A 57,671-nucleotide genomic window follows, 5' to 3' on the forward strand; every position below is an offset into this window, starting at 1 on the left:
TATGGGATCTTAGCTCAGCTGGGAGAGCATCTGCCTTACAAGCAGAGGGTCACAGGTTCGAGCCCTGTAGGTCCCATTTATATGCCGACATGGCTCAATGGCAGAGCAGCTGATTTGTAATCAGCAGGTTGTTGGTTCGACTCCGACTGTCGGCTTTTTATTAACAATAATATCTTGGTTGGAAGGCTAGGGTTATTGTTAATTTAATTTTATATGGGTGGATTCCCGAGTGGCCAAAGGGGACAGACTGTAAATCTGCTGGCACTGCCTTCGAAGGTTCGAATCCTTCTCCGCCCATTTGATGAATAATCTTCATCATATATGAATACAATAGTTATAGATGACGCGGGGTAGAGCAGCTCGGAAGCTCGTCGGGCTCATAACCCGAAGGTCACAGGTTCAAATCCTGTCCCCGCTACTTTGCCTAGATAGCTCAGTCGGTAGAGCAGAGGACTGAAAATCCTCGTGTCACTGGTTCGATTCCGGTTCTAGGCACTTATTTATACCATAGGTATTACGTTATGTAGTATCTATGGTTTTTTTGTATCCCAATAATAAATAACAGTAAATAAAAGATGAGAGTGTAACAATGAATTGGAATGAAGATAAGAGTATAAAGATGAATTTAGATAAAACGGGAAAATCGGATAAAACAGGAACTACAAATAAGGATATTAAATATGATGATATATTATTGAATGGCAATGCAGGAACTACAAATAAAAATTCAGGCATTAAACCGAATGTTAAATATAATGATATATTGTCTAAGTTAGATAAATATAAAGATGAAAATATAGTACCTATGCATATGCCGGGGGCTAAGAGAAATAAAGAATTAATTGAGTTATATATGGGTGATATGGGAAATCCATATGAGAAAGATATAACGGAGATTAATGGTTTTGATAATATGCACAATGCCGAAACTATTATTAAAGATGCGTTTGATGAGGCGGCGGAGCTTTATGGAGCTGATGAGAGCTGGTATCTGGTAAATGGAAGCACTGCAGGTAATATGTCGGCAATATGCGGAGTTACCCATAAAAATGATGTTGTTATAATGGCAAGAAACTGTCATATATCAGTTTATAATGCAGTTATCCTCAATGAACTGAATCCTGTGTATATTTATCCAGAATATGATGAGGAATATGGGTATTATAAGGGGATAACATTAAAAGAAATTAAGTTCATTGTGGATAAATACAGCTCAGACCATGACAGAAATGATATTAAAGCCGTGATACTTACATCACCAACTTATGAGGGAAATGTATCTGATATTAAATCAATAGCAGAGTATCTTCATCAATATAATATTCCATTGATTGTTGATGAGGCTCATGGTGCACATTTTAATTTCTCAGAAAGCTTTCCTCAGTCAGCAGTTAAGAGTGGGGCTGATGTAGTAATTAACAGTGTGCATAAGACCCTTCCATCACTTACACAGACAGCGATTATGCATATTAATTATGGAATAGTTGATGTAGAACGCATAAGAAGGTATTGGAATATATACCAGTCGACAAGCCCATCGTATATATTAATGTCTTCCATAGCAAGAAGCTTAAGCATTGTTAAGAATGACGGTGATAAATTATTTGCTGAATATGTTGATAAGCTCACTATTTTAAGAAATGGATTGTCAGAATTAAAGCACATCAGGTTAATAAATACAGACGACATATCAAAGCTTGTATTAGGATATAAAGATGCAAAATGGTTATATGACACTCTATTTTATAAATATAAAATCCAGCTTGAAATGTCATCTATAAAATATGTAATAGCGATGACATCAATATTTGACTCGCAGGAGTATTATGATAGATTTCTTGCGGCATTAAAAGAGATAGACGAAGAATTAGATAATAGAGTTCTTGCGGCATTAAAGGAGATAGATGAAGAAATAGATGAGAGTATCAGTAAATATGATAGGGAAGATATACTAAATTCAAAAGTAGACAAGGATTTAGATAATAGATTTAATAGCATACATAATGGTGAGGCAGACAATAGATTAAATTATAGTTCAATTAATAATCAGGATAATGGTAATAAGATAAATGTTGCTGATTTCAGGGATGAGCAGGCGTTGACAATTGCACAAGCATTTAACAGGCGTGATTTATCAGGTTGTGATGAAATTCAGATGAATAATGAGAAGATATATGGTAAGATAAGTGGAGAGTCAGTGTATGTATATCCACCGGGAATACCGATATTATGTCCGGGAGAGGTTATTACACGAAAGATTATTGCAATACTTCAGGCGGCCGGTGAGGCAGGTCTGGAGGTTGTAGGTGTAAAAGAAGGAGCTTTGTTATGCCTGAGATAGCATTTTTAATGGGAAAAAGTTCAAGTGGTAAAGATAATATATTTAAGGCTTTAGTTGGTGATAAGGAGCTAAATCTTAAGACTGTTATTATGTATACAACAAGACCTATGAGAGCTGGAGAAAAAGAAGGTGTAGAGTATTATTATGTAGATAATGAGAAGGCATTGGAGCTTGAAGCGGCGGATAAAGTAATAGAGATGCGGATATATAACACAGTGTATGGAGAGTGGAAGTATTTTACAGTTGATGATGGGCAGATCAGGCTTGGAAGCGGTGACAAGTATATTGTTATAGGTACTATTGAGGCTTACAATAAATTTTGTGCATACTTTGGAAAAGATGCAATATTACCGATATATATAGAAGTCGATGATGGAATAAGGCTTATGAGAGCTATCAACAGGGAACAGAAGCAGGAAGTACCACAGTATGAGGAAATGTGCAGGCGTTTTCTTGCAGACAGTAAAGATTTCTCGGAGGAAAAGATTAAGGAAGCCGGAATTAATCAGAGATTTAGCAACGATGGAACAATAGAGGATTGTATCAGGGACATCAAAGAGGCAATTAAACAGCAGCTTTTATAAATGCAGTAAGAGTGAGTTGGCTTGAATTGTATTAATGATATTTATATGATACAATTATATGATGGTGGACACGAAAGAGAGTAAAGTTATGGATATAAAGATTAATGATATACAGACATCATCTTCAGTTCAGCAGGTGAAGAATACAGAGAGTACGGACAGTAGTTTTAAGTTTACTCTTATTAGTAATATAGAAGAAAAGGATCTTCAGGAAAAGCTTGGCAGTATGATGGAACAGATTACTGAGCAGGGTGAGAAGATTGCAAAGCATATGGATATTAAGGATATGCGAAAGTACAGGGAGCTTGTTAAGGGGTTTCTTAATGAGGTTGTTAACCGTTCCCATAAGTTCTCAAGAGAGAACTTTCTTGATAGACGAGGCAGACACAGAGTATATGGTATTGTTAAACTTGTGGATAAGAATCTTGATGAGCTGGCAGGAGAACTTGTTAAAGAAGAGAAAAATCATCTTGAGATTGTAGGAAGAATTGATGATATCAGGGGTTTATTGCTTGATATATCAGCATAAGATTGGAGTATATAATGAGCACATTTTCAGATATTTATGGATACGATACAATTAAAGAGCATTTACAGAACGCAATTAAATTAGATAAGGTATCACACGCTTACATTATCAATGGAGGGCTTGGTGCTGGAAAGAAGATGATTGCCAAGATATTTGCAAAAGCATTACAGTGTGAGGCAGAAGGCGATAATAAGCCTTGTAATAAATGTCATTCCTGTATACAGACAGAGTCAGGCAATCAGCCTGATATAATATGGGTACGACACGAGAAGCCTGCAAGTATAGGTGTAGATGATGTAAGAGATCAGATAATATCAGATATGCTTATTAAACCATACTCAAGCCGTTATAAGATATACATTATAGATGAGGCTGAGAAGCTTACAGTGCAGGCACAGAATGCACTTCTTAAGACTATAGAAGAGCCACCAGCGTATGGTATTGTTATATTTCTTACGACTAACGCAGACATTTTCTTACAGACTATTATATCAAGATGTGTGCTTCTTGATTTAAAGCCATTAAAGGAAAGCGTAGTTATGGATTATCTTAAGGATAACTATGACGTGTCAGAATATGAACGTAAGTTTGCGGCTGATTTTGCACAGGGTAAGATTGGACGTGCTAAGACTATTATAGAAAGTACGGAATTCGCACATTTAAAGAATGATGTTATGCACGTTATCAAGAATGTGAAGGATATGACGGCGGCAGACATAATGGCAGTTGTTAAAGATGTGACTAATTACAAGCTTACAATAGACGATTATCTTGATCTTATGGCTATGTGGTTCAGGGACGTGCTTATGTTTAAGAGTACCAATGATACGAATTATCTAATATTTAGTGATGAGATTTCGCTTATCAAATCGCAGGCTGAGGTTATGTCATACGAAGGAATTCAGGATATACTTAATTCTATAGATAAAGTAAAGGTAAGACTTAAGGCCAATGTTAATTTTGACTTATGCATAGAACTTCTTATTATGGCTATGAAAGAGGATATGTAGGCAGTTAGTGAATAATTGGCTGATGTTAGGAATTAATATTTGGCAGGATTGGAGATTAAAAATAGATGACTAAAGTTGTTGGTGTTAGATTCAGGCAGGTGGGCAAAATATATTTCTTTGCACCGGGACAGTATAATGTTGAGGTTGGTCAGCACGTTATTGTTGAAACAGCAAGAGGAATTGAGTATGGCCACGTTGTTCTTGGTGAAAGAGAGGTTGAGGATTCAGCAGTTGTACAGCCGCTTAAGGCTATTATCAGAATATCGACACCTGATGATGATGAAAGGGAAGCTAAGAACAGGGAAAAGGAAAAAGAAGCGTATAAGATATGTCTTGAGAAGATTAAGAAGCATAATCTTGAAATGAAGCTTATAAAGGTTGAGTATACATTTGACAATAATAAAGTATTGTTCTACTTTACAGCGGATGGAAGAATTGATTTCAGAGAGCTTGTAAAGGATCTGGCAGCAGTATTTAAGACAAGAATTGAACTTCGTCAGATTGGTGTAAGAGATGAAACTAAGATATTAGGCGGAATTGGTTCTTGTGGAAGACCATTGTGCTGTGCAACATATATGCCAGAGTTCATACCAGTGTCAATTAAGATGGCAAAGGAACAGAATTTATCGCTTAATCCATCAAAGATATCGGGTGTGTGTGGAAGACTTATGTGCTGTCTTAAGAATGAGCAGGAAACTTACGAGGAGCTTAACAGCAACCTTCCTAATGTGGGAGATTATGTTACTACACCTGAGAAGTTAAAGGGTGAGGTATCAAGCGTTAATGTGTTAAGACAGCTTGTTAAGGTAATTGTCACACTTGATGGAGATGAGAAAGAGATAAGAGAGTATCCTGTTGCTGAGCTTAGATTTAAGCCTAAGAGAAGAAACGACAGAATGAATATAGATGATAAAGAGTTAAAAGAACTCGAAGAGCTTGAGAAAAAGGAAGGAAAAGCCCATATTAATGATGACTGATGCTAAGATTAATGCAGGTATTAATGCCAATGAGAGAATTGATGACTTATGCAGGGATAATCTCAGACTAATCCAGAATACAGATGTGTTCTGTTTTGGAATGGATGCTGTGTTGTTGTCTACATTTGCGAAGGCCGGAAAGAACCAGAAGGTGCTTGATATGGGTACTGGAAATGGTGTAATACCAATTCTTATGCAGGCGAAAAATCCAGGCAGTATGTATACAGGCTTGGAAATTCAGGATATCAGTTATGACCTTGCTGTCAGAAATGTTGAACTTAATAGTCTGTCAGACAAGGTTAATATTGTAAAAGGTGATATTAAAGAAGCTTCACATATTTTAGGTGGGGCTTCTTTTAATGTGGTTACAAGCAATCCACCATATATGAATGAAAATCACGGAATTGTTAATCCTGAGAGTGCCAAGGCAATCGCAAGACACGAGCTTCTATGCAGTCTTGAGGACGTTGTAAGGGAAGCTTCAAAGTGCCTTAAGGTTAAGGGACATATGTATATGGTTCACAGACCATCAAGACTTGTAGATATATTTACTTCTATGAAGAATAACCACCTTGAGCCAAAGCGTATAAGGCTTGTGTATCCGCATATAGATAAGCCAGCTAATATGGTGCTTATAGAGGCGGTAAAGGGCGGACGTTCACAGCTTATAGTGGAAGAACCACTTATTGTATACAATAGCGATGGAAGTTACACGGAAGAACTTTTAAAAATGTACAATTAGTATGAATTTAAGAGAGGAGCAGTATGGAAGATAATATTACAGATATTGATTATGATAGTGTGCAGGCACTTGAAGAATTTAATGGCTCTCATAATAATAGCGGAGTTGGGCAGTTATATTTGTGTGCAACTCCGATTGGTAATCTTGAGGATATTACGTTCAGGGTGTTAAGGATATTAAAGGAAGTTGATATTATTGCGGCGGAGGATACGAGAAACAGCATAAAGCTGCTTAATCATTTTGAGATTAATACGCCGATGACAAGCTATCATGAATATAACAAGTATGATAAGGCAAAGGTGCTTGTTGAGAAGATGCTTAAAGGAATGTCAGTCGCTGTAATAACTGATGCTGGAACACCTGGAATATCTGACCCGGGAGAGGAGCTTGTAAGGCAGGCACTTGCATCAGGAATTAAGGTATCATCAGTTCCTGGTGCGGCAGCGTGTATAACGGCACTTACAATGTCGGGACAGGCAACAAGACGTTTTGCATTTGAAGCATTTCTTCCGGCGGACAAGAATGAGCGTAAAGACATATTAAAAGAGCTTGAAGATGAAACAAGAACAATGATTATATACGAAGCTCCACACAGGCTTTTAAAGACACTTAAAGAGCTTTCTGAGGTGTTAGGAGGAAGCAGGGCAGTTACTATATGCAAGGAACTTACCAAACGCTATGAGAATAGTATGGTTACAACGCTTGCAGAGGCGTGCAGTTATTATGAGAATAACCAGCCAAGGGGCGAGTATGTTCTTGTAATTGCTGGAAAAGACAGAAATGAGCTTAAAGAGGAAGCACAGGCACAGTGGCTTACTATGTCTGAGCAGGAACACGTTGATATGTATATAGCACAGGGACTTGATAAAAAAGAGGCTATGAAGGCAGCAGCCAGGGACAGGGGCGTATCTAAGAGGGATATATATAATAAGCTTCTGGGAAATTAGTTCTTAAAAGAAAAAATGTTACACAAATGTTAAAAACTTATATAAAAGAGTGATTAAAAGAGAGTCTTAGCTAAAATAAATTTAAGAGTAAATTTTAAAATTATAGGTGGAGTGGTACAAATCCCCTTCTTTGTCAGATAATATTTCTGGTAAGGAAGGGGATTTCTTATCTTCTAATCTTCTATTGTATGTTCATTGATAATTGCCTTAATGGCCTTATAAAGGTAAGGCTTGAGCCTGTCAATATCAGCTGGTTCTTTGTAAAGGATTGAGCTGTAGCATGTTGAGCTTATAAGCTCGACAATCATAAACAGCATAATCTCGGGCTCGTTGAGGTTAAGACCAGAGTCTTCAAGCATTTCATAGTAGATATCTTTAAAATTAATGTCGTCATCAGCGACATTGGTTGTAAGAGCCTCTTTAAATATTCCCCATGACAGGTTCTTTGATATAAATGTAAGAAGTGTCTGGTTGGTGTTAAGCACATTAATTATGTGGTCAGCAATAAATATAATCTCCTCGGTAAATGTAATTGTAAACGAATGGTCATTAATCTGCTGTTCTTTTATATGAAGCTCTAATGCACTCACTGCATTTTTAAAGAGCTTGCTTGCCTCGTGAGAAACGAGCTTATTTCTTATATCATATTTATCTTTGAAATACAGATAAAAAGTGCCCTTGGCAATTCCAGCTTTCTGTGAAATCTCGGCAATTGATGTCTTGGAAACACCCTGCGTTGTAAAGAGCTTAAAAGCTGTATCTAAGAGGGAAGTCCTTTTCTGTTGTTTGTTGTTCTCAAGTTTTCCCATAAAATCTCCAATCTAATGCAGGCATAATATTAGTTGTTCTGTCAATTAATATTCTACCATGTTGAAAATAAAAAATCTATAAAAAAATGACTTTTAGTCATTTTGAGTATTGACTATCGGTCATTTTGTGCTAGAATAACACTTGCAAAGAAAATGACCAAAAGTCATATTTGAGAGATCACGGTCATATGTATTGAATTGATAATAAATGTAATTAATTAAGAGAGTTATTAATTATTGAGAGGTTATCAGTCCAATCAAAGTAAAATTACGTCGCAGACGTAGAAATGAGGCGAGTTATGGAAAAGTTTGGAAAAGTAATTGTTAAACTCAGAATTCCAATTCTTATTCTGAGTTTCCTGCTTCTTATTCCATCTGCAATCGGATACTTTAATACAAGAGTTAATTACGATATTCTGTATTATCTTCCGAATGAGATAGAGACTATGCAGGGTCAGGACATTCTTATGGATGACTTCAATAAGGGTGCATACGCGATGGTCGTTGTCCAGAATATGGATACGAAGTCTACTGACAGACTTATTAAGAAGGTAGAGAATGTAGACCACGTTGCACAGGTTATTTCTTACACAGGAATAGTTGGTGAAGATGTTCCATCTGAGATTGTTCCATCAAAATTCAGAAAGTATTTCGAGAATGACAGCACAGATACAACTTTATTTGCAATATTCTTCGATAATACAACTTCAAGTGATGATACTATGAATGCTATCATACAGATAAGAGAGCAGACAGAGGGTCAGGCCTTTATAAGTGGTATGTCAGCAGTAGTTACGGATACTAAGAATCTTTCGGAGAAAGAGACACCACTTTATGTACTTATAGCAGTAGTTCTTGTATGTATCGTGCTTGCTATATTTATGGATTCATTTCTTGTACCAGTATTCTTTATGATAAGTATAGGAATGGCAATTGTATACAACCTGGGTTCTAACATTTTATTAGGTGAGGTTTCATATATAACTAAAGCTCTTGCGGCTGTACTTCAGTTAGGTGTTACACTGGATTATTCAATCTTCTTATGGCACAGCTACAAGGAAATGAAGGAAATATATCCGGATGACCACAAGGAAGCGATGGCAGTTGCCATTAGTAATACACTTACATCCGTAGTTGGTTCTTCTATAACAACAGTTGCAGGTTTCATTGCACTTTGCTTTATGAGCTTCACACTTGGTCTTGACCTTGGTATCGTTATGGCAAAGGGTGTTGTATTCGGTGTTATCGGTTGTGTAACAATCCTTCCATCATTGATACTTACATTTGACAGGGCATTAGAGAAGACAATGCATTGTGAGATTATGCCAAACTTCGATAAGCTTGCTACATTTATAGTAAACCACTCATGGATATTTGTAATTGTCTTTGTTGTATTATTAGGACCTGCTATATATGGACAGAATCATACATCAGTATATTATGATTTGTCTGATACACTTCCAGATGACCTTGCCTGCTCACAGGCTAATAAGAAGCTGGAAGAAAACTTTGATATGAATTCAATCTATATGATACTTGCTGACTCTAGTATGTCTACAGATACAGCTAACGAAATGCTTGATAAGTTAGGTGATGTAGACGGTGTACAGTTCGCACTCGGACTTGACACAGCACTTAAGTCTGGTATTCCACAGGAATTCTTACCGGCTAAGACAGTATCAGAGCTTAAGGGTGAAGATTATCAGATAATGATGATTGCTACAGATTACAAAATAGCATCAGATGAAATTAACAATCAGATTAGTAAGGTGAATGATATTGTAAAGTCTTACGATTCTAAGGCAATGGTAGTTGGTGAAGCTCCTTGTACCAAGGATCTTATCACTATAACAGATAAGGACTTTAAGACAGTCAGTGCGGTATCAATAGTAGCTATATTTGTTATTATCCTGTTCGTACTTAAATCAATATCGCTTCCAATTATACTTGTTTCAGCAATCGAATTTGCTATCTTTGTTAATATGGGTATTCCATATTTTACGCATACACAGATACCATTTATTGCATCAGTAGTTATCGGTACTATCCAGCTTGGTGCAACAGTCGATTATGCTATTCTTATGACAACAAGATATAAGAAGGAAAGAAGCCAGGGATACGCTAAGAAGGAAGCAATCCAGATAGCTCTTTCAACATCAATACCATCAATTATTGTTAGTGCGCTTGGTTTCTTTGCCGCAACATTTGGTGTTGGATGTATAGCTTCAGTTGATATGATTGGTTCGCTTTGTACACTTATGGCGCGTGGTGCAATTATAAGTATGTTCGTAGTTATCTTCATACTTCCATCATTGTTTGTATTATGTGATAAGCTCATTATCAATACAAGTATAGGATTTAAGCCTAAGAAGAATCAGGATATGTAATCAGAAAGATGTATGAACGGGTCAAAGGTGTATATGCCGTAACAGATATAAGAATATATCAGGAAGTAAGAAAATGGAGGAATAGTTATGGTTAAGAAGACTTTATTTAAATATAGTTCAGTATTATTAAGTGTTGTTCTTATTGCTTCAACACTTACAGGCTGTGGCACTAGCACAGCATATAATCAGACAGGCAGTGAGGTTGCAATAAGCAGTGAGGCTGCTTCTAATACAGAGAATATTATAACAAATGCTATTAAGAACGAGCTTTCAATATCAAATACAAGTACATTAAAGACAAATACAAGAGACGAGATGGTATATGTATTTGATAAGGCAGACGGAACTCAGGATCACGTTCTTGTAACAGAAAAGGTTACTGATTCTAAGGGCGAAACAACAACTAACCAGAGCACATCTGATAAGACTGCTCCTGTTTCAATAAAGGTTACTTACAAGTTAAATGGTGTTGAAACTAAGCCAGAAGATATGATTGGCAAGAGTGGTAAGGTTACTATCAGATATGACTATACTAACAATGAGAAGAAGAATATAACAGTTAATGGAAAGTCACAGACAGCTTATGTTCCATTTACTATGATTACAGGAACACTTCTTCCAACAGATAAGTTCAGTAATGTAGAAGTTACTAACGGCAAGGTAAGCAAGGTTGGCGATAATATCATTGCACTTGGTATGGCTATGCCAGGCTTAAAGGATACTTTAAACCTTAAGTTTGATGGTGAAAGCCTTGATATGGATATTCCAGAATACTTTGAAATATCAGCAGATGTAGAGGATTTCGAGCTTGATATGTCTATGTCAGTTGCTACAACAAGCACACTTAATGATATAGATACAGATGATTTCTCACTTGCTAAGCTTGAAGATAAGATGAATGAGCTTCAGTCAGCAGCTGACCAGCTTACAGATGGAACAGTTGCTCTCCAGAATGGTACACAGACACTTTCTGACAGTATTCCAGCACTTACAGATGGCGTGAACCAGTTAAATGATGGTGCAAGCCAGCTTAAAGATGGTATCTATGCTTATACAGATGGTGCTACAGCTCTGGCAGCAGGTGCAGGACAGCTTAAGGATGGTATCAGTGCATACACAGCAGGAGCTAACCAGCTTGGTGCAGGTGCAGGACAGTTACAGTCAGGTTTAAAGACTTATACTGATGGTGTAGGAGCACTTAATGCAGGTTCAGGCACATTACAGAGTGGTCTTTCAACATATACAGGCGGTGTTGCCAGTGCGGCAGCAGGTGCAGTTTCATTACAGACAGGTTTAAAGGCTTATACAGATGGTGTTGCTAGTGCAGAGGCAGGAGCTTCACAATTAAATGAAGGAATAAAGAGCATTAAGACAGCACTTATTGGAAATGTTGTTAAGGAACTTGCAGCTAATTCAACAGCTTATAAGATGAATTCTGTAGCAGACTCAACAGGAAAGACTGTTATGGAGCAGGCAGCTGATTTACAGAAATTAGGAACAGCATTAGGCCTTAGTGATGTAACTATAGCAACAGACCTTAGTAATCTGGGCAAGAAGAGCAGTAGTGAGGCAGCAACAGATATATCGACTTATTTTGTAAAGTATCTTACAGCTTATACAACTAATATAATAACAGAGACATATACAGAAGCTGTGACAAGCGGTAAGCCATATACTCCACAGGTATCACAGGCTGGTTCAAAGGATTATGTATATGCTAACCAGTTAGGACTTCTTATTAAGGCTGCTGGTAATATAGGTGCTTCAAGTGCATTAGATGCAGTTGTCAGCAATCTTAGCAATAATGAAACTATTAATGCAGCATTAAAGCAGCTTACAGATGGAAGCCAGTCATTAACAGACGGACTTGGTGAACTTGTTAAGAATAACGATACACTTAACGCAGGTGCATCACAGCTTAATGCAGGACTTGCACAGCTTAGTGGTAACAATGATACACTTAATGGTGGTATAGCACAGATAAGTGCAGGACTTGCACAGCTTAGCGATAACAATGATACACTTAATGGTGGTATAGCACAGATAAGCGCAGGACTTGCACAGCTTAACGACAATAATGATACACTTAACGGTGGTATTGAACAGATTGCAGGCGGTTTCAGCACACTTAATTCTAACAACGAAGCTTTAAGAAGTGGTTCTACACAGCTTGCTGATGGAACATCAACACTTAAGTCATCTTCTGTAACTTTAGCAGATGGTGTAACACAGCTTAATGATGGTGCTATAACACTTAAAGATGGTATGGCAGAATTCAATGAGACAGGTATTAAAGCTATTACAAGTCTTGTTGGTGATGATGCTGATACAGCAGTAGATACAATCAAGGAAGTAATCAAGCTTGGTCAGAATTACAACACATTCCTTGGTAAGTCAGATGGTAAGGATAATTCAGTAACGTTTATATATAAGACAGCTGAATTAACTAAATAAGCTTACTTTTCCAAAACTCTCATATATAAATTATGCCGGCCCGGTCGGCGGAAAGATTAATAATCTTTCAAAAAACCCCACAGAAATTCATATCTGTGGGGTTTTTGCTATGCAGACAGTGCGTTAAAGGTTACGCAGCTGCGACAGTATAGTTATATGTTAATATAATTCCATAATCATTTTGAATGTTATGATATGCTTTTAAAATAATCTTCAAGTCTTGTAAATGTCTTAATAAGTACGGCGGCTTCATCTTCGCTTAAATCGTCAGTTATATGTTTAATCATATCCCGATGAAATCTCATATGGTGAGTGTATGCCGCATTACCCTTTGGTGTGAGGGAAGCATATACGACACGGCGGTCTTCTTCACTTCTTGTCCTTATTACATATCCCTTTTTAACAAGTCCGTTAATGCCGACTGTAAGAGTTCCCATAGTCACGCCTAAGGCCTTGGATATTGTTCCCATAGTGCGTGGCTCTTTAATTCCGATAGCTTCAATTATGTGCATATCAGTAACTGTGATGTCAGAAAATTCATCTGTAATTAAAGCCTTTTCTTCAATGTTCATTATATCATTGAATAAAGTTACTAAAATAGAGTTCAATGATTCGTAAATGTCCATAGGTATTACTTTCCTCGCTTCAAAATATTTTTAATTATACAATGAAATGGTGTGTTAATGCAACAAAATACTGCGGTATTTATGAGTTAATGCGTTAAATACAATTTGCAATTTTATAGGATAAGTAGTATCATTAAATGGAGTATTATTTTGACAATATAGAGCAATAAAAGTACAGATTATTGCCATAAAATATTACTTAATATCAGGTTTAAAGTTTAATGATAGATGGAGGCACGTATGAAGTTCATAGCAATTGGCGAATTGATGTTAAGATTGTCACCACCTAACTATGAGAAGATAGTTACAACCCACAATTTCATAGTTAACTATGGTGGAGCAGAAGCCAACGTAGCAGTTTCACTCGCTAACCTTGGTGTAGATTCAACATTTTTTACAGTATTACCTAACACAGACCTTGGTAAGTCTTGTATCAACTACCTTAAGGCTAATGATGTACACACTAAGCACATTATCAAGTCTGACGGAAGAATGGGACTTTATTACCTTGAAGAAGGTGTTTCAGTAAGACCTTCACAGGTAATATATGATAGAGGAAGCTCAGCATTTGCTGAATATGATTATAAGGATGTAGATTTTGAGAACATCTTAAAGGATTATGACTGGTTACATTTAAGTGGCATCACACCAGCTCTTTCATATAACTGCCGTCGTCTTATAGATAAGGCTATCAAGGCAGCTAAGAAGCTTGGACTTACGGTAAGCTTTGATCCTAATTTCAGAAGTACATTATGGTCTTTTGAAACAGCAAGGGATGTACTCAGCAGATATCTTCCATATGTAGATGTACTTATAGGTATTGAGCCTATCCATGTATACAATGCAGATGGTACAGATGTTAAGGACGGCCTTACTATGGATCCATCATTTGAGGATATGGACAGAGTATTCAAGGCTATTGATGAGCAGTACCATATGAAAGCAATTGCAAGAACAGTACGTTATGTTCATTCAGGAAGTAATAACTCTCTTAAGGCTTTCTACTATGCTGACGGAAAGACTTACGAAAGCAAGACACTCAATTTTGAGATTGTTGACCGTGTTGGTGGTGGAGATGCATTCTCTTCTGGTCTTATCTATGCTCTTATGCAGAATGACTGGAAGCACGAAGATATCGTCAATTTCGCAGTAGCTTCTTCAGTAATGAAGCACGCTATCCGCGGCGATACTAACATCACAAGCGTTGACCAGATTAAACGACTTATGAATAATGCTTCATTTGATGTGCAGAGATAATAAGCGTAGGTCATACAGAAGGAAGGTCTAAGGAAAATCAGTACTTGAATAATGATTTTCCCTAGACCTTCTTCATATGAGATTAATAACAGATAGATTATGGTTAATATACCGGAGGATATATGAAAAAAATAAAAGAACTTATGCCGGAGGCATATGATTTTAATGGAAAGCTTTCATTAAAACAGGCGATACCACTTGGACTTCAGCACGTTATGGCGATGTTTGTAGGAAATCTTACACCGTTGCTTATTATTACAGGAGCCTGTGGTATTGGAGCAGGAAGTGAGTATGCATCTATTCAGGTTGCACTTTTACAGAATGCTATGATTATAGCTGGTATTGTAACACTTATACAGTTGTTTTCAATTGGACCTGTTGGAGGCAAGGTGCCTATTATTATGGGTACAAGCTCTGGATTTATCGGAGTATTCAGCAGTATAACAAAGGTTATGGGAGGCGGAGTATTAGCCTATGGTGCAATTATGGGAGCATCCATTATAGGTGGTCTTTTTGAAACTGTGCTTGGTGCATTTATTAAGCCTTTAAGAAGATTTTTCCCATCAGTTGTAACAGGAACTGTTGTGCTTTCTATTGGACTGTCACTTATTTCTGTTGGTATCAATTCATTCGGTGGTGGAAACGGGGCTAAAGACTTTGGCTCATTAGAGAATCTGTTTCTGGCGTTTGTTGTGCTTATTGTTATATTATTCGTTAAGCACTGGACAAAGGGATATCTTAGTTCATCATCTATACTGATTGGAATTATAGTTGGTTATATTGTAGCAGCTATTATGGGCTGTGTGCTTCCACATACAGCAGTTAATGCTGAGGGAGTTGAATATACTAAGTCATGGGTACTTAACTGGAATAAGGTTGCAGAAGCTAAGTGGATTGCGATTCCTAAGTTCATGCCAGTTAAGCCAGTGTTTGACTTAAGAGCAATACTTCCTGTGCTTGTTATGTTTGTTGTAACAGCAGTAGAAACTGTTGGAGATATATCAGGTGTTATGGTCGGTGGAGTAGGAAGAGAAGCGACAGATAAAGAACTTTCAGGCGGAGTTATGTGTGATGGTTTAGGTTCATCGCTTGCAGCACTTTTCGGTGTGCTTCCTAATACATCATTCAGCCAGAATGTTGGCCTTGTTGCAATGACTAAGGTTGTTAACAGAATTGCACTTGCATCTGGTGCTGTATTCCTTATATTATGTGGTCTTATTCCTAAGCTTGGAGCATTAATATCAATCATGCCACAGTCAGTACTTGGTGGTGCGGCAGTTATGATGTTCTCATCAATTATTGTAAGTGGTATCCAGCTTATCACTAAGGAGCCGCTTGATGCAAGAAGGCTTTCTATTGTATCGGTTGCACTTGGTGTAGGCTATGGTATGGGTGTAAGCCCTGCAATCCTTGCACATACACCACAGGCAGTACAGCTTATGTTTGGTGAGTCTGGTATTGTTCCAGCAGCATTTGTAGCAATATTACTTAACATAATTCTTCCTAAGGATAAAGCTGAGGAAACGGTTAAAGAAGTTGTTTCAGAAGAAGCAGCAACAATAAAGGAAAAGGCTGTAACTAAATAAGGTACAGCAATTAGCGAAGATACCGGGAAAGACGAATAAGGTCATCAGGAGTATCAATATCATATAATTCATATTCATCCTGTGCAGGAACTAAAACAACCTGTGCAGGATATTTTTTTGCAATAAAACCGCCACCCTTGCCCAGTGGAAGTGTAAGAAGCTCATTATAATAGCACTCAGGAAATATTACTGGTGCGCCTGCGTTTTCGTTGAAGGCAAGCCGGCATATCTTATTATTATTATTAATATTATTATTGGCATTGCTGGATTTATCTGTGCTGTTACAAGCAAAATAACTGCTGTTGTAGTAAATAAATAAAAGGCACAGCAGCTGAAGGCTTGTCTTAGTGATAAGCGGCTGGTCTGATGGAAGAAATAATATCCCTTGGGTGCAGCAGCTTTTGTGTCTGTTAGTTTCCTTTAGAATACGTGAAACACCAAGACGTACCATATCATTTCTGTAAGGCATATTGTGTTTAATGCAATGTATATGTTCCCGTTCACATATCTGTACAAGCTCATCATGACGGGTTACGGCAAGAGTTTTACCAAAGCTTACAAAGTGGCTTATATTTATCGCATTTTCAAAGAGAGTGTTGTTGTTGAAGGAGGCTAAAAGCTTGTTGGTACCGAATCTTTTTGACATACCGGATGCCATAATAATGCACGAAATAGAGCTGAAGGTATTATCAATATCGATTAAAAGTACATCAGATCTGCTTTTAATACTGTCAAGAAATTCTGTGGATTGTTTTCTGATGACCGCTAATACGCGTGAGTTATCAAGAAGACTTTTAATGTTCTCCTGAAAAGGGATACAGGAGCTTTCCAGATAACCAAGCTCGTCAATAACAAATACACTATCAGCAGAGGTCATAAGATGCTTCATAATGGCAGGACAGGCGCAGTTAATAAAGCCATCCTCTACGGAGGTCATGTTGTTGCCTTTTTTAGGGGAAACAGGAGTGAGTGTACGTGGTCTGCCAATCACATATTCTTTTCCATCATCTATAAGATTAGATTTAATAACAACTTCTGGTGTGTCTGTTCTGCGGCTTAGCAGATAATTGAAAAAATCAGACATATCCATAGTTTCTTCAATCTGGTTTAAAATGTTGTTTAACAGATATGATTTGCCACTTCCCCGGTCTCCCGTAATAAAAAGATGTTTTTTATCTGACATCTTAAAAAATGTAATTACAGCCAAAGCATCTAAATAACAATTATCCATAGAATAAATAAGTCACCTCGTTTCACTAAATGATTTTATAACGTATGTGTGTCTGGTGAGAATAGACATTTATACGCAGTATAGGTATAGGTCTATAATGCCACAACTACGCGGTGGGTTTTATGGTTAATGTCAGTACATTCAATGACATTAATATTATCATATATAAGAGACATCTTTTCATTAATAATATCAAGAGAGTCTGTATGTGTATTAATGGTGCTAAGGATTGTCCCAGACTTCATAAGAAGTATATTATCGCAGTATTCTAAAGCAAGCTCAGGGCTGTGAATACACATTAGGGCGCATCTGCCATCGGATACAATACTTCTTATGTGCTGCATAAGAAGATGACGGTTAGAAAAATCAAGTGCACTATCCGGTTCATCGAGAAGAAGCAGTGGGGAAGCCTCTATTATGGTGCGTGCCAGAATACATAACTGCTTCTGCCCTTCGCTTAAAGCTAAGAAGTCTGATTCGTATAAACCCTTAAGTCCAACCATATCAATAGCTTTATCCACACGTCTGAGCATATCTGTGGTGTAGCCTCCAAGTATGTGCATATGAGGATTGAAGCCAAGCAGACATACATCCCTGACGGTCATGCTTATAGTAAGATTGTTTCTTTGGGGAATGTAGCTTATGAGCTGTGCCTTTTTTTTAACAGAGAGGTTTTCAAGTAAGTGTTCATTAAGCTGACATTTTCCGTTGTGTTTTATAAGTCCCATGATGGCCTTAATAAGAGAGGTTTTACCACAGCCGTTATTGCCAATAACAGCATTAAGCTGTCCAGGCATAAGGTCAAAGCTTACGTTATCAACCGCACAGGTGCTGCCGTAATATACTGATATTCCGTCTGCGGAAAATGTATTATTGAATAAATCGGACATCATAATGCCTCCTTTTTATTAGCTCTGATAAGCAGAATGATAAGCAGTGGAGCACCAAGAAGTGAGGTAAATATACTGACTGGCAGCTCTGATGGGGATACACTTCTTGCCAGTATATCAGCAAGTGTCAGTAAAATAGCTCCTGTGAAGCCACTTGTTATGTATGTAAATATGTCATTACGCTTTGTAAGAAGTCTGGCAATATGAGGTGCGATAAGTCCGATAAAGCTTATAAGCCCCGTAACACATATTATTGATGATACGATAAGAGTAGCAAGCATTAATATAATAAAACGCAGACTTGTCACATTTACACCTAGTGATACGGCTTCTTCCTCGCTTGTAGAAAGAATGAGAACCTGTCGGTATAACAAAGCTATTACAATAAATCCGGCAAGTGTTGTGAAGAAGGGAATAGCAAGGCTGTCCCTTGAAATACCATTAAGGCTTCCCATAATCCAGTATTCGATTGAAGCAAGCTGTTTTTCGGGATCTGCAGCAAGCTTTAGAAACATAAGTATAGTCTGTGCCACAGAATGAATAGCTATACCGGCAAGCACGATTGTATAACTGTTTCTGCCAGGGACAAGATAAGCCGTAAGCAGAGTTATTATGAGTGCTGTAACAGCTCCGATAAAAGCAGATATGGAGATGACTGGAACAGAAGCAGAAACTGCGACTATTGCAAGAGCAGCACCGGCACTTGCACCGGAGGAAACGCCAACGATATCGGGAGAAGCCAGAGGGTTTTTAAATATAAGCTGATATATATAACCTGATATTGAAAGCCCAAAACCACCTATAACACCCATAAGGGCGCGGGGAAGCCTGAGCCTTTTAAAGACCATAATAGACATAGTATCACCAGACAGTAAGCTCTTTAATGTGAGTGGATACTGTCCGGTAATGACAGACCATACAAGTACCGCCAGAAGAAGCAGTACCTGTATGACTGATAAAAGTATAATTTTGTTCCGGTAATTAGAAGTATTTTTGAACATAAATCATCCTTATTTAGCAGGTGTGAATCCATAAAAGCTTTCATAGAATTTAGTTACACATTCTTCATAGAAATCATTAGTAACCTTTTCTGGGTGAAGAACAGAGGCAATATATATGCTTCCTAAGAAGCTTGCTGGTACAGGTGAATCCCATGCTTCTATATCACCAGGAAGTTTTACAACCTTTTTATTCTTAACAGCATTGCAGTCTGCAAGATTAGCATCATTTATAACGTCATCTACTGAGTAAGTTGCATCGGCAGCTATTATAATGTAATCAGGGTTCCAGGCAAGAAGCTGTTCATATGAAATATTTGCCCAGTAAGTATCTGTAAGCTCAGAGGCTGCATTCTTTCCGCCTGCATTGCTAAGTAATGTGTTCTGATACATCTTGCTTCCGGCTGTTGAAAGAACAGAGCTGTTGCCCGCAAGATATACTAAAGGAGTGCTCTCACCTGCAAGCTTGGCTTTATTATCAGCTAAAAATGTATCGATAGAATTGTTAAGTGCATCAGAGCGTCCGATTGTGTTAGTTATTTTACCAACAAGTGTTATACATTCCTTAAGGAGCGTTGCATCCTCAGGATTAACAACAACAGCCTTGATACCAAGACCTTCAAGTGTATCTGCAGCTTTTTTTAACTTCATAGGAAGGAATACAACATCAGGTGCTGCTGCAACACAGGCTTCTGTGTTGAATTCCTTAGCTGTTCCCATATTAGGGAGACTTACAATGGATGGAGCTGCAAGCTTATAGATGTTTCGTGTATTAGCCTTAGCTTCGATTCCCACAAGCTTATCCTTTAATCCAAGTGCAAGGAGAAGACTTGTAGAGATATAGTAAGATGAAGCAATCTTTTCAGGTGCTTTTTCAAAAGTTACTGTTCGTCCTGCCTGGTCGGTAACAGTAAGAGGGTAGCTTGTGCTTACCTCGTTGAATTGTGACATGACATCAAAGGCTGATGTTGAAGCAGCCTGTGTAGTACTGTCGTTTGCAGCAGAACTGCCACATGCTACAGTTGATATAAGCATGAGCACTGCAAGGACTAAAGCAGTTAATCTTTTAAAATTCTTCATATTTATCCTCATTTCTACTTTATTTTTACACATTTTTTATGTTGGCCAGAATATATCTGACAGCAACAGTTAAAAGAAGTGCGCGAATGAATTTTATCAGATTGACAAGGCTTTTACAAGTCAGTATAGTTATATTATGATGTAATTAAGAAACGGTCAGGAAAAAGGTTAAAGGTTGTTTAAAGCTGCACAGCAGGACTTTTATTTCTGGCATAAGTATGATCAAAATGAGGAGTTTTTATGCTTAATATACAGAATTATAGGAAAGTAGAAAGTATTGAAGAGGCTTACGAGCTTAACCAGAAGAAGGCTAACAGAATTGTCGGCGGCATGATGTGGATGCGTATGGGTGATAACAGAATCAATACCGCGATTGACATGTCAGGACTGGGACTTGATAAGATTGAAGAGACAGAAGAAGAATTTAAGATTGGATGTATGACATCACTAAGACAGTTGGAAAACCATAAGGGGTTTAATGAGTATACGAATGGCTGCGCTAAGGAAGCACTAAGGCATATAGTTGGCGTGCAGTTTAGAAATCTTGCAACAGTTGGTGGAAGCATATATGGAAGATATGGATTTTCTGATGTTCTTACATTATTAATTGGACTTGATTCATACGTTGAATTATATAAGGGTGGAATAGTTTCCCTAAAGGAGTATGCGGCAAAAAGCTATGACAGGGATATTATTGTAAGCATTATAGTTAAGAAAAAGCCAGTCAAGATGTTTTATGAGGCAGTAAGAATAACAGAAACAGACCTTCCGGTTCTTACCTGTGCTGGCGTGGGCTTTAGCGGTTCGGGTGAATATAATATGTGCATAGGTGCAAGACCGGGAAGAGCTGTTGTTGTAGAAGATAAGGAAGGTATTCTTAAGGGCGTAGTAAATGATGAGACTATAGAGAGCTTCGCCAGATATGTAAGGGAAAATGTTTCTACAGAGAGTAATATGCGTGGAAGTGCTGAATACAGAAGCCATCTGGCAGAAGAGCTTACCAAGAGAGCATTAAGGGCTGTAAATAATTAATAATTAGTTATTGATTATTAATAGCTGAGGTATTATTTATATAGATTTGTTTATATATCGATTTATTAGTGTATGGATTGGAGAATATATGTTAGTAGATATTAAGTTAAATGGAAAGTCAGTCAAGGCAGATGTTGCCTGCGATATGACTCTTTATGATTTCGTGAGGGAGCATGGCTGTTATAGTGTAAAATGTGGCTGTGAGACTTCTAACTGCGGACTGTGTACGGTATTTCTTAACGATAAACCAGTGCTTTCATGTTCGGTTCTTGCTGTAAGAGCAGATAAATGCAGCGTTACAACGCTTGAAGGTTTACAGGAGGAGGCCGCAGAATTCGTTACATTTATAGCTGACCAGGGGGCAGAGCAGTGTGGCTTCTGTAATCCGGGCTTTGTTATGAATGCTATTGCACTCTTTAGGGAGAATCCTTATCCTGATGAAGATGAGATAAAGGAATTCCTTTCTGGAAATCTGTGCAGATGTTCAGGGTATGAAGGCCAGTTAAGAGGAATTCTGGATTACCTCAGGGTAAAAAAGGCTAAGGAAGCCAGTATGGAAAATAAAGAAAATATAGCAGAGGAGGTGAAGTAATGAAGTCAGTTAATAAAGCAGTAAGAAAAAAGGATGCAATGGAGCTGCTTCTTGGAAAACCGGTATATACAGATGATATTGCACCAAAGGATTGTCTTGTTGTAAAGCTTCTGCGTTCACCATATGCCAACGCATATGTTAAGAGCATTAATACAGATATTGCAATGAAGGTACCTGGAATAGAGGCAATATATACATATAAGGATGTTGACCAGAATATGAAGCGTTTCACCTGTGCTGGTCAGACGTATCCTGAGCCAAGTCCTTATGACAGGCTTCTTCTTGATAAACATGTAAGATTCATAGGTGATCCGGTTGCGATTGTTGCGGGAGTGGATGAGCGCTGTGTTGATAAGGCAATGAAGCTTATTAAGGCAGAGTATGAGGTACTTGAGCCAGTGCTTGACTTTACAAAGGCAAAGGACAATGAGATACTTGTCCATCCGGAGGATAACTGGGAAGCATTGTGTCCTGTCGGAGCTGATAATAAAAGAAACCTATGCGCACATGATGAGTGCAGTAATGGTGATATAGATAAGGTGCTTGAGAGCTGTGATATTGTAATTGACAGGACATATCATACAAAGGCATGCCAGCAGAGTATGATGGAGACATTCAGGACATTCTGTACAATCGATACTTATGGAAGACTTCATGTTGTAAGCTCTACACAGATAGTATTTCATTGCAGAAGAATCATATCACACGCACTTGGAATATCTCCATCAAAGATACGTGTTACAAAGCCTAGAATAGGTGGTGGTTTTGGCGCAAAGCAGACCTCAGTTTCAGAAATATATCCGGCATTTGTTACATGGAAGACTAAGAAGCCAGCTATGATTATATTCTCAAGGGAAGAATCATTGTCAGCTTCATCTCCAAGACACGAGATGCAGATGCATGTAAGGCTTGGTGCAACTAAGGAGGGGATCGTAAAAGGAATTGATTTATATACCTTGTCTAACACAGGAGCTTATGGGGAGCATGGACCAACGACAGTAGGTCTTTCTGGACATAAGTCAATACCGTTATATGGAAAAGCAGAGGCATTCCGCTTTGTAAGTGATGTTGTATACACGAATGTTATGTCAGCAGGGGCATACAGAGGCTATGGTGCCACACAGGGACTTTTTGCCGTTGAATCTGCTGTAAATGAGCTTGCTGATAAGCTTCATATGGATCCTTTTGAAATAAGATTTAAAAACATAGTTAAGGAGGGCGATGTAATGCCTGCTTACTATGGTCAGGTAAACACAAGCTGTGCACTTGATAGATGCTTAGCAAAGGTTAAAGAGATGATTAAATGGGATGAGAAGTATCCTATGAGAAAGATTTCTGACACTAAAGCACGTTTTGTCGGAATGGGTATGGCTATGCAGGGCTCTGGTATATCAGGTGTGGATGTGGGAAGTGCCACACTTAAGCTCAATGATGAGGGTGTGTATACAATGAATATCGGTGCTGCTGATATGGGAACTGGCTGTGATACAATACTTGCACAGATTGCTGCAGAGGTTCTTGAGTGCAGTACTGATGACATAAGTGTATTCGGTGCTGATACTGATATATCACCTTATGATTCAGGCTCATATGCATCAAGTACAACATATGTTACTGGAAAGGCAGTTGAGAACTGTGCCTTAGAGTTAAGAAGCAGAATTGAAAAGTTTGGAGCTAAGCTTATAGGCTGTGATAAGAGTGACGTTACATTTGATGGAAGCTGTGTAAGATGTGAGGCTGGAGAGCACAAGGGTGCATCAGTAAGTCTTTGTGATATAGCAACAGCTTCAATGTGCGGCAATGATATGGCACTTTCTGTTACTAATACACATACATCACCTATTTCACCACCACCATTTATGGTAGGTGCAGCTGAGGTTGAAGTTGACCTTGTTACAGGCGAAAGCAGGGTTGTAGAATATGATGCATGCGTTGACTGTGGAACACCGGTTAATCCTAATCTTGCAAGAGTACAGGCAGAAGGCGGAATACTTCAGGGAATTGGTATGGCAATGTCTGAAAATATCACATATTCTGATAAGGGAAAGCTTTATGAGAACTCATTCCTGCAATATAAGATACCATCAAGGATGGATATTGGACATATTAATGTTGAGTTTGAAAGTAGCTTCGAGGATGCTGGACCATTTGGTGCTAAGTCAATAGGAGAGGTTGTAATAAATACACCACTTCCGGCTGTGACAGATGCACTAAGCCACGCAGCAGGAAAGAGGTTCTATGAGCTGCCTATAACACCGGAGCAGATTGCGATGGCGAGAGAAGAGAATAATTAGGATTATAATACAGATAAGATAAGATGGCACGATTTATTTCTGGATAAAGGGAATAGTCGTGCTGTTTTTTTGTTTATAAATAAAGTAAAATCTTGAAGAAACGGACAAATTGTTCGAAAATTGTTTTGAAGAAACGGTCAAAATAAACAAAAATAATCTTGAAGAAACGGACAAAATGAGCAAAAATAGTTTTGAAGAAAAGGACAAAATGAGAGATAAGGGGCAGGAAAGCACGGATTAATAAAACTGTTTTATTTAATGCCATTTCTCATAAAATAGATGACTATTTTACATTATAAAATACAGGAGTAAAAGTTATGCCTAATATATTAATTGTAGAGGATGATATAAATATTAATAACCTTCTTTGTGAGGTACTTAGGAAAGCAGGTTATACGTGTGAACAGGCATTTTCAGGAACAGAGGCAAAGCTGCTTCTTAATATAAAAGAAAAGGCTTATACGCTTGTACTGCTTGACTTAATGCTGCCTGGTGCAAGTGGTGAAGAGGTTTTAAAAGAAATAAGAAAACATGGAAGGCTTCCGGTGATTGTGCTGACTGCAAAGGATAGTATAGATGATAAAATCGGAGTGCTGACAGACGGAGCAGACGATTATATAACAAAGCCCTTTGAAATTAGAGAGGTACTGGCACGTATTCAGGTGCAGCTTCGTCATATAGAGGTGGAAACAAAAGGTGCAGCAGAGGTGGAAACAAAAGGTGAAGCAGAGGTGGAAACAAAAGGTGAAGCAGAGGCAGAAACAGAAGTAAAAACAAAGGCTGGTATACAGGAAGGACAAGGCAGCGGAAGGCTTGAGTTCAGGGATATGGTGCTTACACGCTCTACATTTGAGGTAAGTATCGGTGGCAGGGTGCTTCCTAAGATTACAAAACAGGAATTCGCAATACTGGAATTATTGCTTAAAAACCCGAAGCAGGTGTTTAGCAAGGAGGATATATTCGAATATGCGTGGGATGAGCCATATATGGGTGAAACAAAGACACTGGATGTGCATATAAGCAATATCAGGAAGAAAATAAAGACCGTTACATCTGATGAATATATAGAAACAATCTGGGGGATTGGATATCGCCTGCATGAATAATTTACTCTTTTTTTACTATTTATTTGCGATTGATTAGGATTTATTTTTTATGATAAGAGCAGTTAAGAAAAGGAGGAAAAAGCTTTGAGTGAATTATTATTGCAGACAAGGAATCTGACTAAGCAGTATGGCAGACACAGGGCGGTTGATGATGTAAATATGCACATTAAAAAGGGTGCGATATATGGCTTTATTGGAAGAAATGGAGCCGGTAAAACGACCTGTCTTAAGATGATTAGCGGACTGTCAACACCGTCTTATGGCGAAATAGAAATGTTTGGTTATAAGGGAAAGGACTTACAAAAGGTACGTTCAAGAGTAGGGTGTCTTATAGAAGCTCCCGGACTTTATGGCAATATGTCGGCATATGACAATCTGAACATTAAATGCAAGCTTACAGGGATTAAGAAAAAAGGATATATAGAAGAACTGTTAAAAACAGTGGGTCTTGATACTGTTGGAGAAAAGAAAACAAAGCATTATTCGCTTGGAATGAAGCAGCGCTTAGGAATTGCTCTTGCACTTGTAGGTGAGCCTGACCTGCTTATTCTTGATGAGCCGATTAACGGACTTGATCCACAGGGAATTGTGGAGGTGCGTGAAACCATCCAGAAGCTTGCAAAGGAGCGTGGCATGACAATATGTATTTCAAGTCATATTCTGGAGGAATTATCAAAGATTGCTACAGATTATGGCATTATTCATAATGGATGCCTTGTGCAGGAGCTTACAAGAGAAGAACTTATGAAAAAATGCAGTGAGCGCATAGAGCTTACGCTTGATAATCCTAAGCAGGCTGTTCCTGTGCTTGATGATATGGGCTTTAGCAGCTATCAGGTTATAGATAAAGAACATATTCATATATTTGAAAGACTGGGAGAAAGTGCCAGCCTGAATATGGAGCTTGCAAAGGCGGGGATTCCAGTTAAGGGAATATCTATTACAAGTGAAGAGCTTGAGAATTATTTCTTAAGGCTTACAGGGGGTGACAATCGTGCTTAATATGATAAAGATGGATGTATACAGAATGTTTCGTACAAAGAGTATGTATGTAATATGGATTATATTGCTGGCATCAGCACTGATTACCTCATTTCTTTCAAAAATAGATTATGATGCAGCTAATAAGGAATGGGAGAAACAGCAGGCAGTAGAAAGTCAGGCAGATACTGATACTGATATGCAGGCAGCTGATGTGGTAAATGCACAAGACATAGAGGAACAACAGGCAGATAACAGCAACAAGGAACAGCTTTCGCAGCAGAATACAGATAATGTCAATATTGGTATGAGTGTGGAATTACCTACGGAGCCAGGGAAGAAGGTTACGGTAATGGATGTTTTCTTTTCTAATGCACAGGGAAAGTTTTATGCACTTTTTCTTGTAATATTTGCGGTTATGTTTGCAACAGCAGATATTAAGAGCGGTTATATTAAGAATATTGGTGGACAGGTTTCACAAAGGGGGATGCTTATTGTTTCAAGGGCAGTTGCGCTTGCTTTATTTACAGCAATTACATTTGCAGGGATATTTGTATTCCAGGCAGCAGCGAATATGCTTGCGTTTAAATGTGTGGTGTGGGGTAACTGGAAAGAGATTATACCTTATTTCTTAACAGAACTTATGCTTCATTATGCGTTTGTGTTAATATGTATGGCGATAGCAGTTATAATTAAGAATAATGTCATAAGCATGACCTTATCAGTATGTCTTACCATGAATATAATGAGCATTGTGTATGCCCTTATAGATTATGTGGGCAATAGAGTGGGACTTCATAACTTCAATATATATAAGTATACAGTAACTGGAAGGATGGCAATGCTTCCTATGAATGCAGGCAGGGACGATGTTATTAGTTCAATGTGTGTGGCAGCCACATTTATTGTTATAATGCTGTCATTAAGCAGTTATATTTTTCAGAAAAGGGATATTTAGAGAATGAGGATTATTATTGGAATATTAGCAGTAATAATTATTATACAGGCATTTATTATGTGGAAATACCAGCGGCAGATTAAGGACATCTGCCGCCAGTTGTCGTTTCTTATGGAACATGATAGTAACAAGCTGATTCAACGTGAAATAGATATGGGAGGAATAGGTGAGCTTTCAGATAAATTGAATGAACTGCTTGACCTGCGTAAAAAAGAAAGAAACGAGTACAGAAAAAAAGAAGAGCTGATAGCAGACACATATACTAATCTTTCACACGATATAAGGACACCGCTTACATCGCTGGATGGGTATTTCCAGCTTATAGAGGAATGTGACAATATAGATGACCAGAGGAGATATCTTGATATAATCAGAGAAAGGCTTAACAGCCTCAATGAAATGCTGGAGGAGCTTTTTACATTTACCAAGCTGAAAAATGATTCATATAAGCTGGAGCTTACAGACTGTTGTATGAACAGAATATTAAAAGAAGCGGTATTTTCTTATTATGATGAATGGAAGAAGCAGGGCATCTGCCCGGATATTAGTATTACTGAGGAAATGCTGTATATATTAGGTAATAAGCAGGGCTTAAGAAGAGTTATACAGAATGTCATAAAAAATGGTATTGATCATGGGGAAAAGAACATAAGTATCGAGCTTACCAGAAAGGATAATCACGCCTTGCTTAAAATCAGCAATTATACAGAACATCCTGAAAATATTGACTTAAGCCATGTGTTTGAGCGTTTTTATAAAGCGGATGTTGCAAGAGGCAGAGCCTCAACCGGACTGGGTTTATCTATTGCAAAAGAGCTTGTGGAGCGTATGAATGGAGATATAAGTGCAAGAATGCAGGGAAATGATTTTATTATTGAGATAAAAGTTCCGCTTGTGGTATAACGAACACAATAGTGCTCATCTTAAAAGTTCCTTACGGAACTTTGTATGTGCGCTGAAAAGCTGTGCAAATATTGTGGTATAATATGCATGAAAAAATAATAAAAATATTATACTACGCATTGATAAAAAAATAACAAAGTGATATAAATGTAAAAGAAACAGGGGCTGTTACGGAGAAATTATATATAGAATATGCTGATTCGTTTAATGAATGGGGAATATTACAGATTCAATAATAAAGGGAGACATGCGTATGAAAAATATAAAAGAAATAGGGGATTTTTTTATAAATCTGAATGAATATGTATATGCAACAGATATAGAAACCAATGAGATTGTATATATGAATCATAAAGCATTGAAAGCGTATGGCTTAGAATCAATAGAGGATATAAAAGGCCGGAAGTGTTATGAGGTATTACAAAAAGCTTCTGTTAAATGTGGTATGTGCAATAACAGCAGACTTTTACCAGGAGCCTTTGAGGAATGGCGTTATTATAATCCTGTATTAGATAAATATATGATAATAAAGGATACACTGATAGAGGGGGAAGGAAACAGAAAGTACAGGCTGGAAATAGGCATAGATATAAGTGAGGAGCTTGCACAGGATAAGCTTATCCAGAAGTATAGAGAAACTGAGGCTCTTGTCAATGAGGGCTTAAGAGTGGCACTTGCAGCAGATACACCTGATGAAACGATAAGCACACTTCTTGGGTATATAGGTAAAGCACTTAGTGGAGAAAGAACCTATATATTTGAAAAGAATATATATGGAAGAGATGATAATACATATGAGTGGACGGCAGAGGGAATAAGTCCGAAGAAGGATAATCTTCAGAATCTGCCGCCAGAGGTATGTGCTAACTGGTATAAGTGTTTTGAAAAAGGCGGAAACATCGTAATTCAGGATATTGAAGAAATAAAGGATAGTGATCCCCTGCAATATGATAATTTAAAAAGACAAGGTGTTCATTCAATAATTGCAATTCCTATATATAACGAAGGAAATGTTGTTGCATTTATGGGAATAGGCAATCCGCCACTGCTTACACTTAAATATGCCTTAAGTATACTTGAGATTATGAGTGCTTTTATTATATCGTGTATAAAGCGCAGGAATATGATGAGAAAGCTTGAGGATATGAGCTATAAGGACGCACTGACCAATATAGGAAACCGTTTTGCAATGAGTGCATGTGTAGAGAGTATAGATGAAAAACAGAGCATAGGTGTTGTTTACTGTGATGTTACAGGACTGAAATATGTGAACGATACAATGGGACATGATGCAGGCGACAGACTTATTCTTAACGCCTGTGGATGTCTTACGGATGTGTTTGGAGAAGATAAGGTGTTCCGTATAGGTGGAGATGAGTTCCTTGTAATCTGTACACAGATAGATGAGAATACATTAATAAAGCGTATAACAGAGTTAAAAGAACTAATGAAAGAGCGTTCTGTGAATATGGCAGCCGGTGTTATCTGGAGGGAGAACGTAATAACAGGCTTTGGCGAAATATTACGTGAGTCTGAGGAGCTGATGTATGCTGATAAAGCACAATATTATAAAGAAAAAGGTGTTGAACGCAGAAAAGGACGGGCATAGCAGGGCTAAAGCAATACATGTAACACAATAACAGGAAATTTTGTGATAAATTATAATAAATAATACAGCTTAATTATTGACATTTTAAGATCAATTATATACAATCACATTATCTGCGATGACGAAGACAGTAGATTATGAAAGAAAGCGATAGCGAGCCGGGATGGTGGAAGCCGGTGTGAGTAGAGCATAGTTGAATATCACTTCCAAGCATCCTTGCAGAACTTTGTAGTATGATATTATTGGTAACATTAAGGATAGTATTATATTACGAAAAGTAAGTAAGGACGGTAATCCTACCGTTACAAGGGACGCATATGATGGTATGTCGTAATTGATATAGGTTAAGTTGATTCAGCCCCTGTCGTATTACGGCAGGGGCTTTTTTGCATATGTAACGACATTTGTTACAGCACCAATAAAGCAAGCTGACATCGTTACGATTAAGTAAATGATTTGAAAGGAGTAACACAATGGTATACGAGAAAGTTTCATCAGATATGAATTTCGTAGACAGAGAAAAACAGGTCGAAAAGTTCTGGAAGGATAATGATATATTCCAGAAGAGTATTGATAACCGCAAGAAGGGGGAGACATATACATTTTATGATGGACCTCCTACAGCTAATGGTAAGCCACATATCGGACATGTTCTTACAAGAGTTATAAAGGATATGATTCCAAGATATAGAACAATGAAGGGTTATATGGTTCCACGTAAGGCCGGATGGGATACACACGGACTTCCAGTTGAGCTTGAGCTTGAGAAGGAATTAGGTCTTGACGGCAAGGAACAGATTGAAGAGTATGGTCTTGAGCCATTCATTAAGAAATGTAAGGAAAGCGTATGGAAATACAAGGGTATGTGGGAGGATTTCTCATCTACAGTTGGTTTCTGGGCTGATATGGATAACCCATATATCACATATGATGATAACTTCATCGAGTCTGAATGGTGGGCTTTAAAGCAGATATGGGATAAGGGTCTTTTATACAAGGGCTTTAAGATTGTTCCTTACTGCCCACGTTGTGGAACACCACTTTCATCACACGAAGTAGCACAGGGCTATAAGGCTGTTAAAGAGCGTTCAGCAGTAGTACGTTTTAAGTGTGTAGGCGAAGATGCATATTTCCTTGCATGGACAACAACACCTTGGACACTTCCATCTAACGTGGCACTCTGCGTGAACCCAGAAGAAACATACGTTAAAGTTAAGGCAGCAGACGGCTATACTTACTATATGGCAGAAGCACTTCTTGATAAGGTACTTGGTGGACTCGCAGTTAAGGCAGGTCAGACAGTAGGCGGAAATGTTATCGAAGAAGGTAAGGAAGCTGGAAGCGGCGCTGGCGTTGACTACGAAGTATTAGAAACTTACAAGGGTAAAGACCTTGAATATAAAGAATATGAGCCATTATATCAGTGTGCAGCAGATGTTGCAGCTAAGCAGCACAAGAAGGGACATTTTGTTACATGTGATGATTATGTAACTATGTCAGATGGTACTGGTATCGTTCATATTGCACCAGCATTTGGTGAAGATGATGCTAAGGTTGGACGTAAGTATGACCTTCCATTCGTACAGTTTGTTGACGGAAAGGGTGAACTTACAAAGGAAACACCATATGCAGGACTTTTCGTTAAGAAGGCAGACCCAGAAGTACTTAAAGACCTTGATAAAGAGGGCAAGTTATTTGATGCTCCTAAGTTCGAGCATGATTATCCATTCTGCTGGAGATGTGATACACCACTTATCTACTATGCAAGAGAATCATGGTTTATTAAGATGAGTGACCCAGAAGTTAAGGCTAACTTAATAGCTAATAATAAGACAATCAACTGGATACCAGAAACAATCGGAACTGGACGTTTTGGTGCATGGCTTGAAAATGTTCAGGACTGGGGAATTTCACGTAACAGATACTGGGGTACTCCTCTTAATATCTGGGTATGTGATGATTGTGGAGAAATGTTATCTATCGGAAGCAAGGCAGAGTTAAAGGAGCATGCTGATAACTGCCCAGATGATATAGAGCTTCACAGACCATATATTGATGCAGTTACTTGTACTTGTCCTAAATGTAAGGGTAAGATGAAGAGAGTTCCAGAGGTTATCGACTGCTGGTTTGACTCAGGTTCAATGCCATTTGCACAGCACCACTATCCATTTGAGAATAAGGAAGTGTTTGAACAGCAGTTCCCTGCTAAGTTCATTTCAGAAGCCGTTGACCAGACAAGAGGCTGGTTCTACTCACTTCTTGCCATATCAACACTTCTTTTCAATAAAGCACCTTATGAAAATGTTATCGTACTTGGTCACGTTCAGGATGCAGATGGACAGAAGATGAGTAAGTCAAAGGGTAACGCAGTTGATCCATTTGATGCATTAAAGAAGCACGGTGCAGATGCCATCCGCTGGTATTTCTACGAGAATTCAGCACCATGGCTTCCTAACAGATTCCATGACAAGGCTGTTACAGAAGGTCAGAGAAAGTTTATGGGAACTATCTGGAACACATATGCGTTCTTTGTACTTTATGCTAACATTGATGACTTCGATGCTACTAAGTATACACTTGAGTATGATAAGCTTCCAGTTATGGATAAATGGATTCTTTCAAAGCTTAATACTCTTGTTAAGACTGTTGATAACAATCTCGCTAACTACAAGATTACAGAGACAGCAAGAGCACTTGAGGAATTTGTAGATGAGCTTTCTAACTGGTATGTAAGAAGATGCCGTGAAAGATTCTGGGCAAAGGGTATGGAGCAGGATAAGATTAATGCTTATATGACTCTTTACACAACACTTGTAACACTTTGCAAGACAGCAGCACCTATGATTCCTTTTATGACAGAAAGCATTTACAGAAACCTTGTATGCAGTATAGACAAGACAGCTCCTATCAGTATCCACCTCTGCGACTTCCCAGAAGTCAAGGAAGAATGGATTGACAAGGAACTTGAAGATAACATGGAAGATGTATTAAATGCTGTTGTTATCGGAAGAGCATGCCGTAACTCAACTAATATCAAGAACAGACAGCCAATCGGCAAGCTGTACATCAAGGCTGACTGGAAGTTAAACGAATACTTTACAGCTATCATAGCAGATGAGCTTAATGTTAAGGAAGTTGAGTATACAGATGATGTAAGAGCATTTACTTCATACTCATTCAAGCCACAGTTAAAGACACTTGGACCAAAGTATGGCAAGCATCTTAATGCTATAAGAACTGCGCTTTCAACACTTGATGGCAATGCAACTATGGATGAGCTTAATACTAAGGGTTCATTTACAATCAATGCTGATGGTGAAGATATCGTTCTTGAAAAGGATGATGTTCTTATTGAGATGACTCAGAAGGAAGGCTTTGTAGCAAGTTCTGACAAGGGTATCACAGTTGTTATGGATACTAACCTTACACCAGAGCTTATCGAGGAAGGCTTCGTAAGAGAAATCGTAAGCAAGATTCAGACTATGCGTAAGGATGCTGGATTTGAGGTTATGGACAAGATTACTGTATATGTAGATGGTAATGACAAGTTAGCAGACCTTATGAAGAAGAATGAAGAACAGATCAAGAGCGTTGTTCTTGCTGATTCTATAGAAACAGGTAAGACAGCAGGCTTCACTAAGGATTGGGATATCAATGGTGAGAAGGTTGTACTTGCAGTTGAGAAGAACTAATATAGAACCTTAATATACGAGGAGAAAATTGCAGTTGTGCGAATTTTCTCCTCGTTTTTTAGTATTTACAGTTTTTAAACAGAATATATAGGCATTTGCAGAAATATATGTTGACAAATAAGGTTTAGTGGTTTAGATTAAGATTATAAATATCGGATAAGAGAGGTGCAGATTAATATGCAGCCAGTAATATATGAAAGTGAGTATAACTTCTGTAAAATATTGTGGGAGAATGAACCGGTTAAGAGCACAGAGCTGGTGAGATTATGCAGGGAAAAGCTTGACTGGAAGAAGTCAACCACATATACAGTTATAAAAAGGTTGTGCCAGCGGGGAATAATAAAGTCTGAGAATGCAATAGTCACATCTATAGTCAAGAAAGATGAAGCGCAAGCTATGGAGAGTGTGAATGCTGTAGATTCAAGATTTGATGGTTCACTGCCAGAATTTGTGGCGGCTTTCGTTCGTGCAAGGGGGATAACGGACGAGGAAAGACAGGAGATAGTAAGACAATTTGGGTTAGATAAATAACACAATGGGGATTGTGTAAAGTGGAAGGCTTAGGGCAATCCGTATACATCAGTGAGTGGGGGTATACATATGATGGGGTTAAAGTTATATACAGACATTTTGGAGAATAATATCAGAGTAATGGCAGCTATGCTAATATGCCTGTTTATATGTGGTTTAATGCGTATAAAGTCAGCGAAGCTTAAGCTGCTGTTAATGTCTTTAGTGTGGGTCAGAATTCTGATACCACTGTCAATCAGATTCAATATAAAAATAGTATCAACAGACATATTGTCAGAAGTGAGTTACACAGATAGTGTGACGGGAATAACAATAAATATGTATGAAATATTAGCGGTCATATGGCTGCTTGGAATTGTTGTGATATTTCTACATAATATGTTAGCTGATATGAAATTCAGGAACGGATTATCTACAAGTATTCCACAGGAGATACTAGCTGGCGGTAAAAGAGTGAAAGTATACAGAAGTGATTATATATCTTCTGGATTGGTATATGGTGTTGTCAGACCTAAGGTTTATATATCATATGCAGTCAATGATGAAGACGTACCATATCTTTATGAGCACGAGTATACGCACATACGCCACAGACATCATATTATCAAGATAATAACAGGCATAGCAGCGGTTATATATTGGTACAATCCGCTGGTATGGATGTTTTATAAGTATTATGCAGAATATATAGAGTTAAGCTGTGATTATGACTGCTGTAACAGACATAGGGACGATGAGGACTGGAGTAAGAAATATGCCAATATATTGTTAAATAGTGCTTATAAAGGCAATGTGACAAAAGTAAGGGTGCTGGGATTTAATAATGATTACAGAATTACGATTAATAGAATAGGTAATATAATGAAGCCTCAAAGTGCCAGTACCAGCAAGGTGGCAGTATCATTACTGATATTGACGGTTGTTATGGCTGCATTATTCATAAAGCCTACGGTGCAGTATGTAGAAGCCGGTAATGATGAGGTTAACCAAAGTATAGGTGATAGTGGGGAAATAGGACAGGAAGAAGAGAGTGAACAGGTAGAATTAATAGAAGAAGAGAAATTAAAGCCGGGTCAGAGAAGAATAAGCAACAAGACACCAGGAACAGGAGGACAATTTGTTCAGTCATATCAAGAGGTGTTAGATGAGAATGGAGATTTCGTTAAATGTATAATAAACCATAGTGAAGATGGTATTGATAATACAGATAAATAGATTAGTGAGGGATGGAATATAATTGTTATGAAAAATATAAAGAGAAAATCAATTATAGCTATTTTATTAGTGATATTAATAAGCATAGTATCGGTCGATAAAGTAAAAGCTGAGAATATTTTGTGTACAAGTTCATATTTAGAAGATGATATGCAGATGATGAGGGAGTATTCAGATAAAACAGTTATGTATTTAACACTTATGGATATAGATAATATTGAATTAGTAGCAGATGTTTCAGTTACTATTGAATATGAATACGCTGATGGATATTGGGTACAGATAGATTGGATATATTTAGATGTGGAATGCTATGATGGTTACTCAGCTTCCATAGATGATGTGGAGATATACCACGAATATGGAGTAAGGTATTGCACAATAATTAATCCTGCTGGGGTAAAAATCAAATATGCGATAAAAGCGTATGCAGATTGTTATGGTGAAACAAGTGTAGACTATGAAATAATAGATAGATATTATGATTAATAACATAATGGGAATGAACATTGTGGTAGCTAATATGTAATAAATAAAAGTAAAATTAATTGACAGAATAGGTCTAATGAGTTAGATTAACAGTATAAATACTTTGTGCATTAATTATAAAGAACCAAGAGCTCAGTTCTTAATATTTAGTATTAGTGCAACAAAGAGTTAAATTTAATTAAGAAAGGAAGAGGTATAGATAATATTTAGTTAGTAACCGAGTAACTAAAGATATTTGCCGAAAGGAGAAAATATTATGAATTTTATGAGAATAAAGAAAATAGGTAAAATGGCAACAGCGGCTATCATAGCATTTATTGCTGTTGTAGTATTTATTAATCCACAGAAAGCACAGGCATCACAGGGAGGTGCAGTAACGGTAACAGCTACTTCCAATTATGTACTTGACGATTCGCATAATGTGGATATTTCTATAACAGCTTATGTTGAATATGCATATGATGAAGGTGCTTATGGTTGGGTTATAAATATCATTCCACAAAGTTGGAGCAAGACAAGTGATAATGTAACAATAGATAATATGGATTATGAAGATGACTATGGATATCAGACATCAACAGCTACATATGTATTCCATTATACAGCTCACGCAGCATTTGGTGAGGGTAATTATGATGGATATGCCACATTTAAATTTTACGTTGATGAATGGGGAGATTTTGATTACTGGTTAGAGTAATTAAATAGTTAAGAGTGGATTATGGAAAGGGGCGTATCGGCTATGAAAAAGATATTATTAATTATGATGACAGTTACAACAGCATTAGTTATGACAGCGTGTTCTGGAAAGACGAACAGTCAGACATCATCTGAGGATTATAAGTATTCCTCATATGTATATGATGACAATGCACCACAGTATTATATGTCGGATAATGCGGCGGCATCAGAGACCGGATATTATTATATAGCCGGTGCGCCTGTTAATAATAATAGGAATTCGTATATATATTATTATGATATGGTGAAAGATATGACCATACCATTATGTTCAAAGATGGACTGTGACCATAGGACAGAAGAGTGTGAGGCATATATGTCTAAGGATGCCTGTCTGGGAAATAAGATATGGTATCATAACCAAAGATTATATATGATTGAGAGGACTACAGAAAAAGATATACTTGTTTCCTATGATAAGACAATGAGAGATAAGAAAGAAGAGAAGACGCTATCAATAAATGGGCTGTCAGTTAATAAAAATGATAACAGTGCCTGTTTAACTAATGGTAAATTATATTATGAAATATCCGGAGATAATCAGATATATCTGTGTGCAGTGCCTATAGATACAGATGGGCAGGCTTATATTGTAAAACAGTATGCGAGTGGGTATTATTATCACGAAGTGATTTCATTATATCCAATAGAAGATAAGCTATATGTTAACTGGCTGAGTGGAATATCAGCTGATGAGTATAGATATTATACAGAGCAGATTGATGTGTCAACAGATAAAGTTGTTATTCAGTGTAATATGAATGAGAAGTATCCAGAAATAGCATCGACCATAATATATACAGAATGGTGTAGACAGTCGCGTTTTGATAGTGATGGAAATATATATTTTGCATGCGTAGGTGATAATAAATATATAGTAAGAAAGCTTAATATAAGTACAGGGGATATCAAAGATATATATTCGCAGGAAATGCAGCACGAAAAAGATTACAGGTATGTGAGTTTGAAAAATTATGATGGTAAGTATTTATATATTTATAAAAATGTCAATGGAGAAGCACTTGCTGAAAAGAGCATTGAAGAAAAATTAAAAAAATACGACAATAATATATACATATTAGATACTGATGGTAATGTAAAAGATACTGTAACATTGAATGGAACAGATGATACAGCCGGTGGAAATATTCCAGGTGAATTTTATGGAGGAGATGACAGATGTCTGCTTATTGTATTCAGCAAGTATGATATAAAAGGTCTGGAGTTATCTGAAGAAAAAACGGCTCTTAGGGCAGAACTTATAGAAGAGGCTAGAAAAAATAAAAAGGGAAGTCCAGTTGTCAGTATTTCAGCCATTTTGGATAAATCTCAGATTGGCAGCGGTGCTATAACTTTGGAGCAGATTACACCTGAATAAGTTATGGGTGAGGTGAAGGCGTATGGAACTTGTAAGAATTGTAAGAAAAAGTTTGCTTTGCATAGTGTGTCTGTTTATAGCAATGATATGTATAAGCCTTTATCAGATTAATTATAATCAGGATAGTAAAGTGTATAAGTATTACAAGGAGATTATCGCAGATTATAATAATATTAAAAATGATAACGTAGCATTTACAGCAGAAAAACTTACTAAAACGTATGAACAATATAAGGAAGAAGACAGCGAATATATAGAGGAAGCTGCTGGACTGATTAAGGAAAAAGAAAAATATATCGAAAGCTATAATGCAGATAACCAGTCAAAGAATTATAACAGAATATTGCAGAGTACACTTTTTGGTAATGACAATAGTTTTTATATACTTAATGCGAATAAACAGATTAAGGATAAGGAAAATCGTCCATCTGTTGATGTAGAAATGGTTAATACAACGGCTGTTGAAAAGCTGGTAACCAACAGAACGATGCCTCTTTTGTATATAATTATATTCACAGTTATTATTATCTATTTTACAGAAGAAACAGATAATGGTGTATTAGTACTTGTAAGAACAAGCAGGCGTGGGCGCGTATTACTTCCGATAGTAAGATGTGGAATTATAATTATATATAATATTGTACTTTCATTTCTGTACAACGGAATATTGTATGCTATATATGCTCGTGTATATGGAATTTCTGGCGGTGCATATATACAGAATTCCAAGTTGTTTAATATGTTTCCATATGCTATAAGCATTAACCAGTTCTTTGTTCTATATTGTCTGGTATATGCACTGGCAATGTTTACTATAGGGTTATTCATATATTTTGTAATTAATCTTATAAGTAATTATAAAGTTGCTGTTACATTGGTTATAGTAATATTTTTGTGTGAATATCTGCTATATAATAAAATTCAGTATAATAGCCAGTTTAATGCTTTGAAGTACATAAACATAATAAATATATTGTTTTCTGGAACATCTTATCTTGTGTATGAGAACTGGGGAACCAATGGTTTTATAGCAGATATAAGTACTACTACATTTGTTATGACCGCGGTTATATTCCTTATAAGTCTTGTTGGAAATATAGTTGTGTATTCATCAAAGCATACTATCAGAAAGAAGAATATTATTGATATTATGCTTGATAAAATACATATATTGATACAAAAACTGATGTATAAAATGTCGCTTCTTTTAATGGAAATATATAAGACGCTTGTAATACAGAAGGGAATTCTATTTATAATTGTATTGGTGTATGTGCTTATGACATTTAAAATTCAACGAGGAGTGGATTACACTAATACCAATTATATGGTTAATAAATTCTATAAGGAATTTGATGGACGTGCGCCAGATGAAGATGTGGAAGCCTATATAACAGATTTAAGAGATGAGTTAGAAGAAGCAAAGCAGGATGAAGCTGCAATGTTATATAAAAAGGAGGAGTTGTTAAAAGAGCAGCGTAACATAGATGTAATGCAGACGGCAGTTGATTATGTCAATGAAATTAATGATAACAGGTCAGCATCAGCAGTTATAGTTAATCCAGCCAATTATAATGATATACTTGGAGAAAGAATGTATTCTAGTAATGAGAGCGTGAATTTTATAAGTATTATTATAGTTATATTATTATTTGCAGGGGACTATGCTTTTGAAAGGCAGAATAAAATGACAGCCCATATACGTTCATCTAAAGGAAGAGTAAGGTTATGGAATAATAAAATGTTAAAGGTCTTCATAATAACCACATTATTGTGGCTGATATCAACTATAATTAATGTACATAATATATCTGACCGTTATGTATATAACCAGCTTACACAAAGTATATGGTGTTTACAGATGTTTAAGGATTTTCCAGTTAATATAAGTATTCTGGCATATATTATCTGGTGTAGTGTATACAGGCTTATATGGATGCTTGTTGTTGCATTTACAGCTTATATTATATCTTATAGATTTAGCTATAAAGTATCGTTAATGGTTTCATTTGTTATGTTAATACCACACGTTATATATATATTAGGTGTAAACTGGGCGCAAAAGTTATCAATAGTTGTTGGTATGGATATTAACAGACTGTTTAATACATATGGCTATAACGTAAAAAGCATAATTCTGCTTATTGTAGTATTTGTAATAATGCTTGTGATAGCCTGTGCAACATACCGTAAAAATATAAAATAATATTTTAAAATATTATATAGACAGAATATCCATTGAATAAAAGCTGTCTGGCGTGAGTAAATGTGCGCAGAAATGAGGGTTATTATGGAACTTAAGATTACAGATTTAAAGAAAACATATGGAAATGTCAAAGCTTTGAAAGGGATAAATTATACATTTACGCCGGGAGTATATGGAATACTTGGTGCTAACGGTGCAGGCAAAAGTACGATGATTAATCTGATAACAGATAATGTCAGCCGTGATAAGAATGGCGGAAGCATAATGTATAGTGATGGTGAAGATAGTGCAGATAATACAGTATCTAGGGAGCTTGTTGACATATTAAAGCTTGGGGCAAAGTTTCGTGGGGTTGTAGGATATATGCCACAGCAACAGGGCTTTTATGAGGAGTTTTCGCCTAAGGCATTTCTTAAGTATATGGCAGAGATAAAAGGTGTTAAGAGTGTAAAGTCTGTTGATGAAGCTGGAAATGTGACTATTAAAAAGGTTAATCAGCAGATAGATGAATTGCTTGAAGTGGTCAATCTTACATCAGTTGCGTATAAGAAGATAGGTGGTTTCTCTGGTGGTATGAAACAGCGTGTACTTCTTGCACAGGCATTGCTGGGTGACCCAAAGATACTTATACTTGATGAACCGACAGCAGGTCTTGACCCTAAGGAAAGAATAGGTATCCGTAATTATATTGCTGAATTATCCAGAGATAAGATTATATTATTCGCAACTCACGTTGTAAGTGATATTGAGTGTATAGCGGATAAAGTGCTTTTGTTAAAGGATGGTGAGATAATTGCAACAGGAACACCTTCACAGCTTATAGAGAATATGCAGGGCAAGGTTGGTGAAGTTGTCTGCACTCTTTCAGATGTAGCTGATTTGCAGGGAAAGTACCATATAGGAAATATCAGGCAGAGAAAGAACGGTATGGTATTAAGGCTTGTCGGAGATGAGCTTCCAGAGGAGGCTGTAAGGGTGGACAATGATATAGATTTAGAGGATGTATATCTTTATTATTTTGAATGATAAATAGAAAATATAATCAATAGTAATAAGCGTGGAAGAAGGTTGTATGATTACAATTTTTTTCCACGTTTTTATATAAATAGGTGAGATGAGGTACAATTCACGCCAAAAAATGACAGTTCACGCCAATGGTATTGAAATGTTCGCTTGGATAGATATACTGAAATTAGTAAGAACAGTATAAACATAATGTGACAGGTATTATATTGATTTAGCATATTAGAAAGAGGTGTATCGGCTATGAAAAAAATAATATTAATAATAATCACGGTAGTGACAATGTTGGGAATATCTGCCTGTGGTGATAAGCAATCTAATCAATCAACAGTAACTGATGATTACAGGTATTCTTCATATACTTATGACGATAATGCACCGCAGTATTATATGGCGGGTTCCGCAGCTGCATCGGAGACTGGATATTATTACATAGACGGTGCACCAGTTATTAATAATAGTAATATGTATATATATTATTATGATATGATTAAAGATATGACGATACCATTATGTTCTAAGGTTGATTGCGACCATAGAACAGATGAATGTGAGGCATATATATCACAGAATATCTGTGTAGGAAGCAAGATATGGTATCATAATGAAAGATTATATATGATTGAGAAAACTGAGGAAAAAGATATACTTGTTTCTTATGATAAGACGATGAGAGATAAGAAGGAAGAGAAGACCTTATCAATAAATGGATTGTCCGTTAATAAAAATAGTAAGAACGCCTGTATAACTAATGGTAAGCTGTATTATGAATTATCAGGAGATAATTCATTGTTTATATGTGCAGTTTCCTTGAATTCAGATGAACAGGCATATGTTGTTAAAGAGTATGTGAGTGAATATAATTATTATGAAAGAGTATCGTTATATCCAATAGAGGATAAGATATATGTGAATTGGTTAAGTGGAGTATCTGCCGATAAAAGCTTATATTATATAGAACAGATAGATATCTCTACAGACAAGGTGAGTAGACTGTGTGATATGAATGAAAAGTACCCTGAAATATCATCAACGATTATAAATTGGAATAGTGAAACGTATTTTGATAAGGATGGCAACTTATATTTTACTTGTGTTGATAAAGATAATTATATGGTTAAAAAGCTTAATATAAGTACAGGAGATATCAAAGATTTGTATGTACAGGAATTACAGCACGAAAAAGACTATGGTTATGTACATTTAAAGAATTATGATGGAAACTATATCTATATATATAAGGGTGTTAATCTGATGGCTTTGAGTGGAAAGCCTCTTGATGAGCAATTTAAAAAATATGATAATTATATTTATATATTAGATACTGATGGTAATATAAAGGATACAGTAATATTAAATAATACGGATGAAAAGGTATCAGGAAATATTAGTGCTGAATTTTATGGAGGAGACGAGCGGTGTCTGCTGATAGGATTTTCCACACACGATATAAAAGGCTTGGAATTATCAGAAGAAGAACAAAATCTTAGAATAAAATTAGAAGACGAAGTATTTAAAAATAAAAAAGGTTTCGTGGATGTTAATGTTTCAGCGATTTTGGATAAATCGCAGATTGGTAGTGGAAATATAACGCTGGAACCAGTTACACCAGAATAAGTTATATAAAAGGGGAATATAGTATTATATTGAATAATAGCAAAGAAATATAGTCAAAGGTAATCAACAAGTGCGGATGAAAGAATTTCTATGGAAGATTTTATGAATATAATGTGTAGATAATAGATAGAATAGGTAAATAACGATATAGATTTGGAATACGCATATCTTTATTATCTTGAATAATAATGATAAAATATTACTGTTTGAAGCAATTCATATTGAGGGGTGATTGTTTTAAACAGTAATATTTTTATATGGAGAGATAAGCATATGATAAGATTAGCAATATGTGATGACGATAATGAAAATATGAGTTATATGAAAGAAAAAATAAATGAAGCATTTATTAAAAGTGGTTATAACGATGAGATAATATATAATCTTTTTAATACAGGAGAAGAACTTGTAAATGCTCATATTGCTAATGAATTAGATATAGTATTTATGGACATTGAACTTGAAAATAAAAGTATTGGGTTTGATGTAGCAAGGATATTGTGCAGACAAAATAAAAACATTGCAATTATATATATGTCCAATCACGACCATTATGTCACTAAGAGTTTTGTATGCAGACCTTTGGGGTTTATAAGAAAAAAATATGCCAGTGAAGACCTTAAAATGGTTATGGATGAGATTAAATTATATCTTGGTGAAGAGTACAGAACAATAACATTTAACAACAATACTAAGAGAGTGGAATTAAATGCTAATGATATATATTCGGTTGAGGTATTTAATCATCAGCTTCGTATTGTTCTTAAAAATAATAAGGATATTACAATTAGAGATCAGATGGTAAAGCATATAGAGGAACTTGAAGAGAATGGCTTTATTCAGGTGAGAAGGGGAATAGTAGTAAATTCAAGGTATATAAAAAACATAAAAGAAGCGAATTTGATTATGGACAATGGAGAAATGTATCCTATTGGGAGGGAAAATGTTACTAAGGTAAAACAACAATGGCTTAATAAAAGATTATTGTAAGGGATTATTACGATATTATGTAAAGTTATATGGAGCAAAGATATAGGAGTGAGAGAATATGTCTGGTTGGGGAGTATACGATGTAATTATAGAGATTATTTTAAATATATTTCAGGGATTTATGGTTACCTGGTATTTGCAAAAATGTCTTGGAACTGATAGAGAAAAAAAGGATGTATACATAACGGGAACAGTGTATACATTTTTATATCTTATGTTACAGGGATATTTTACAGATTTTGAAGGTGTCGGAATTTTAATATATCTGGGGTTATCATTGTTTTTTAGTTATATGATGCTTGGAGGTACTTTTATAAAGAAACTTGTATATAATATTATGCTTGTATTTGTTCTGGCTTTCTCATCAGTTATTGCGGGGAATATTGTGGGACTGGTTTTATCCAAGGATTTTATGGAGCTTATAAAGACTAGAAATATAGATTATTATATTGCGGCATTTGTCAATCAGATTGTATTAATGTCATTTTTATTGATTATAGTTAAAATGGAAGAAAGAACAAGAAGCTTTTTGAAAGACAGGTACATTATACTTACATTGTCTATACCTATTATTACTATTATGGTATGTGCGGGAGTTTTAAGCATTGATGCTGATAATGGTAATAATATTGTATATACATCGGTTGTTATAATAGGACTTGTGGCTATAAATATTATAACAATTATATTGTTAATGATGGAACAAAATATATGTCAGAAACAGGCGGAAAATGCTATTCAGATGGAGATGTTGGAGCATCAGAAGCAAAATGTTGATGAGATTAATAAAGTGTATCTTGAAACTAAAAAAGTGCGCCATGAAATTACAAAAGTTATAGATATGACACAATATCTTATAGAAAATGGGCAACAAGAGAGAGCGGTCAATTATCTGAGTGAATTTCAGAAAGAAGGAAAGCTGTATAGGCAGGATAATATATATTCAGAAAATGCAATTATCAATCATATTCTCAACAGAAAGATAGAGTATTGCAACAATAATGGATTATCAATAAAGTGTATGGTATGTGGAGAACTTAAAGGTGTATCCGACTATGATATACATATTATTCTGGAGAATTTGCTGGATAATGCAATAGAGGCAGCATTAAAAGCAGTCAATAAAAGAATAAGTGTGGACATATATTCAGATGAACAGGCGATGGTAATAAAAATAAGTAATACTACAGAAGAAAATGTGTTAAAAAACAATCCGGAAATGAACACAACCAAAAAAGATAACAGCTATCACGGATATGGTATTAGGAATGTAAGTGAGCTTGTTAAGAAGAATAACGGAACAATAGAATATATACAGTTGGGAGTTGATATAGTTCAGTGCAGGGTATTGCTTATGTTGTAATAAAGATGATTTTCGTGAAAAGTATGTTTTTTTTTTAACAATTTTATGTTGTATTTACACTAAAATAAGTTTATTAAATTGCAATAGGTGTGGTAATCGTGTATAATTTGTTTATATAGTATTTCTGGCTGGAGATGCAGTTGGAAAGCGGAGTTGATGATTAATTAACTCTTAATTTGGTAATAAAAGGTATACAGATTGGGTATATCTATATATAAGGAGGAGAATACAGTATGACAGACACAGCAGTATCTTTTAGCAAAGAAGAATTTAAGAAGAAGGTCGTAAGCAATTGTAAGTCTTTGTATAGAAAGAACATAGATGAAGCTGACAAACAGCAGGTGTTCCAATCAGTGGCATATGCAGTTAAAGATCTTATAATAGATAAGTGGATAGCAACTCATAAGACATATGATAAGGAAGATCCTAAGGTTGTATATTATATGTCAATGGAATTCCTTATGGGTCGTGCACTTGGCAATAATATGATTAATCTTACTAAGTACAATGAGATAAAAGAAGCTCTTGAAGAATTAGGTCTTGATATCAATGTTATCGAAGATCAGGAACCTGATGCGGCACTTGGTAATGGTGGTCTTGGAAGACTTGCAGCATGTTTTCTTGATTCTTTAGCTACACTTGAATATCCAGCATACGGCTGTGGTATAAGATATAAGTACGGAATGTTTAAGCAGGAGATTAAGGACGGATATCAGGTAGAAGTTCCAGATAACTGGTTAAAGGATGGCAATCCATTTGAGATTAAGCGTTCTGAATACAAGTATGAAGTAAAGTTTGGTGGATATGTACGTTCTTACAGAGATGAAGCATCAGGACGTGATATATTCGTTCAGGAAGATTACCGTTCAGTTATAGCCGTTCCATACGACCTTCCTGTTATTGGATATGGCAATAACACAGTTAATTCACTTAGAATATGGGATGCAGAGCCAGTTAATACATTTAACTTAAGCTCATTTGATAAAGGTGATTACCAGAAGGCTATTGAGGAGGAGAACCTTGCTAAGAATATCGTAGAAGTTCTTTACCCTAATGATAACCACTATGCTGGTAAGGAATTAAGACTTAAGCAGCAGTATTTCTTCGTATCAGCATCAGTACAGAGAGCTGTTGACAGATATAAGAGTATGCACAACGGTGATGTAAGAAAGCTCTATGAGAAAGTTACATTCCAGCTTAATGATACACATCCAACAGTTGCAGTTGCAGAGCTTATGAGAATTCTTATGGATGAAAATGGTCTTGAATGGGATGAGGCATGGGATATCACAACTAAGACAGTTGCATATACTAACCATACTATTATGGCAGAAGCACTTGAAAAATGGCCTATCGAATTATTCTCAAGACTTCTTCCTAGAATTTATCAGATAGTAGAAGAGATTAATAGAAGATTTGTAGAAGAGATTAAAGCTAAATATCCTGGAGATCAGGAAAAGGTTAGAAAGATGGCTGTTATCTATGACGGGCAGGTTAAGATGGCACATCTTGCTATATGTGCAGGCTACTCAGTTAATGGTGTTGCAAAGCTTCACACAGAAATCTTAGAAAAGCAGGAGCTTAAGGACTTCTATGAGATGATGCCAGAGAAGTTCAACAACAAGACTAATGGTATTACACAGAGAAGATTCCTTCTTCACGCTAATCCACTTCTTGCAGACTGGATTACAGACAAGATTGGTGACGGCTGGATAACAGACCTTAAGCAGTTAGAGAAGCTTTTAGTATATGTTAATGATGAAAAAGCAAGACAGGAATTTATGCAGATTAAGCATAAGAATAAAGTAAGACTTGCTAAGTACATTAAGGAGCATAATGGAATAGATGTTAATCCGGATTCAATATTTGATGTTCAGGTAAAGAGACTTCACGAATATAAGAGACAGCTTCTTAATATTCTTCACATAATGTATCTTTACAATGAGATTAAGAAGAATCCAGATATGGATATTGTGCCAAGAACATTTATATTTGGTGCAAAGGCAGCAGCAGGTTACAAGATTGCGAAGCAGACAATCAAGCTTATCAATAATGTAGCAGAAGTAATCAATAATGATGAGTCTATCAATGGCAAGATTAAGGTTGTATTCATAGAGAACTACAGAGTATCTAATGCTGAGATTATATTTGCAGCAGCAGATGTATCAGAGCAGATTTCAACAGCTTCTAAGGAAGCTTCTGGTACAGGTAATATGAAGTTTATGCTTAACGGTGCTATGACACTTGGAACAATGGACGGTGCTAACGTAGAGATAGTACAGGAAGTTGGAGCAGACAATGCAGTTATATTCGGACTTAGCTCAGACGAAGTTATACGTTATGAGAATGAGGGCGGATATGACCCAATGGAAATCTTCAACAATGATCAGGATATAAGAGAAGTTCTTATGGAACTTATCAATGGTAAGTATTCTAAGGAAGACCCAGAGATGTTCAGAGATATTTACAATTCACTTCTTAATACACAGGAAGGCAGAAGGGCAGATACTTACTTTATCCTTAAAGATTTCTGTTCTTATGCAGATGCACAGAAGAAGATTGATGAAAGATATAGAGATGAGAAGAGCTGGGCTAAGACAGTTATGATTAATTCGTTCAAGGCTGGTAAGTTCTCATCGGACAGAACTATAGAAGAGTACGCTACAGAAATCTGGAAGCTTACTAAGACACCGGTTAAAGTACAGTAATAACAAGAATAAATTCTATCCATAATTCATACTCTTTAATATGCGCCATATAAGTGCAGACATAAAGGAGTGCTGAATGTTGGATAGAATTTTTTTAAGCAATTCATATAGTTATAGAAATAAAAAATGCGTGGCGGTAATTGTATTTATCGCCATATATCTGCTTATACCGACTATTGTTACACTGAATGTTACAGGAGTTGTGTACACGCCTGTGAATGAAGATTACAGCGATGGAAGAAAAGTGATTGTAAAATACAGAAATGCCACGCAGGAGGTAAGCGTTGACAGATTCGTAGCAATGGTGCTTGCCAAAAGGCTTTATATGAGCAGTGAAGTAGAAGTTCTTAAAGCAGAAAGCATTATGATAAGGACAGATGTATACAGGCTTATGGGTGAGCAAATGATTATAGACAGCAGTGAGCTTGGAATGGAATATATGACGACACAGCAGATGAAAAGCAAATGGGGGAAGGATTACGAGGATAATTATAATCTTGTTAAGGACTGCACGGCTGCGACAAGTGGACTTGCAATCAGGTATAACGATAAGTATATTGAGGCAAGATATACATATATAACATCTGGAAGCACGCTTTCAGGGGCTTCAATACTAGGTGATGAGTATGCTTATCTTTCAGCAGTGGAGTGTAATAATGATAAAAATGCACAGGACTATCTTGTTGTTAAGACTATAAGCAATAAAGATTTTGTTAATTCATTTGAGAAAAAATACGACAGCATTAATCTTGATAAAAATAATCTGGCACAGCAAATTCAGATTGTATCCAAGAATGAAGCTGGTTATGTGTTAAAGCTTCAGATAGGGAATGTTGTTATGTCGGGAAGTGAATTTGCATATGTACTTGGTATTAATTCGCCCAATTTTAGTATTGAATATATGCAGACTGGCGTTAAGATAACGACAATCGGTGTTGGAGAAGGCTTTGGTGTCAGCGTATATACGGCAGATTGTATGGCAAAGGCTGGCTCATCTTATGAAGATATTATAGAAACATTTTATAATAAAATAAATATAATAAGTGAATAATACGCAGGATTATGGAAAGCATATTAACATAGAAAGGTTTTGATAACTGTAGGTTTTACCTACAGCACCGGACTTTATGCCCTTTATGGGTAGGAATGGAGGTTAATATGGATAAGAACACAGCCAGTAAGACAAAGATAGTTTCAATCGTTATATCATTAGGAATTATTGCAACACTTATTATAGGAGTAATTTCGGTGGTAAGAAGCGTTAATTCCAATAGAAATAATGAGAATAACATTGTTAATCTTAATGAAACTCAGGAAGATGTTGCAATAAAGACAGAAGATGTGACGGACGATGTGCTGGGGAATATCGATGATGAATTACAGGAAGCTAATGCTGGTGCAAGTATGGCGGTGGATACAGATAATATCAGTAATAAAGCAGATAATACCTATAACACACATAAAGCTGGCACTGACGATGCAGATAAGGAAACTGAGCCGACAGTTCCACCGACTTTATCATCAGAAGAAGTTATGGCTGAGGCAATGAAGAATTTTGCATTTGATGAGAGCAACAAGCTTGCGTGGCCAGTGCTTGGTCAGATTGTACTCGACTATAATATGGACGAGACCATTTTCTTTAAGAGTCTTGGAATGTACAAATGTAATCCGGCAATTATTATACAATCCGAGGTAGGAACTAATGTTGCAGCGGCGGCATCGGGAATTGTAACAGATGTGGCTAATCTTTCAGAAACAGGAACAACAGTTACAGTATCAATTGGAAATGGTTATGAAACAACAACTGGTCTTATAGAAAATGTTAATTTGAAAAAAGGGGATAAGGTTGTAGCCGGACAGCTGATTGGTACAGTGGCAAGCCCAAGTGCATACTATATAGAAGAGGGTCCTGGAGTGTATTTCAAACTTACACAATATGGAGAACCAATAAACCCAGACACATATTTTGTGGAATAGATAAAATAAGCACCCACTTAATTTCTTACAATAGTTTCAAATCATATATTATTTATATACGGCTTACAGTGGGTGCTTTATATATATTTTATGTAATAGGAAAATCCAATATAATTCCCTGTTAGATAAAAAGCAATATGTGCCGGTAATGCACACCCGTGCGAAGATGTAGTTTGTCGCAAACAACCGCACCTGACACGAGAATGTATTTTGCATATTCTTTTTATCTGGCAGTAGAATTAATTAAGTTCATTATTATAGGAATAGCGTGGCTTTCCTTGCTTTCTGACATAGCGTTGATATATGTCTGTCTGTTAGTATAGAGTTCATTAACAGCTTTTAATAAGCTTTCTGGTGTAAGGTCTTCCTCAAATAATACACTTGAATAACCATGCTCCTGAAATGATTTTGCATTAAGAATCTGGTCGCCACGGCTTGCGTTAGCTGAAAGTGGAATTAAGAGGTTAGGCTTTTTAAGGGCTAATAATTCACATATAGCGTTAGCACCAGCTCTTGATATTACGATATCGCTTATTGCAAATAAATCGCGCATTTCCTCACTTATATATTCAAATTGTACATAGCCTTCAATGTTGTTAAGTGAGTTATCAGTCTTGCCTTTTCCACAAAGGTGAACAACCTGATAATCTTTAAGAAGTTCAGGAAGAACTTTTCTTACCGCTTCATTAACGTGAACAGCACCAGTACTTCCGCCGACAACCATAATTATTGGTTTGCCACTTGTGAAATTGCAAAGCTTAAGTCCGGCAAGCTTATTACCCTGTAAAAGCTCCTGACGGATAGGAGAGCCTGTAAGAACAGCCTTGTCAGCAGGAAGGTACTTGATAGTTTCAGGAAAATTACAGCATACCTTTGTAGCCTTTTTAATAGCTATTCTGTTGGCAAGTCCTGGTGTCATATCTGATTCGTGTATGATAACAGGAATGTGCTTGTGTCCAGCTGCAAGTACAACTGGAACAGATACGAAGCCGCCCTTTGAGAATATGATATCAGGCTTAATTCTTCTCATAAGCCTGCGTGCCTGAAAATATCCCTTTATAACCCTGAATGGGTCAGTAAGATTTTTAAAGCTCTTATAACGTCTTAATTTACCTGAAGATATTCCATAGTAGGGAATATCCAGATTTTCTATTAATGTCTTTTCGATTCCAGTGTATGAACCAATATAGAATACTTCGTAGCCAGCTTCCTTAAGGCTGGGAAGTAATGCTATATTAGGTGTTACGTGGCCGGCTGTACCACCACCTGTTAATATAATCTTTTTCATAGCCAATCCTCATTTTCTTAATTATAATTATTGTTTATGGTAAATTTTAAAATTTTATAGCAGTAATTTACTGTTGCATTAGTGAGTGTCAGAATTCACGCGGTGTTATTATATTTTGTGTGAAAACCTTTCCTTGAAACTGCAATGCCTGCATAGCGGTTCAACTGCATATTTGTCATTGAATCCCTGAACAAATGCCTTGCTTTTATCGCTTTCAAGTATATCAGAAAGCGGAGTATCAAGTATATTGCCAAGAGCCATAACGCCGTTGCCGTCAAGACAGCAGGGTACAACTGTTCCATCACTTAATATGGCAATATGTGTGCGTATTCCCTGACAGAAGCCGCGTTCGTTATAATAACTTCCGTTAAGTTCAGGCCATTCAAATGGACTTTGCACATTGACATAAAGATGACGTTTGATAGTGCAGTTTCGCTCACCAAATAAAAATGGCTCATTTTTCGTGTTCCATAATCTTAACGAAATCTCTGTATCAGTCTTATCAAGAAGTGTCTCACAGGAATAGAACAAATCATTAATATAAGTATCCATATCTATGCAGTCGTTGTCATCGGCACTGTGCATAGATACATTAATCTGGTGTACTGGATATTTAATCAAAGTATCAAGTCTTTGTCTTATAAGCGTTCCATTGGTAGTGAGGTTGACCGTTATGCCACAATCCCTGCACAGGGAAAGTATGTCGGCAAGCTGTGGGTGAAGCAGTGGCTCACCCTTGACGTGAAGATATATATAATTCGTATACGGACGTATTTCATCAAGTATATGTCCGAAATCTTCAATCGGCATAAAATGTGCCGGGCGTTTGGTTTCCTGACAGAAAGAGCATTTCAGATTACAGGAACTTGTTATTTCTATATATATTCGTTTGAAGCGTTTAATATTTCCCATAAATTACTTATTGGCAATATATTGCTTGAGTGCAGTTGCAAGCTGGTCAGGACAGGATGTTGGCTTAAAGCCGCATTTAATTCCTTCCATACGTTTGATAGCTTCGTTAACGTCCATGCCCTCAACAAGTGCGGCAACACCCTGGGTATTACCAGAACAGCCACCCTCAAACTTAACGCCAGTAACCTTATTATCGACTACATCGAATTCAATAGAACGTGAACATACGCCTCTTGTAGTATATTTCATAATTATCCTCATTTCTACGCACAGTCAGTTAGTACAAAAATGTTATATAGACGGAAATGCATTGTGTGCGTTCAACGCATCCGAAGTTTCGAAGAAACATCTAAGTGACTACGAAGTAGTCATATTATATCATATGCCCTGCGTTGTTTTTCAACGCATCCGAAGTTTCGAAGAAACTTCTAAGTGACTACGAAGTAGTCATATTATATCATAGTTTTTGCGCAGTTTTTCAGCGCATCTGAAGTTTCGAAGAAACATCTAAGTGACTACGAAGTAGTCATATTATATCATATGCCCTGCGTTGTTTTTCAACGCATCCGAAGTTTTGAAGAAACTTCTAAGTGACTACGAAGTAGTCATATTATATCATAATTTTTAAAGAGTTGTATTATGTAAGATGTAATTAATTCAATATTCAGGTGAAAATCAGAGTAAATCAAATGATTTTCGTTTATGATGTTATAGTGATTAATATTTAAAAATAAAGCCTGACACAAACATTGTGATATTGCCAATTAATTGGTACAATAAGTAAAACGCATTTTAACTGTGAATAATTAACTAATAAAGTAATAACAGGAGATTAGTGTGGAAAACAGATTTTCACACAGTGGATTTGTGTCTGTGCGTACCATACACAAACCAGTATGCGAAAAATGTGCGCAGAAATGAGGATTATTATGATAGGTATTATTGGAGCTATGGACGAAGAAGTAGCTAAGATAGTTGAAGCTATGGAAATTGAAAGACAGGAAGATAAGGCTTGTATGTCATTTAAGGCTGGAAAGCTTAATGGCAAAGATGTTGTTGTTGTAAGAAGCGGTATCGGCAAGGTAAATGCGGCAGTATGTACACAGATACTTGTAGATGATTTCGGCGTTGATTATGTTATTAATACAGGAATTGCAGGTTCACTTAAGGCAGAGATTAATATTGCAGATATTGTTATATCAAGTGATGTATTACATCACGATATGGATGCTTCAGGATTTGGATATCCTTTAGGACAGATTCCAAGAATGGACGTATTGTCTTTTGAAGCAGACAAGCACCTTATAGATGTTGCCAAAGAGGCTTGTGCTAAGGTTCTTCCAGAGATAGGTACACATATTGGCAGGGTTGTAAGCGGTGACCAGTTCATATCAGACAAGGCTGTTAAAGAAAGAATATCAGCTAATTTTGATGGATACTGCACAGAGATGGAAGGTGCAGCAATTGCACAGGCAGCATATCTTAATAAAGTTCCATTTGTTATATTAAGAGCAATCTCAGATAAGGCTGATGATAGTGCAACTATGGATTATCCTACATTTGAGAAGCAGGCGATTGAGAATTCGGTTAAGCTGATTAAGGAATTGGTGGGACAGATATAGATATAGACAGATATAATTTCTGCTGATTTATTATGTCGGACGCGGAGTGCGGTTGTGGCAAATGGTTGTGACAAACGGACGGGCTGTGGCTAGGGGCTGTGGTGGTGCGTGTGAGACTGCTATAAGATAATTGGATATTACTAAGTCATTCCCGGTGGAGTTGTGGTGCCGGACGCACCGCTCCAAATTCGCCATCGTGGCTCAGTTGTCGCTTGCCCAGACCTCGTGTCTGGGCATTGCTGTATGGTGGAGGGAATGACTAAGAAATATCAGCAATTATCTTATAATGTCAGTCCTCACACGCACCACCACAGCCCCTACCCGCACCCCTGTCGGGTTGCGATGGCAGGGGCACACACTACCGGGGTTGCGGATAATAGGGCAGAAATATGGCTGGGAAGGGAGATAGGAGTGTGGCTGTCAAGATGTAGTGGTTGGAAAGCTGTACAAATCAGTGGGACCTGTAGTTCGTGAAGTTAGCTGTAGAGGTGTACTGTATATTCCTTCACAATGCAGGAATTAAGGCAGACGGCTGGACGGTTGTGTCAGCGCGGGCTGGCGGGGGCTTGTTACGCAAGTATTATAAGTACAATTGAGATACAACTTAGCCTTTCCCCTCACCAAACAGCAATGCCCAGACACGAGGTCTGGGCAAGCGACAACTGAGCCACGATGGCGAATTTGGAGCGGTGCGTCCGTTCTCTTTGCCTATCGGGAAAGGCTTAGTAGTATCCAATTGTCTTATAACTTAAGTAACGAGCTCCCCGCCAGTCCAGCCACACAACCATCCAGCTGTCTGCCTTAATTCCGTCCGTTATAAGCCATAATTATATAATCATAAATCCAATATTACAGAAATTTATATCATATCATCTTTATAATGCCCTGATAGCGCGCAACCGCCTAAATCCCAAGCATCTGACTATAAACCTTCAATGCCCCATCAGTATCGTGTGCCAGCACTCTCTTAGCAAGCACCTTTCCAAGCTGTACGCCTTCCTGATCGAAGCTGTTGATATTCCATAAAAATCCCTGGAACATAACCTTATTCTCAAAATGAGAAAGTAAAGCACCTAAAGACTTAGGAGTAAGCTTATCTCCAGTTATAATGCTTGAAGGTCTTCCACCTTTGAAAGTCTTATTAGGGTTATTGTCATCTTTTCCACACGCAAATGCAACAATCTGAGCCGCTACATTAGCACATAACTTTTGCTGGCTTGTGCTGTCCTGAATAGTAACATCATTTTCAAGCTGGCTGTTCTTAAATCCAATGAACTGTAAAGGAACGATATTAGTTCCCTGATGAAGGAGCTGATAGAAAGAATGTTGTCCGTTAGTTCCTGGTTCACCGAATATTACTGGACCTGTAGGGTAATTAACCGGTTCATTAAATCTGTTGACGGACTTACCATTAGACTCCATATCAAGCTGCTGTAAATGTGCGGGGAAACGGCTTAAGCCCTGTGAGTATGGAAGTACAGCAGTACATTCATATCCAAGTACATTACGTTCATATACGCCGATAAGTGCATCAAGCATTGCTGGGTTCTTAAGAACGTCTTTGTTTAATGCAAGCTTGTCTTCCGCAGAAGCACCTTCAAGGAAATCCGCGAATACATCAGGACCAAATGCCAATGATAATACAGCACCGCCTACAGAAGATGTTGAAGAGAAACGTCCTCCGATGTAATCGTCCATATAAAATGCATCTAAATAATCATCACTTTTGGCAAGAGGTGAGGTCTCGCTTGTTACTGCAATCATATGCTTTGCAGGGTCAAGACCAGCTTCCTTAAGAGCATTTTTAACAAATGATTCATTAGTTAACGTCTCAAGAGTTGTTCCAGACTTAGATACAAGAATGAATAATGAGTGTGTAACATCAATAGAAGTAAGTACAGCAGATGCATCATCTGGATCTACATTACTTATAAAATGAGCTTCCATTTTAAATGAATTATTTTTTTTAGCCCAGTTCTCAAGAGCAATATACATAGCACGAGGACCTAAATCACTTCCACCGATACCAATCTGAACAACAGTTGTGAACTTCTCGCCAGCACCATTAGTAATAGCACCATTATGTACCTTGTCAGCAAATTCAGCGATACGCTTCTGTTGTGTTGTATAGAATGTACGCTTGTCTACGCCGTCAGCATTAACAGCTTCACCGAGCTGTCCGCGTGTCATATGGTGGAGTACAAGTCTGTTCTCGCCGGTATTAACAACTTCGCCATTGTAAAGAGCAGCAAATTTGTTTGAAAGTTCAGCTTCTGTAGCAAGCTTTTCAAGTGCCTTAAGAGTTGTATCATCTACTTTCTTAGCTGCGAAGTTGTAGTTAAGTCCCTCAGCCATAGGAATATTATATGTCTTAACACGTTCAGCACCAGCTTCGCCCGACATAACCTTATTAAGGTCAACAAGCGGAGTTTCCTTTAATTCCTTAAAAGCTTCAAGTGTGTCAAGATTGTTCCAATTAATCATAAAATATCTCCTCCTAGTATAATTGAGTTGTAGGTAATTGCGAAAACTGCTAAGACCATTCGCAATTACCTATAATAAGTTGCAACATTAAAAGATATAATGCCAGAATATATCGAAATAACATTTAAAATGTTATCCATTAAGGCATTATATTGATATATTGTCGCACAAAATATCTTAATTGAATTATACTATCAATGTCTGTCGAATACAAGGAGAAAAGTCGTTATTATCTATCATTTTCCATCTGCTTAAGTTCGGGGAGAATGGTACACAGCATAGTTATAAAACATATGCTTCCGCCAATTATATTAGATACAGGTTCGGCTGCAAATACACCATTTGTTCCCATATTAAGAGCGTAAGGCATAATATATGTAAGAGGTATTACAATAAATACTTTTCTTAATAAAGAGAAGAATATAGCCTGTTTTTTCTTATTAAGGGATTTGAAAATGGTCTGTCCGATGTATTGCAGGTCCATAAATATAAAGGCGGCAAAATATATCTTCAATGCTGATACTGCATCTTCCATAAGTGAAGTATCAGAGCTGAAAATATTAATAAGCATATGAGGGGCAAGAAGTATTATGCTCCACATAACTGCGGTATATCCTAATATTAATGCCCCCATAGTAAGTCCGGCTTTACGCACCCTTCCTGGCCTTTTGGCACCATAATTATAGCTGATAATTGGTGAAGAACCTTCGTTGATTGCGTATATAGGTGTCTCAACCATTTGCCGTATGCTTGAAACAATAGTCATTACAGAAATGTAAATATCGCCGCCGGTAACTGAGAGAACATTGTTACAGCATATTGATACAAGGCTGTTAGTAAGCTGCATTACAAAGCCGGAAGTACCAAGGCTGATTATATCTTTTGCAAAATTCAGACATTGTGGCAGTTCATTTTTTCTTATAAAGCTTATCTTTAATTCAGCTTTAAATCTTAAGAAATATATTACAAATGAAGCTGACATAAGCTGTGAAATAACAGTTGCCACAGCCGCACCTTTTATTCCAAGATTAAGGATAAATATAAACAACGGGTCTAATATAAGATTGGCAATAGCACCGATTGCAACAGAGAGCATACCGATTGTTGAGTAGCCCTGTGCATTGATAAATGGGTTCATTCCTGTTGCTATCATTGAAGGAAGGGTTCCGATAAGGTAAATGCACAGATAAGGATATGCGTACTTAAGTGCTGTGTCAGAAGCTCCAAAGAGTGTGAGCAGAGGGGCTGCAAATAAGAGGCATATGCACATAAGAATAATTGCGGAGCCGCAAAGCATTGTAAAAGAAGTGTTCATAATGGTGTTAGCACTTTTTTCATCACCCATTCCTCTCTTAATTGAGAATAAAGGTGCACCTCCGCTTCCAAAGAGATTGCTGAAAGCGGTCATAATCATAATTATTGGAAAGCATAGTCCAACTGCACCAAGGGCATTTGTTCCGACATCGGGAATTCTTGCAATGTACACTCTGTCTACAATATTGTATAACAGAC

The 57,671-nt window shown here is 36.9% G+C and carries 45 protein-coding genes and 5 tRNA genes (1 of these 50 running past the window's edge); 39 read left to right on the forward strand and 11 right to left on the reverse strand.

The features are described from left to right. Nucleotides 1-3 precede the first annotated feature (3 nt). From WMO42_RS08645 to rsmI, 12 genes are all read left to right on the forward strand, one after another. Nucleotides 4-76: transfer RNA gene (locus WMO42_RS08645), tRNA-Val, on the forward strand. A gap of 7 nt (nucleotides 77-83) precedes the next feature. Further along, nucleotides 84-155, forward strand: a tRNA-Thr gene (locus tag WMO42_RS08650). 60 nt (nucleotides 156-215) lie between these two features. Further along, a tRNA-Tyr gene (locus tag WMO42_RS08655) sits at nucleotides 216-297 on the forward strand. 47 nt (nucleotides 298-344) lie between these two features. Continuing rightward, a tRNA-Met gene (locus WMO42_RS08660) sits at nucleotides 345-418 on the forward strand. Between the two features lie 4 nt (nucleotides 419-422). Continuing rightward, a tRNA-Phe gene (locus tag WMO42_RS08665) sits at nucleotides 423-495 on the forward strand. Between the two features lie 94 nt (nucleotides 496-589). Further along, complete coding sequence (locus WMO42_RS08670) at nucleotides 590-2,341, forward strand: aminotransferase class I/II-fold pyridoxal phosphate-dependent enzyme (protein ID WP_349192046.1); 1,752 nt, start codon at nucleotides 590-592, stop codon at nucleotides 2,339-2,341. Beyond that, entirely contained in the window at nucleotides 2,329-2,925 is a 597-nt protein-coding gene (locus WMO42_RS08675) for a hypothetical protein (RefSeq protein ID WP_055176729.1), read from the forward strand. Before WMO42_RS08670 ends, WMO42_RS08675 begins: the two co-directional genes overlap by 13 nt. A gap of 88 nt (nucleotides 2,926-3,013) precedes the next feature. Next, complete coding sequence (locus tag WMO42_RS08680; protein WP_022501530.1) at nucleotides 3,014-3,454, forward strand: YaaR family protein; 441 nt, start codon at nucleotides 3,014-3,016, stop codon at nucleotides 3,452-3,454. Between the two features lie 14 nt (nucleotides 3,455-3,468). Beyond that, the gene (locus tag WMO42_RS08685) at nucleotides 3,469-4,464 is read left to right on the forward strand and encodes a DNA polymerase III subunit delta' C-terminal domain-containing protein (RefSeq protein WP_055176733.1); all 996 of its coding nucleotides are present in this window, start codon (nucleotides 3,469-3,471) and stop codon (nucleotides 4,462-4,464) included. Between the two features lie 65 nt (nucleotides 4,465-4,529). Continuing rightward, nucleotides 4,530-5,441: a stage 0 sporulation family protein gene (locus tag WMO42_RS08690; RefSeq protein ID WP_055176736.1), complete on the forward strand. Its 912-nt coding sequence runs from the start codon at nucleotides 4,530-4,532 to the stop codon at nucleotides 5,439-5,441. Beyond that, nucleotides 5,431-6,183, forward strand: coding sequence for a tRNA1(Val) (adenine(37)-N6)-methyltransferase (locus WMO42_RS08695; protein WP_242854161.1), 753 nt, complete (start codon nucleotides 5,431-5,433; stop codon nucleotides 6,181-6,183). Before WMO42_RS08690 ends, WMO42_RS08695 begins: the two co-directional genes overlap by 11 nt. 23 nt (nucleotides 6,184-6,206) lie before the next feature. Beyond that, on the forward strand, nucleotides 6,207-7,130 hold the full coding sequence (gene rsmI / locus WMO42_RS08700) for a 16S rRNA (cytidine(1402)-2'-O)-methyltransferase (RefSeq protein ID WP_022501526.1): 924 nt from the start codon (nucleotides 6,207-6,209) through the stop codon (nucleotides 7,128-7,130). A gap of 173 nt (nucleotides 7,131-7,303) precedes the next feature. Here the strand turns inward: rsmI and WMO42_RS08705 are convergent, their stop codons facing one another. Beyond that, the gene (locus tag WMO42_RS08705) at nucleotides 7,304-7,939 is read right to left on the reverse strand and encodes a TetR/AcrR family transcriptional regulator (RefSeq protein WP_055306935.1); all 636 of its coding nucleotides are present in this window, start codon (nucleotides 7,937-7,939) and stop codon (nucleotides 7,304-7,306) included. 299 nt (nucleotides 7,940-8,238) lie between these two features. Between WMO42_RS08705 and WMO42_RS08710 the strand changes: the two genes are divergently transcribed. Continuing rightward, nucleotides 8,239-10,326 (forward strand): efflux RND transporter permease subunit, encoded by a 2,088-nt coding sequence (locus tag WMO42_RS08710; protein ID WP_055306934.1) that lies wholly within the window; start codon nucleotides 8,239-8,241, stop codon nucleotides 10,324-10,326. Nucleotides 10,327-10,413: 87 nt separating this feature from the next. Next, on the forward strand, nucleotides 10,414-12,780 hold the full coding sequence (locus WMO42_RS08715; protein ID WP_349192051.1) for a hypothetical protein: 2,367 nt from the start codon (nucleotides 10,414-10,416) through the stop codon (nucleotides 12,778-12,780). A gap of 188 nt (nucleotides 12,781-12,968) precedes the next feature. Here WMO42_RS08715 and WMO42_RS08720 read toward each other — a convergent pair whose 3' ends face one another. Then, on the reverse strand, nucleotides 12,969-13,406 hold the full coding sequence (locus WMO42_RS08720) for a MarR family winged helix-turn-helix transcriptional regulator (protein WP_055176747.1): 438 nt from the start codon (nucleotides 13,404-13,406) through the stop codon (nucleotides 12,969-12,971). Nucleotides 13,407-13,646: 240 nt separating this feature from the next. Between WMO42_RS08720 and WMO42_RS08725 the strand changes: the two genes are divergently transcribed. Then, nucleotides 13,647-14,663: a sugar kinase gene (locus WMO42_RS08725; RefSeq protein WP_242854162.1), complete on the forward strand. Its 1,017-nt coding sequence runs from the start codon at nucleotides 13,647-13,649 to the stop codon at nucleotides 14,661-14,663. A gap of 122 nt (nucleotides 14,664-14,785) precedes the next feature. Further along, entirely contained in the window at nucleotides 14,786-16,249 is a 1,464-nt protein-coding gene (locus WMO42_RS08730; protein WP_082421648.1) for a nucleobase:cation symporter-2 family protein, read from the forward strand. A 10-nt stretch (nucleotides 16,250-16,259) separates the two neighbouring features. Here WMO42_RS08730 and WMO42_RS08735 read toward each other — a convergent pair whose 3' ends face one another. The 4 genes from WMO42_RS08735 to WMO42_RS08750 form a co-directional block, all read right to left on the reverse strand. Continuing rightward, entirely contained in the window at nucleotides 16,260-17,480 is a 1,221-nt protein-coding gene (locus WMO42_RS08735) for an NTP transferase domain-containing protein (RefSeq protein WP_055306931.1), read from the reverse strand. A gap of 92 nt (nucleotides 17,481-17,572) precedes the next feature. Next, nucleotides 17,573-18,373 carry an ABC transporter ATP-binding protein gene (locus tag WMO42_RS08740; protein WP_082421649.1) on the reverse strand — a complete coding sequence of 267 codons (801 nt, stop codon included), beginning with the start codon at nucleotides 18,371-18,373 and terminating at the stop codon, nucleotides 17,573-17,575. Next, nucleotides 18,370-19,371 (reverse strand): iron ABC transporter permease, encoded by a 1,002-nt coding sequence (locus WMO42_RS08745; protein WP_055176759.1) that lies wholly within the window; start codon nucleotides 19,369-19,371, stop codon nucleotides 18,370-18,372. Before WMO42_RS08745 ends, WMO42_RS08740 begins: the two co-directional genes overlap by 4 nt. Nucleotides 19,372-19,380: 9 nt before the next feature. Further along, the gene (locus WMO42_RS08750) at nucleotides 19,381-20,448 is read right to left on the reverse strand and encodes an ABC transporter substrate-binding protein (RefSeq protein WP_055176762.1); all 1,068 of its coding nucleotides are present in this window, start codon (nucleotides 20,446-20,448) and stop codon (nucleotides 19,381-19,383) included. A 240-nt stretch (nucleotides 20,449-20,688) separates the two neighbouring features. On the opposite strand from WMO42_RS08750, the gene WMO42_RS08755 reads away from it, so the two are divergent. The 22 genes from WMO42_RS08755 (at nucleotide 20,689) to WMO42_RS08860 (ending at nucleotide 49,853) form a co-directional block, all read left to right on the forward strand. Continuing rightward, the gene (locus WMO42_RS08755) at nucleotides 20,689-21,480 is read left to right on the forward strand and encodes an FAD binding domain-containing protein (protein WP_055176765.1); all 792 of its coding nucleotides are present in this window, start codon (nucleotides 20,689-20,691) and stop codon (nucleotides 21,478-21,480) included. Between the two features lie 88 nt (nucleotides 21,481-21,568). Beyond that, complete coding sequence (locus WMO42_RS08760; protein ID WP_055176768.1) at nucleotides 21,569-22,072, forward strand: 2Fe-2S iron-sulfur cluster-binding protein; 504 nt, start codon at nucleotides 21,569-21,571, stop codon at nucleotides 22,070-22,072. Beyond that, nucleotides 22,072-24,366 (forward strand): molybdopterin cofactor-binding domain-containing protein, encoded by a 2,295-nt coding sequence (locus WMO42_RS08765; protein WP_349192055.1) that lies wholly within the window; start codon nucleotides 22,072-22,074, stop codon nucleotides 24,364-24,366. Before WMO42_RS08760 ends, WMO42_RS08765 begins: the two co-directional genes overlap by 1 nt. A 317-nt stretch (nucleotides 24,367-24,683) precedes the next feature. Continuing rightward, nucleotides 24,684-25,472: a response regulator transcription factor gene (locus WMO42_RS08770; protein ID WP_349192057.1), complete on the forward strand. Its 789-nt coding sequence runs from the start codon at nucleotides 24,684-24,686 to the stop codon at nucleotides 25,470-25,472. An 84-nt stretch (nucleotides 25,473-25,556) separates the two neighbouring features. Then, nucleotides 25,557-26,474: an ABC transporter ATP-binding protein gene (locus tag WMO42_RS08775; protein ID WP_055176780.1), complete on the forward strand. Its 918-nt coding sequence runs from the start codon at nucleotides 25,557-25,559 to the stop codon at nucleotides 26,472-26,474. Between the two features lies 1 nt (nucleotide 26,475). Continuing rightward, nucleotides 26,476-27,411, forward strand: coding sequence for an ABC transporter permease (locus WMO42_RS08780; protein ID WP_349192170.1), 936 nt, complete (start codon nucleotides 26,476-26,478; stop codon nucleotides 27,409-27,411). A gap of 3 nt (nucleotides 27,412-27,414) precedes the next feature. Next, on the forward strand, nucleotides 27,415-28,314 hold the full coding sequence (locus WMO42_RS08785; protein ID WP_349192061.1) for a HAMP domain-containing sensor histidine kinase: 900 nt from the start codon (nucleotides 27,415-27,417) through the stop codon (nucleotides 28,312-28,314). Between the two features lie 253 nt (nucleotides 28,315-28,567). Further along, complete coding sequence (locus WMO42_RS08790) at nucleotides 28,568-29,923, forward strand: diguanylate cyclase (protein ID WP_349192063.1); 1,356 nt, start codon at nucleotides 28,568-28,570, stop codon at nucleotides 29,921-29,923. 473 nt (nucleotides 29,924-30,396) lie between these two features. Then, nucleotides 30,397-33,615 carry an isoleucine--tRNA ligase gene (gene ileS, locus WMO42_RS08795; protein ID WP_349192065.1) on the forward strand — a complete coding sequence of 1,073 codons (3,219 nt, stop codon included), beginning with the start codon at nucleotides 30,397-30,399 and terminating at the stop codon, nucleotides 33,613-33,615. 177 nt (nucleotides 33,616-33,792) lie between these two features. After that, nucleotides 33,793-34,146, forward strand: coding sequence for a BlaI/MecI/CopY family transcriptional regulator (locus tag WMO42_RS08800; RefSeq protein WP_349172224.1), 354 nt, complete (start codon nucleotides 33,793-33,795; stop codon nucleotides 34,144-34,146). A 69-nt stretch (nucleotides 34,147-34,215) separates the two neighbouring features. After that, nucleotides 34,216-35,361 carry a M56 family metallopeptidase gene (locus tag WMO42_RS08805; RefSeq protein WP_349172222.1) on the forward strand — a complete coding sequence of 382 codons (1,146 nt, stop codon included), beginning with the start codon at nucleotides 34,216-34,218 and terminating at the stop codon, nucleotides 35,359-35,361. A gap of 27 nt (nucleotides 35,362-35,388) precedes the next feature. Continuing rightward, nucleotides 35,389-35,850: a hypothetical protein gene (locus tag WMO42_RS08810; RefSeq protein WP_349172221.1), complete on the forward strand. Its 462-nt coding sequence runs from the start codon at nucleotides 35,389-35,391 to the stop codon at nucleotides 35,848-35,850. A 256-nt stretch (nucleotides 35,851-36,106) separates the two neighbouring features. Then, complete coding sequence (locus WMO42_RS08815) at nucleotides 36,107-36,550, forward strand: hypothetical protein (RefSeq protein WP_349172219.1); 444 nt, start codon at nucleotides 36,107-36,109, stop codon at nucleotides 36,548-36,550. A gap of 42 nt (nucleotides 36,551-36,592) precedes the next feature. Then, the gene (locus WMO42_RS08820) at nucleotides 36,593-37,969 is read left to right on the forward strand and encodes a hypothetical protein (RefSeq protein WP_207643413.1); all 1,377 of its coding nucleotides are present in this window, start codon (nucleotides 36,593-36,595) and stop codon (nucleotides 37,967-37,969) included. Between the two features lie 22 nt (nucleotides 37,970-37,991). After that, on the forward strand, nucleotides 37,992-40,175 hold the full coding sequence (locus WMO42_RS08825; protein WP_055176805.1) for a hypothetical protein: 2,184 nt from the start codon (nucleotides 37,992-37,994) through the stop codon (nucleotides 40,173-40,175). An 84-nt stretch (nucleotides 40,176-40,259) separates the two neighbouring features. Beyond that, nucleotides 40,260-41,201 (forward strand): ATP-binding cassette domain-containing protein, encoded by a 942-nt coding sequence (locus WMO42_RS08830; protein ID WP_055176808.1) that lies wholly within the window; start codon nucleotides 40,260-40,262, stop codon nucleotides 41,199-41,201. A 240-nt stretch (nucleotides 41,202-41,441) separates the two neighbouring features. Then, nucleotides 41,442-42,815 (forward strand): hypothetical protein, encoded by a 1,374-nt coding sequence (locus WMO42_RS08835; protein WP_349192067.1) that lies wholly within the window; start codon nucleotides 41,442-41,444, stop codon nucleotides 42,813-42,815. Between the two features lie 273 nt (nucleotides 42,816-43,088). Then, nucleotides 43,089-43,805, forward strand: coding sequence for a LytTR family transcriptional regulator DNA-binding domain-containing protein (locus tag WMO42_RS08840; RefSeq protein ID WP_090140959.1), 717 nt, complete (start codon nucleotides 43,089-43,091; stop codon nucleotides 43,803-43,805). 58 nt (nucleotides 43,806-43,863) lie between these two features. Then, nucleotides 43,864-45,168 carry a GHKL domain-containing protein gene (locus WMO42_RS08845; protein ID WP_090140960.1) on the forward strand — a complete coding sequence of 435 codons (1,305 nt, stop codon included), beginning with the start codon at nucleotides 43,864-43,866 and terminating at the stop codon, nucleotides 45,166-45,168. Between the two features lie 233 nt (nucleotides 45,169-45,401). Next, the gene (locus WMO42_RS08850) at nucleotides 45,402-47,876 is read left to right on the forward strand and encodes a glycogen/starch/alpha-glucan phosphorylase (RefSeq protein ID WP_022501257.1); all 2,475 of its coding nucleotides are present in this window, start codon (nucleotides 45,402-45,404) and stop codon (nucleotides 47,874-47,876) included. A 76-nt stretch (nucleotides 47,877-47,952) separates the two neighbouring features. Then, entirely contained in the window at nucleotides 47,953-48,927 is a 975-nt protein-coding gene (locus WMO42_RS08855; RefSeq protein ID WP_349192070.1) for a SpoIID/LytB domain-containing protein, read from the forward strand. Between the two features lie 107 nt (nucleotides 48,928-49,034). Further along, entirely contained in the window at nucleotides 49,035-49,853 is an 819-nt protein-coding gene (locus WMO42_RS08860; protein WP_022501255.1) for a M23 family metallopeptidase, read from the forward strand. 223 nt (nucleotides 49,854-50,076) lie between these two features. On the opposite strand, the gene WMO42_RS08865 is transcribed toward WMO42_RS08860, so the two are convergent. The 3 genes from WMO42_RS08865 to WMO42_RS08875 form a co-directional block, all read right to left on the reverse strand. Further along, a complete protein-coding gene (locus WMO42_RS08865; RefSeq protein ID WP_022501254.1) occupies nucleotides 50,077-51,141 on the reverse strand; it encodes an undecaprenyldiphospho-muramoylpentapeptide beta-N-acetylglucosaminyltransferase in 1,065 nt (354 codons plus the stop codon). A 108-nt stretch (nucleotides 51,142-51,249) separates the two neighbouring features. Continuing rightward, nucleotides 51,250-52,053 (reverse strand): radical SAM/SPASM domain-containing protein, encoded by an 804-nt coding sequence (locus tag WMO42_RS08870; RefSeq protein WP_318255912.1) that lies wholly within the window; start codon nucleotides 52,051-52,053, stop codon nucleotides 51,250-51,252. Between the two features lie 3 nt (nucleotides 52,054-52,056). Continuing rightward, a complete protein-coding gene (locus WMO42_RS08875; RefSeq protein WP_022501252.1) occupies nucleotides 52,057-52,302 on the reverse strand; it encodes a TIGR03905 family TSCPD domain-containing protein in 246 nt (81 codons plus the stop codon). Between the two features lie 680 nt (nucleotides 52,303-52,982). Between WMO42_RS08875 and WMO42_RS08880 the strand changes: the two genes are divergently transcribed. Further along, the gene (locus tag WMO42_RS08880; RefSeq protein ID WP_055306916.1) at nucleotides 52,983-53,675 is read left to right on the forward strand and encodes a 5'-methylthioadenosine/adenosylhomocysteine nucleosidase; all 693 of its coding nucleotides are present in this window, start codon (nucleotides 52,983-52,985) and stop codon (nucleotides 53,673-53,675) included. A 903-nt stretch (nucleotides 53,676-54,578) separates the two neighbouring features. On the opposite strand, the gene WMO42_RS08885 is transcribed toward WMO42_RS08880, so the two are convergent. Then, nucleotides 54,579-56,159 (reverse strand): glucose-6-phosphate isomerase, encoded by a 1,581-nt coding sequence (locus WMO42_RS08885; protein WP_055176822.1) that lies wholly within the window; start codon nucleotides 56,157-56,159, stop codon nucleotides 54,579-54,581. A 229-nt stretch (nucleotides 56,160-56,388) separates the two neighbouring features. Continuing rightward, nucleotides 56,389-57,671, reverse strand: partial view of an MATE family efflux transporter gene (locus tag WMO42_RS08890; protein WP_055176826.1) — the 3' portion only. It continues 85 nt past the right edge of the window; 1,283 of the gene's 1,368 nt are visible here — the last part of the coding sequence; its start codon lies beyond the right edge, outside the window — the gene reads right to left on this strand; it ends in the stop codon at nucleotides 56,389-56,391.

Source organism: Lachnospira sp. CLA-JM-H23 (assembly GCF_040096425.1).
Classification (GTDB): Bacteria; Bacillota; Clostridia; order Lachnospirales; family Lachnospiraceae; genus Lachnospira; species Lachnospira rogosae.

Excerpts from the sequence above, each read along its gene's own strand:
- WMO42_RS08720 (WP_055176747.1), bottom strand. The coding sequence starts at position 13,406 with ATGGACATTTACGAATCATTGAACTCTATTTTAGTAACTTTATTCAAT.
- WMO42_RS08675 (WP_055176729.1), top strand. The coding sequence starts at position 2,329 with ATGCCTGAGATAGCATTTTTAATGGGAAAAAGTTCAAGTGGTAAAGAT.
- WMO42_RS08770 (WP_349192057.1), top strand. The coding sequence starts at position 24,684 with ATGCCTAATATATTAATTGTAGAGGATGATATAAATATTAATAACCTT.
- WMO42_RS08880 (WP_055306916.1), top strand. The coding sequence starts at position 52,983 with ATGATAGGTATTATTGGAGCTATGGACGAAGAAGTAGCTAAGATAGTT.
- WMO42_RS08710 (WP_055306934.1), top strand. The coding sequence starts at position 8,239 with ATGGAAAAGTTTGGAAAAGTAATTGTTAAACTCAGAATTCCAATTCTT.
- WMO42_RS08830 (WP_055176808.1), top strand. The coding sequence starts at position 40,260 with ATGGAACTTAAGATTACAGATTTAAAGAAAACATATGGAAATGTCAAA.
- WMO42_RS08715 (WP_349192051.1), top strand. The coding sequence starts at position 10,414 with ATGGTTAAGAAGACTTTATTTAAATATAGTTCAGTATTATTAAGTGTT.
- WMO42_RS08875 (WP_022501252.1), bottom strand. The coding sequence starts at position 52,302 with ATGAAATATACTACAAGAGGCGTATGTTCACGTTCTATTGAATTCGAT.
- WMO42_RS08885 (WP_055176822.1), bottom strand. The coding sequence starts at position 56,159 with ATGATTAATTGGAACAATCTTGACACACTTGAAGCTTTTAAGGAATTA.
- WMO42_RS08835 (WP_349192067.1), top strand. The coding sequence starts at position 41,442 with ATGAAAAAAATAATATTAATAATAATCACGGTAGTGACAATGTTGGGA.
- WMO42_RS08870 (WP_318255912.1), bottom strand. The coding sequence starts at position 52,053 with ATGGGAAATATTAAACGCTTCAAACGAATATATATAGAAATAACAAGT.
- WMO42_RS08785 (WP_349192061.1), top strand. The coding sequence starts at position 27,415 with ATGAGGATTATTATTGGAATATTAGCAGTAATAATTATTATACAGGCA.
- WMO42_RS08740 (WP_082421649.1), bottom strand. The coding sequence starts at position 18,373 with ATGATGTCCGATTTATTCAATAATACATTTTCCGCAGACGGAATATCA.
- WMO42_RS08865 (WP_022501254.1), bottom strand. The coding sequence starts at position 51,141 with ATGAAAAAGATTATATTAACAGGTGGTGGTACAGCCGGCCACGTAACA.
- WMO42_RS08745 (WP_055176759.1), bottom strand. The coding sequence starts at position 19,371 with ATGTTCAAAAATACTTCTAATTACCGGAACAAAATTATACTTTTATCA.
- WMO42_RS08845 (WP_090140960.1), top strand. The coding sequence starts at position 43,864 with ATGTCTGGTTGGGGAGTATACGATGTAATTATAGAGATTATTTTAAAT.
- WMO42_RS08670 (WP_349192046.1), top strand. The coding sequence starts at position 590 with ATGAATTGGAATGAAGATAAGAGTATAAAGATGAATTTAGATAAAACG.
- WMO42_RS08725 (WP_242854162.1), top strand. The coding sequence starts at position 13,647 with ATGAAGTTCATAGCAATTGGCGAATTGATGTTAAGATTGTCACCACCT.
- WMO42_RS08855 (WP_349192070.1), top strand. The coding sequence starts at position 47,953 with ATGTTGGATAGAATTTTTTTAAGCAATTCATATAGTTATAGAAATAAA.
- WMO42_RS08690 (WP_055176736.1), top strand. The coding sequence starts at position 4,530 with ATGACTAAAGTTGTTGGTGTTAGATTCAGGCAGGTGGGCAAAATATAT.
- rsmI (WP_022501526.1), top strand. The coding sequence starts at position 6,207 with ATGGAAGATAATATTACAGATATTGATTATGATAGTGTGCAGGCACTT.
- WMO42_RS08825 (WP_055176805.1), top strand. The coding sequence starts at position 37,992 with ATGGAACTTGTAAGAATTGTAAGAAAAAGTTTGCTTTGCATAGTGTGT.
- WMO42_RS08810 (WP_349172221.1), top strand. The coding sequence starts at position 35,389 with ATGAAAAATATAAAGAGAAAATCAATTATAGCTATTTTATTAGTGATA.
- WMO42_RS08685 (WP_055176733.1), top strand. The coding sequence starts at position 3,469 with ATGAGCACATTTTCAGATATTTATGGATACGATACAATTAAAGAGCAT.
- WMO42_RS08750 (WP_055176762.1), bottom strand. The coding sequence starts at position 20,448 with ATGAAGAATTTTAAAAGATTAACTGCTTTAGTCCTTGCAGTGCTCATG.
- WMO42_RS08790 (WP_349192063.1), top strand. The coding sequence starts at position 28,568 with ATGAAAAATATAAAAGAAATAGGGGATTTTTTTATAAATCTGAATGAA.
- ileS (WP_349192065.1), top strand. The coding sequence starts at position 30,397 with ATGGTATACGAGAAAGTTTCATCAGATATGAATTTCGTAGACAGAGAA.
- WMO42_RS08850 (WP_022501257.1), top strand. The coding sequence starts at position 45,402 with ATGACAGACACAGCAGTATCTTTTAGCAAAGAAGAATTTAAGAAGAAG.
- WMO42_RS08760 (WP_055176768.1), top strand. The coding sequence starts at position 21,569 with ATGTTAGTAGATATTAAGTTAAATGGAAAGTCAGTCAAGGCAGATGTT.
- WMO42_RS08780 (WP_349192170.1), top strand. The coding sequence starts at position 26,476 with ATGATAAAGATGGATGTATACAGAATGTTTCGTACAAAGAGTATGTAT.
- WMO42_RS08800 (WP_349172224.1), top strand. The coding sequence starts at position 33,793 with ATGCAGCCAGTAATATATGAAAGTGAGTATAACTTCTGTAAAATATTG.
- WMO42_RS08765 (WP_349192055.1), top strand. The coding sequence starts at position 22,072 with ATGAAGTCAGTTAATAAAGCAGTAAGAAAAAAGGATGCAATGGAGCTG.
- WMO42_RS08695 (WP_242854161.1), top strand. The coding sequence starts at position 5,431 with ATGATGACTGATGCTAAGATTAATGCAGGTATTAATGCCAATGAGAGA.
- WMO42_RS08730 (WP_082421648.1), top strand. The coding sequence starts at position 14,786 with ATGAAAAAAATAAAAGAACTTATGCCGGAGGCATATGATTTTAATGGA.
- WMO42_RS08705 (WP_055306935.1), bottom strand. The coding sequence starts at position 7,939 with ATGGGAAAACTTGAGAACAACAAACAACAGAAAAGGACTTCCCTCTTA.
- WMO42_RS08820 (WP_207643413.1), top strand. The coding sequence starts at position 36,593 with ATGAAAAAGATATTATTAATTATGATGACAGTTACAACAGCATTAGTT.
- WMO42_RS08840 (WP_090140959.1), top strand. The coding sequence starts at position 43,089 with ATGATAAGATTAGCAATATGTGATGACGATAATGAAAATATGAGTTAT.
- WMO42_RS08805 (WP_349172222.1), top strand. The coding sequence starts at position 34,216 with ATGATGGGGTTAAAGTTATATACAGACATTTTGGAGAATAATATCAGA.
- WMO42_RS08735 (WP_055306931.1), bottom strand. The coding sequence starts at position 17,480 with ATGGATAATTGTTATTTAGATGCTTTGGCTGTAATTACATTTTTTAAG.
- WMO42_RS08680 (WP_022501530.1), top strand. The coding sequence starts at position 3,014 with ATGGATATAAAGATTAATGATATACAGACATCATCTTCAGTTCAGCAG.
- WMO42_RS08860 (WP_022501255.1), top strand. The coding sequence starts at position 49,035 with ATGGATAAGAACACAGCCAGTAAGACAAAGATAGTTTCAATCGTTATA.
- WMO42_RS08815 (WP_349172219.1), top strand. The coding sequence starts at position 36,107 with ATGAATTTTATGAGAATAAAGAAAATAGGTAAAATGGCAACAGCGGCT.
- WMO42_RS08755 (WP_055176765.1), top strand. The coding sequence starts at position 20,689 with ATGCTTAATATACAGAATTATAGGAAAGTAGAAAGTATTGAAGAGGCT.